Origin of the sequence: Sphingomonas sp., from assembly GCF_035490575.1 — a bacterium.
Classification (GTDB): Bacteria; Pseudomonadota; Alphaproteobacteria; order Sphingomonadales; family Sphingomonadaceae; genus Sphingomonas.
Genome location: NZ_DATJLI010000063.1, coordinates 1 through 46,518, shown reverse-complemented (window position 1 = coordinate 46,518; position 46,518 = coordinate 1). Strand labels below are relative to the sequence as shown.

At 66.9% G+C, this 46,518-nt stretch carries 48 protein-coding genes; 26 read left to right on the top strand and 22 right to left on the bottom strand.

Going from position 1 to position 46,518, the window contains the following annotated elements:
- A partial coding sequence (locus VL973_RS04870; RefSeq protein ID WP_325282906.1) for a TadE/TadG family type IV pilus assembly protein occupies nt 1-652 on the bottom strand: 652 nt, incomplete at its 3' end.
- Between the two features lie 74 nt (nt 653-726).
- Between VL973_RS04870 and VL973_RS04865 the strand changes: the two genes are divergently transcribed.
- Together VL973_RS04865 and VL973_RS04860 are read left to right on the top strand one after the other, a co-directional pair.
- Nucleotides 727-1,425: a squalene/phytoene synthase family protein gene (locus VL973_RS04865; RefSeq protein WP_325282905.1), complete on the top strand. Its 699-nt coding sequence runs from the start codon at nt 727-729 to the stop codon at nt 1,423-1,425.
- A 53-nt stretch (nt 1,426-1,478) separates the two neighbouring features.
- Nucleotides 1,479-1,955, top strand: coding sequence for an EF-hand domain-containing protein (locus VL973_RS04860; protein ID WP_325282904.1), 477 nt, complete (start codon nt 1,479-1,481; stop codon nt 1,953-1,955).
- Nucleotides 1,956-1,959: 4 nt separating this feature from the next.
- On the opposite strand, the gene trmFO is transcribed toward VL973_RS04860, so the two are convergent.
- Nucleotides 1,960-3,297, bottom strand: coding sequence for a methylenetetrahydrofolate--tRNA-(uracil(54)-C(5))-methyltransferase (FADH(2)-oxidizing) TrmFO (gene trmFO / locus VL973_RS04855; protein WP_325282903.1), 1,338 nt, complete (start codon nt 3,295-3,297; stop codon nt 1,960-1,962).
- Between the two features lie 19 nt (nt 3,298-3,316).
- The gene (locus tag VL973_RS04850) at nt 3,317-4,531 is read right to left on the bottom strand and encodes a phospholipid carrier-dependent glycosyltransferase (RefSeq protein WP_325282902.1); all 1,215 of its coding nucleotides are present in this window, start codon (nt 4,529-4,531) and stop codon (nt 3,317-3,319) included.
- 83 nt (nt 4,532-4,614) lie between these two features.
- Between VL973_RS04850 and VL973_RS04845 the strand changes: the two genes are divergently transcribed.
- The 4 genes from VL973_RS04845 to VL973_RS04830 are packed head-to-tail and all read left to right on the top strand — an operon-like array spanning nt 4,615 to nt 7,551.
- Entirely contained in the window at nt 4,615-5,823 is a 1,209-nt protein-coding gene (locus VL973_RS04845; protein ID WP_325282901.1) for a trans-sulfuration enzyme family protein, read from the top strand.
- Complete coding sequence (gene apaG, locus VL973_RS04840) at nt 5,820-6,218, top strand: Co2+/Mg2+ efflux protein ApaG (protein ID WP_325282900.1); 399 nt, start codon at nt 5,820-5,822, stop codon at nt 6,216-6,218. Before VL973_RS04845 ends, apaG begins: the two co-directional genes overlap by 4 nt.
- Nucleotides 6,215-7,006, top strand: a complete 792-nt coding sequence (locus tag VL973_RS04835; RefSeq protein WP_325282899.1) for a LysR family transcriptional regulator — start codon at nt 6,215-6,217, stop codon at nt 7,004-7,006. The genes apaG and VL973_RS04835 overlap by 4 nt, the downstream gene beginning before the upstream one ends.
- Nucleotides 6,958-7,551, top strand: coding sequence for a GNAT family N-acetyltransferase (locus tag VL973_RS04830; protein ID WP_414712193.1), 594 nt, complete (start codon nt 6,958-6,960; stop codon nt 7,549-7,551). Before VL973_RS04835 ends, VL973_RS04830 begins: the two co-directional genes overlap by 49 nt.
- Here VL973_RS04830 and VL973_RS04825 read toward each other — a convergent pair.
- The 5 genes from VL973_RS04825 to rph form a co-directional block, all read right to left on the bottom strand.
- Complete coding sequence (locus tag VL973_RS04825; protein ID WP_325282897.1) at nt 7,525-8,757, bottom strand: serine hydrolase; 1,233 nt, start codon at nt 8,755-8,757, stop codon at nt 7,525-7,527. The two genes, VL973_RS04830 and VL973_RS04825, sit on opposite strands and share 27 nt — an antisense overlap.
- 35 nt (nt 8,758-8,792) lie before the next feature.
- Entirely contained in the window at nt 8,793-9,932 is a 1,140-nt protein-coding gene (hemW, locus tag VL973_RS04820; protein ID WP_325282896.1) for a radical SAM family heme chaperone HemW, read from the bottom strand.
- 123 nt (nt 9,933-10,055) lie between these two features.
- Nucleotides 10,056-10,292 carry a hypothetical protein gene (locus VL973_RS04815; protein ID WP_325282895.1) on the bottom strand — a complete coding sequence of 79 codons (237 nt, stop codon included), beginning with the start codon at nt 10,290-10,292 and terminating at the stop codon, nt 10,056-10,058.
- 125 nt (nt 10,293-10,417) lie between these two features.
- Nucleotides 10,418-11,062 carry an RdgB/HAM1 family non-canonical purine NTP pyrophosphatase gene (gene rdgB / locus VL973_RS04810; RefSeq protein WP_325282894.1) on the bottom strand — a complete coding sequence of 215 codons (645 nt, stop codon included), beginning with the start codon at nt 11,060-11,062 and terminating at the stop codon, nt 10,418-10,420.
- Entirely contained in the window at nt 11,059-11,775 is a 717-nt protein-coding gene (rph, locus tag VL973_RS04805; RefSeq protein ID WP_325282893.1) for a ribonuclease PH, read from the bottom strand. Before rph ends, rdgB begins: the two co-directional genes overlap by 4 nt.
- 77 nt (nt 11,776-11,852) lie before the next feature.
- Between rph and VL973_RS04800 the strand changes: the two genes are divergently transcribed.
- The 6 genes from VL973_RS04800 to VL973_RS04775 all read left to right on the top strand — a co-directional run bounded on the left by VL973_RS04800 (nt 11,853) and on the right by VL973_RS04775 (nt 19,305).
- Nucleotides 11,853-12,362 carry a DUF6438 domain-containing protein gene (locus VL973_RS04800; protein ID WP_325282892.1) on the top strand — a complete coding sequence of 170 codons (510 nt, stop codon included), beginning with the start codon at nt 11,853-11,855 and terminating at the stop codon, nt 12,360-12,362.
- Nucleotides 12,363-12,393: 31 nt separating this feature from the next.
- A complete protein-coding gene (gene hrcA, locus VL973_RS04795) occupies nt 12,394-13,434 on the top strand; it encodes a heat-inducible transcriptional repressor HrcA (RefSeq protein ID WP_325282891.1) in 1,041 nt (346 codons plus the stop codon).
- Between the two features lie 17 nt (nt 13,435-13,451).
- Nucleotides 13,452-14,021, top strand: a complete 570-nt coding sequence (grpE, locus tag VL973_RS04790) for a nucleotide exchange factor GrpE (RefSeq protein ID WP_325282890.1) — start codon at nt 13,452-13,454, stop codon at nt 14,019-14,021.
- 90 nt (nt 14,022-14,111) lie between these two features.
- Nucleotides 14,112-16,856, top strand: a complete 2,745-nt coding sequence (locus tag VL973_RS04785) for a [protein-PII] uridylyltransferase (RefSeq protein ID WP_325282889.1) — start codon at nt 14,112-14,114, stop codon at nt 16,854-16,856.
- Between the two features lie 23 nt (nt 16,857-16,879).
- Complete coding sequence (locus VL973_RS04780) at nt 16,880-17,092, top strand: hypothetical protein (protein ID WP_325282888.1); 213 nt, start codon at nt 16,880-16,882, stop codon at nt 17,090-17,092.
- Nucleotides 17,093-17,202: 110 nt separating this feature from the next.
- Nucleotides 17,203-19,305 carry a TonB-dependent siderophore receptor gene (locus VL973_RS04775; protein WP_325282887.1) on the top strand — a complete coding sequence of 701 codons (2,103 nt, stop codon included), beginning with the start codon at nt 17,203-17,205 and terminating at the stop codon, nt 19,303-19,305.
- A 77-nt stretch (nt 19,306-19,382) separates the two neighbouring features.
- On the opposite strand, the gene infC is transcribed toward VL973_RS04775, so the two are convergent.
- The 3 genes from infC to VL973_RS04760 all read right to left on the bottom strand — a co-directional run bounded on the left by infC (nt 19,383) and on the right by VL973_RS04760 (nt 22,906).
- Complete coding sequence (gene infC / locus VL973_RS04770; RefSeq protein WP_325282886.1) at nt 19,383-19,913, bottom strand: translation initiation factor IF-3; 531 nt, start codon at nt 19,911-19,913, stop codon at nt 19,383-19,385.
- 117 nt (nt 19,914-20,030) lie between these two features.
- The gene (gene thrS, locus VL973_RS04765) at nt 20,031-22,019 is read right to left on the bottom strand and encodes a threonine--tRNA ligase (protein WP_325282885.1); all 1,989 of its coding nucleotides are present in this window, start codon (nt 22,017-22,019) and stop codon (nt 20,031-20,033) included.
- Between the two features lie 65 nt (nt 22,020-22,084).
- A complete protein-coding gene (locus VL973_RS04760) occupies nt 22,085-22,906 on the bottom strand; it encodes an LD-carboxypeptidase (RefSeq protein WP_325282884.1) in 822 nt (273 codons plus the stop codon).
- 82 nt (nt 22,907-22,988) lie between these two features.
- Here VL973_RS04760 and VL973_RS04755 point away from each other — a divergent pair, with 82 nt between their 5' ends.
- From VL973_RS04755 to VL973_RS04730, 6 genes are all read left to right on the top strand, one after another.
- Complete coding sequence (locus VL973_RS04755) at nt 22,989-24,389, top strand: glutamate ligase domain-containing protein (RefSeq protein WP_325282883.1); 1,401 nt, start codon at nt 22,989-22,991, stop codon at nt 24,387-24,389.
- The gene (locus VL973_RS04750; protein ID WP_325282882.1) at nt 24,386-25,108 is read left to right on the top strand and encodes an alpha/beta fold hydrolase; all 723 of its coding nucleotides are present in this window, start codon (nt 24,386-24,388) and stop codon (nt 25,106-25,108) included. Before VL973_RS04755 ends, VL973_RS04750 begins: the two co-directional genes overlap by 4 nt.
- A gap of 68 nt (nt 25,109-25,176) precedes the next feature.
- A complete protein-coding gene (locus tag VL973_RS04745; RefSeq protein ID WP_325282881.1) occupies nt 25,177-25,632 on the top strand; it encodes a VOC family protein in 456 nt (151 codons plus the stop codon).
- 1 nt (nt 25,633) lies between these two features.
- Nucleotides 25,634-26,371 (top strand): hydroxyacylglutathione hydrolase, encoded by a 738-nt coding sequence (gloB, locus tag VL973_RS04740; protein ID WP_325282880.1) that lies wholly within the window; start codon nt 25,634-25,636, stop codon nt 26,369-26,371.
- A 59-nt stretch (nt 26,372-26,430) separates the two neighbouring features.
- Nucleotides 26,431-26,847, top strand: coding sequence for a hypothetical protein (locus VL973_RS04735; RefSeq protein ID WP_325282879.1), 417 nt, complete (start codon nt 26,431-26,433; stop codon nt 26,845-26,847).
- A gap of 4 nt (nt 26,848-26,851) precedes the next feature.
- Nucleotides 26,852-27,256, top strand: coding sequence for a hypothetical protein (locus VL973_RS04730; RefSeq protein ID WP_325282878.1), 405 nt, complete (start codon nt 26,852-26,854; stop codon nt 27,254-27,256).
- A gap of 6 nt (nt 27,257-27,262) precedes the next feature.
- Here VL973_RS04730 and hslU read toward each other — a convergent pair whose 3' ends face one another.
- The 5 genes from hslU to VL973_RS04705 are packed head-to-tail and all read right to left on the bottom strand — an operon-like array spanning nt 27,263 to nt 31,330.
- Nucleotides 27,263-28,555, bottom strand: a complete 1,293-nt coding sequence (gene hslU, locus VL973_RS04725) for an ATP-dependent protease ATPase subunit HslU (protein WP_325282877.1) — start codon at nt 28,553-28,555, stop codon at nt 27,263-27,265.
- Between the two features lie 56 nt (nt 28,556-28,611).
- On the bottom strand, nt 28,612-29,712 hold the full coding sequence (locus VL973_RS04720) for an FAD-dependent oxidoreductase (protein ID WP_325282876.1): 1,101 nt from the start codon (nt 29,710-29,712) through the stop codon (nt 28,612-28,614).
- A 46-nt stretch (nt 29,713-29,758) separates the two neighbouring features.
- Nucleotides 29,759-30,310: an ATP-dependent protease subunit HslV gene (gene hslV, locus VL973_RS04715; protein WP_325282875.1), complete on the bottom strand. Its 552-nt coding sequence runs from the start codon at nt 30,308-30,310 to the stop codon at nt 29,759-29,761.
- A 52-nt stretch (nt 30,311-30,362) separates the two neighbouring features.
- Nucleotides 30,363-30,776 carry a holin family protein gene (locus VL973_RS04710; RefSeq protein WP_325282874.1) on the bottom strand — a complete coding sequence of 138 codons (414 nt, stop codon included), beginning with the start codon at nt 30,774-30,776 and terminating at the stop codon, nt 30,363-30,365.
- Nucleotides 30,773-31,330 (bottom strand): glycoside hydrolase family 108 protein, encoded by a 558-nt coding sequence (locus VL973_RS04705; protein WP_325282873.1) that lies wholly within the window; start codon nt 31,328-31,330, stop codon nt 30,773-30,775. The genes VL973_RS04710 and VL973_RS04705 overlap by 4 nt, the downstream gene beginning before the upstream one ends.
- Before the next feature lie 87 nt (nt 31,331-31,417).
- Here VL973_RS04705 and VL973_RS04700 point away from each other — a divergent pair, with 87 nt between their 5' ends.
- The gene (locus VL973_RS04700) at nt 31,418-32,020 is read left to right on the top strand and encodes an SOUL family heme-binding protein (protein WP_325282872.1); all 603 of its coding nucleotides are present in this window, start codon (nt 31,418-31,420) and stop codon (nt 32,018-32,020) included.
- 31 nt (nt 32,021-32,051) lie between these two features.
- Nucleotides 32,052-32,273: a hypothetical protein gene (locus VL973_RS04695; RefSeq protein WP_325282871.1), complete on the top strand. Its 222-nt coding sequence runs from the start codon at nt 32,052-32,054 to the stop codon at nt 32,271-32,273.
- 55 nt (nt 32,274-32,328) lie between these two features.
- On the opposite strand, the gene VL973_RS04690 is transcribed toward VL973_RS04695, so the two are convergent.
- The gene (locus VL973_RS04690) at nt 32,329-32,895 is read right to left on the bottom strand and encodes a glycine zipper 2TM domain-containing protein (RefSeq protein WP_325282870.1); all 567 of its coding nucleotides are present in this window, start codon (nt 32,893-32,895) and stop codon (nt 32,329-32,331) included.
- Between the two features lie 81 nt (nt 32,896-32,976).
- Nucleotides 32,977-33,807, bottom strand: coding sequence for a class I mannose-6-phosphate isomerase (locus tag VL973_RS04685; protein ID WP_325282869.1), 831 nt, complete (start codon nt 33,805-33,807; stop codon nt 32,977-32,979).
- Between the two features lie 134 nt (nt 33,808-33,941).
- On the opposite strand from VL973_RS04685, the gene VL973_RS04680 reads away from it, so the two are divergent.
- Both VL973_RS04680 and recN read left to right on the top strand, forming a co-directional pair.
- The gene (locus VL973_RS04680) at nt 33,942-34,772 is read left to right on the top strand and encodes an outer membrane protein assembly factor BamD (protein ID WP_325282868.1); all 831 of its coding nucleotides are present in this window, start codon (nt 33,942-33,944) and stop codon (nt 34,770-34,772) included.
- A gap of 17 nt (nt 34,773-34,789) precedes the next feature.
- Nucleotides 34,790-36,451: a DNA repair protein RecN gene (gene recN / locus VL973_RS04675; RefSeq protein ID WP_325282867.1), complete on the top strand. Its 1,662-nt coding sequence runs from the start codon at nt 34,790-34,792 to the stop codon at nt 36,449-36,451.
- Between the two features lie 7 nt (nt 36,452-36,458).
- On the opposite strand, the gene VL973_RS04670 is transcribed toward recN, so the two are convergent.
- Nucleotides 36,459-36,797, bottom strand: coding sequence for a hypothetical protein (locus VL973_RS04670; RefSeq protein WP_325282866.1), 339 nt, complete (start codon nt 36,795-36,797; stop codon nt 36,459-36,461).
- A gap of 140 nt (nt 36,798-36,937) precedes the next feature.
- Between VL973_RS04670 and VL973_RS04665 the strand changes: the two genes are divergently transcribed.
- A complete protein-coding gene (locus VL973_RS04665) occupies nt 36,938-38,188 on the top strand; it encodes a glycosyltransferase family 87 protein (protein ID WP_325282865.1) in 1,251 nt (416 codons plus the stop codon).
- On the opposite strand, the gene VL973_RS04660 is transcribed toward VL973_RS04665, so the two are convergent.
- The 3 genes from VL973_RS04660 to VL973_RS04650 are packed head-to-tail and all read right to left on the bottom strand — an operon-like array spanning nt 38,113 to nt 40,561.
- On the bottom strand, nt 38,113-38,901 hold the full coding sequence (locus tag VL973_RS04660) for an SDR family oxidoreductase (RefSeq protein ID WP_325282864.1): 789 nt from the start codon (nt 38,899-38,901) through the stop codon (nt 38,113-38,115). The two genes, VL973_RS04665 and VL973_RS04660, sit on opposite strands and share 76 nt — an antisense overlap.
- 17 nt (nt 38,902-38,918) lie before the next feature.
- On the bottom strand, nt 38,919-39,386 hold the full coding sequence (locus VL973_RS04655) for a VOC family protein (RefSeq protein WP_325282863.1): 468 nt from the start codon (nt 39,384-39,386) through the stop codon (nt 38,919-38,921).
- A gap of 29 nt (nt 39,387-39,415) precedes the next feature.
- Nucleotides 39,416-40,561, bottom strand: coding sequence for an acyl-CoA dehydrogenase family protein (locus tag VL973_RS04650; RefSeq protein WP_325282862.1), 1,146 nt, complete (start codon nt 40,559-40,561; stop codon nt 39,416-39,418).
- A gap of 162 nt (nt 40,562-40,723) precedes the next feature.
- On the opposite strand from VL973_RS04650, the gene VL973_RS04645 reads away from it, so the two are divergent.
- The 3 genes from VL973_RS04645 to VL973_RS04635 form a co-directional block, all read left to right on the top strand.
- Entirely contained in the window at nt 40,724-42,184 is a 1,461-nt protein-coding gene (locus VL973_RS04645; RefSeq protein ID WP_325282861.1) for an MFS transporter, read from the top strand.
- A 68-nt stretch (nt 42,185-42,252) separates the two neighbouring features.
- Nucleotides 42,253-44,214: an autotransporter assembly complex protein TamA gene (locus VL973_RS04640; RefSeq protein WP_325282860.1), complete on the top strand. Its 1,962-nt coding sequence runs from the start codon at nt 42,253-42,255 to the stop codon at nt 44,212-44,214.
- On the top strand, nt 44,211-46,518 hold a 2,308-nt coding region (locus VL973_RS04635), incomplete at its 3' end, for a translocation/assembly module TamB domain-containing protein (protein ID WP_475526571.1). The genes VL973_RS04640 and VL973_RS04635, both read left to right, overlap by 4 nt.

The window sequence follows — 46,518 nt, the reverse complement described above, 5'->3', positions numbered from 1 at the left end:
CCTGCTGGCCGGTGCCTCCCGACGGTGCGCCCCCGTCACACGTCGCCACGGTGTCAAGCCGGGCCACGATTTCATAGAAGCAAAGCACGGCAGTGCGAAGGCCTTGGATCTTCGTTTGAGCATCGGTTGATACTGCCCTTTCACCCATCGAACCCGTCACATCGAGCACGAACATCACATCGGTGTTGGGCAGGCGCATCTCGGATTCGCACGTCACCGACAACTCGGCCGAGGTCTTGCCGAGCACGCGCATCAGCGTCATCGGCAGGTCGGCGGACGCCGTGCCCGTCACCTTGCCAGCAGCCTCCGAAAAGCTGCGGGTAATGCTCTCGGCACCGTAAATGTCCTGGCGGATGTTGGCGTCGAAAAAGCGTTCGGCCATCTGGCGCGGCAGGTTGCCTTGCTGTGCCCAGGTGCCGCCACCCATCGACTTGCGTCCGGCCAGCGCGCCCGCGTCGCAGGCATGTTGCAGCCGGGTCTTGACGATATACATGCGCGACAGGTCCAGCCCGCCGCCGATCATCCCGCACAGCGGGATCAGCGCGGCGGCGACCATCGCCAGCACGTTGCCGCGCGTGTCACGGGCCAGCCGCGTCAGCAGGCCTGCCGGTCGCCGTCCGCTGTTGCTCGATCCGATGATACGCTTGCCCATGCCCCGCCCGTGTTTGACAATTCGGTCCAATCCGGGCCTATGCGCGACCAAGCGATAAGCCGGATTGAAGCAGCATGGTTAACGCCGCGTCCACCTTTGCGCCCGGCGCAGAAGCCCGCGCGGCGGAGCGGCGGCTGATCCTGTCCTATGCCCCCGCCGACACGCGGGCGGGGGTTGCGGCTCTGTTCGATCTGGATGCAACGCTTGCCGATGTGCTGCGCCAGGCGCGCGAGCCGATGATCGCGCAGATGCGGCTGACATGGTGGCACGATGCGCTGTCTCGGCTCGACAGCGCGCCGCCACCCGCGCAACCCGTGCTGACCGCCTTGGCAGGTGAGGTCCTGGCGCACGGCGTGGCGGGCGCGGAGCTGGCCCGGCTGGTCGAGGGGTGGGAAGCGCTGCTGGACGGCGATCCGGCCGATCCGACGGCGCGGGCGTCCTTTGCCCATTCGCACGGCGGGCGGCTGTTCCGGCTGGCCGCGCGGCGACTGGCCGTCGACAGCGCGCTGCCCGATCCGGCCGGGCAGGGTTGGGCGCTGGCCGATCTGTCGCGCTCGCTTTCCGATCCGGCAGCGGCAGCGGCGGCGGCGGATGAGGCGCGGGCGTTGCTCGACCAGGCGCTGGCGGTGCGCTGGCCGCGTCGGCTGCGTGTGCTGGGCGGTTTTGCGCGGCAGGCGGCGATGGATCTGGCCGAACCGCGCGACCGGCCATTGCCCGCTGCGACGCCGGGCCGCATCGCCCGCCTTGGCTGGCACCGGCTGACGGGGCGATAGGCGCGGACGCCATCGCGCGCTAACCTGTCCTTGGACAGTCAGGGAGCAGGGCGATGTGGCGATATTGGGTGGGTGCGCTGGCGGGCGTGCTGATGGCGGCGGCGGCATTGTTCCTGTTCCGCGCAAGCGCGACCGACGATGTCGTGGTGCCGCCCCCGCCGATGCCCGCAGTCGTCGCCGATCCTGCTGAAACGCCGCTGCCCGACCGCTTGCCCGAAGCAGCCCCGGCGACACGCGAGGAGCGGCGTTTCAACCGCTATGACAAGGATCGCGACGCCAGAATCACGCGCGACGAATATCTCGCCAGCCGCCGCAAGGCCTTTGCGAAACTCGACAAAAATGGCGACGGGCGGCTGGATTTCGAGGAATGGGCGGTTCGCACCACGACAAAGTTCGCGGGTGCCGACAAGGATCGATCGAACAGCCTGAACCGCGCCGAGTTCGCGACCACGGCGGTCAAGCGGCGTGCCCCGCGCCGCCGCGCCGACTGTCCGCCCGCGCCTTCGCCCGCCGACGCGGACGAGGGTTAAGCGATCATCCCGCCGCCGCGCGCCAGTCCGAAAAGGCGGTGCGCGCGCGGGCGGTATACATCAGCTTGCGATCAGCTTTTTTCGTGCGCCCCTCGATCGGGGGGAACAGGCCGAAATTGACGTTCATCGGCTGATAGCTGTCCGCCTCGGCCCCGCCGGTGATGTGCGCCAGCAGCGCGCCCAGCGCGGTCTCGACCGGCGGTATCGGCAATGTGCGCCCGGCCAGCTCGGCGGCAGCAAAGCGGCCCGCGATCAGGCCGATCGCCGAACTTTCGACATAGCCCTCGCACCCGGTGATCTGCCCCGCAAAGCGCAGATTGGGCCGCGCTTTCAGTCGCAATGTCGGGTCGAGCAGCACGGGGGAACGGATGAAGGTATTGCGGTGCAGCCCGCCCAGCCGCGCGAACTCGGCATTCTCCAGGCCGGGGATAGTGCGGAAAATGCGGACCTGCTCGCCATATTTCAGCTTGGTCTGAAAACCGACCATGTTCCACAGCGTCGCGGTGGCATTGTCCTGCCGCAACTGGACGCACGCATAGGGCCAGCGTCCGGTGCGCGGATCGTCCAGCCCCACGCCCTTCATCGGGCCGAAGCGCAGCGTTTCCACCCCGCGCTCGGCCATCACCTCGATCGGCATACAGCCGTCGAAATAGGGGACATTCTCCCATTCGCGGAACTCCGCCTTTTCCCCGGCCATCAATTCGGCGTGGAAGGCGTGATACTGATCGCGGTCGAGCGGGCAGTTGATGTAATCCTTGCCGTCGCCCGCCGGTCCCGCCTTGTCCCAGCGCGACTGTTTCCACGCAATGCTCATGTCGATCGATTCGGCGTGGACGATGGGCGCGATCGCGTCGAAGAACGCCAGCGCATCGGACCCCGTCGTCGCGCCGATGGCGTCGGCCAGCGACGGCGCGGTCAGCGGCCCGGTGGCGACGATGGCGGGCGTGTCGGTGGGCAGCGTGTCGACGCGTTCGCGCACGACGGTGATGTTGGGGTGATCGGCCAGCGCGCGCGTCACGCTTTGCGAAAACGCATCGCGGTCGACCGCCAGCGCCGACCCGGCTGGCAATTGATGCTTGTCGGCCATCGCCATGATGAGCGAATCCAGCGCGCGCATTTCCGAATGAAGCAGGCCGACGGCATTGCGTTCGGCATCGTCGGAGCGAAAGCTGTTGGAACAGACCAGCTCGGCCAGCCCGTCGGTCTGGTGCGCGGGCGTCATGTTGCCGCCGCCGCGCATTTCGGACAGTTTCACACGGATGCCCGCTTGCGCCAGTTGCCAGGCCGCTTCCGACCCGGCCAGCCCGCCGCCGATGATATGGATGTCGTGGGTTGTCGTCATGACGCCGCAGATAGGGATGTCAGCGCCAGCTGTCGAACCACATCCAGTGATTGAAATCCTGAGGGTCGGCCAGCGGCGCGCCGCTGATGATCGGATAGAACCACGCAAAGGCAATGACCGCCATCAGCGCGACTGCCCCGTCGACCCATCGCAGGCGCGCGGGCAGCAGCGCCAGCGCACCGGCGCCCGCCAGCGCGACGAACACGCCCGACAGGTGGTAGTAGTAATAAAAGCCCAGGCTTTTCGGGATCGCCGCCCAGATCGCGACCGAAAACAGCCACAGCAGCGCCAGCACCAAGTGCCCCGTGCGCCCGCGAATGCCCGCCCACAGGCACGCCGCGACGCCGGCAAGGCCGCCCCACATCACCACCGGATTGCCCAGCAGCAGCACGCCGCGCAGTACGCCCAGATCGGGTTCGTAATGATACCAGATCGGCCGGATCATCAGCGGCCAGCTCCACCAGTCCGACTGATAGGGGTGGTCGCGCAGAATCTGCGTCTGCGCTTCATACATGCGCTGTTGCAGCGTGATCAGGCCGCCGGGGGTATTGGGGTCGGCGGCGTAGGAAAAGGTCGGCACGAACGTCGCGAAATAGGCCGCGATGGCGATCAGGCCCATCGGGATCGCCAGACCCAGCGCCGCTACCGGCGTGCGCCGATGCGCGACCAGCACGCCGACGCAGGCCAGCGCGACATAGGGCGCGGCGGCCCATTTCACCGCGACCCCCGCGCCCAGCAGCACGCCCGCCAGCGCGATGCGCCCCGCGCGCCGTCCCGGCGGCGCCTTGACCGCCCATAATGTCGCCGCCAGTCCGCCGGTCACGAATGCACCCAGAAAGCCATCGAGCATCGCGATGCGGGCCTGGATGAACACCGTCTGGTTCACCGCGACGAACAGCGCGCCCAGCGCCGCCGTCCGCACCGATCCGAACAGCAGCATCAGCATGGCAAAGCCCGACAGCACGGTGGCCGTCCCCGCCAGCGTCGCCATCGCGCGCCAGCCGATCGCATTGTCACCGAACAGCGCGATGCCGACCGCGATCAATTCCTTGGCCAGCGGGGGGTGTTCGGTGTTCGCCGGGTGCGCCAGGTCGAGCATGGCGCGTGCGGCGGGCACATAATGCACTTCATCAAAGACCAGTCCCGACGGGCGGCCAAGGTGCACGCTGAACAGCAATTGCGCGGCAATCGCGATCAACAGGGCAACCAGTGCGGGGCGATCGGCAAGGCGCATCGGGTGCGGGCCTTAGCGCAGCGGCGCGTTGATGGGAACGCATACCCTTGCCTCGACGCCCTGCGCGCGCCAATGAAGCGGGCATGAAGCGCAACACCGGCCAGGACCGTTCGATCACCCAGCATTGGCGACCCGCAACGCAGGCGGTGCGCGGTGGCACCCGGCGTTCGGAGTTCGGGGAGACGTCCGAGGCGATCTTCCTGACGTCCGGCTATGCCTATGACTGTGCGGGCGATGCCGCCGCGCGGTTCGCGGGCGAACAATCAGGCATGACCTATTCGCGGTTGCAGAACCCGACGGTCGAGATGCTGGAACAGCGGATCGCCCTGCTTGAGGGGGCGGAGGCGTGCCGCGCGACGGCCAGCGGCATGTCGGCGATGACGGCCGCGCTTTTGTGCCAGCTGGAACAGGGCGACCATGTCGTCGCGGGCCGTGCGCTGTTCGGGTCGTGTCGCTGGCTGACCGACACGCTGCTGCCAAAGTTCGGGATCGCGACCACGATCGTGGACGCGCGCGATGCACAGGCGTTCGCCGATGCGACCAACGACCGCACGAAATTGTGGTTTTTCGAAACGCCCGCCAATCCGACGATGGATATCGTCGACCTGAAGGCAGTGTGCGCGCTGGCGAAGCAGTGCGGCGTCCGCACCGTGGTCGACAACGCGTTTGCCACGCCCGCGCTGCAACGGCCGATGGATTACGGGGCCGATATCGTCGCTTATTCCGCGACCAAGATGATGGACGGGCAGGGCCGCGTGCTGGCCGGGGCGGTTTGCGGGACCGAAAATTTCATCGTCAACGAACTGCTGCCCTTCACCCGCAACACCGGCCCGACGCTGAGCGCGTTCAACGCGTGGGTCGTACTGAAGGGGCTGGAGACGCTGGACCTTCGCATTCGCCGCCAGTCCGAAAATGCGCTGGAAGTCGGCCGTTTCCTTGAGGGGCGGGTGGCGCGCATCAATCATCCCGGCCTGCCCAGCCATCCGCAACACGCGCTGGCCGCATCGCAGATGGTAATGGCCGGCCCGATCTTTTCGCTTGAGGTCGATGGCGGGCGGGCACAGGCGCACGCGCTGCTCGACGCGCTGACCCTGATCGACATTTCGAATAACATCGGCGATTCGCGCTCGCTGATGACGCATCCGGCGTCGACCACGCATTACGGCGTGGCGGAGGAGAAGCGGATCGAGATGGGCGTGACCGAGGGGTTGTTGCGCCTGAACGTCGGTCTGGAGGACCCCGCCGACCTGATCGACGATCTGGATCAGGCGCTGCGGGCGATCGGCCTGTGAAGGCATTGTTCACCGGGGAAGCGCGGACCGAGGGCATCGTTGTGCGAACCGCGGTCAGTTACCTGTCCGAACAGTCCGAACCGGATCGGGGCCGCTGGTTCTGGTCCTATCACATCCGCATCGAAAATGACGCCGACATGGGCGTGCAACTGCTCAGCCGCCGCTGGATCATCACCGATGGTCGCGGCGCCCGCCATTCGGTCGAGGGCGAAGGGGTGGTCGGCGAACAGCCGATGATCGCGCCGGGCGACAGTTTCGATTATGTGTCGGGATGCCATCTGGCGACACCGACGGGATCGATGCAGGGCAGTTATCAGATGCTGGGTGAGGACGGATCGATGTTCGACGTGGCCATCCCCCGCTTTGGGCTGATCGCCCCGACGGTGGCGGGATGAAGCGCACGCACCTGCCGCTCAACGGGCTGCGCGTGCTGGACGCGGCCGCCCGGCACCTGTCGTTCACGCGCGCGGCTGACGAACTGGCGGTGACGCCTGCCGCCGTCGGGCAACAGGTGCGCGCGCTGGAGGACACGCTGGGCGTCGTGCTGTTCCGCCGCACCACGCGCGGGCTGGAACTGACGCCGGAGGGGGAGCGCGGGCTTGAGGCGCTGCGCGACGGCTTCCTGCAGTTCGAGGAAGCCGTGCGCGCGATGCAGGCGGGGCAGTCGTCGCGCTCGCTGACGATCGCCGCGCCGCGCGACCTGACGCACAAATGGCTGATGCCGCGCCTTTCGGAGATTTCGGCGCGCGAACCCGAACTGCGTTTCGTGCTGGTCGTGGCGGACGAGGGCGTTGATTTCGCACAGGCCAATCTCGACCTCGCCATCCGCTGGGGCGAAGGGCCGGGCGAACATGAGGGCGAGGCGATCGAATCGGACGGTATGATCGCTGTCGGGCGGCCCGGCGGCGGCGCCGATACGCGCATCTCGTGGCCGGGCTGTCTGAACGAGGAATCGGTGTCGCGCGTGATGGTCGGCGACGCGGGGCTGGCGATCGAGGCGGCGGCGGCGGGTCTGGGTCATGCGACCGTCCCCGAATTGCTGGCGCGCGCCGATATCGCGGCAGGGCGGGTCGAGGTGCTGGGCGAGCCGAAGCCTTATCCGCGCGGTTACTGGATGGTCGCGCCGCTGCCGCAATGGCGCCAGAAGAAGGTGCGGGCGCTGGTCGACGCGCTGGCGGCGTGACGGCCCGTCCCACGCCGGTGCTTCGCACCGCGCGGTTGGTGCTGCGCCCGCGCGTGGTGGAGGATGCCGACGCGCTGTTTCCCGCGTTCGCCGATGTCGATGCGATGCGTTACTGGTCCGGCCCGCCGCATATCGACCTGGCCGAAACGCGCCGCGTGCTGGCGCAGCGCGATCCGGCCTGGCGGTGCTGGGCGATCACGCGGGCGGGTGGTGACGCGGCGATCGGCTTTGTCGCGGTGGGGGAGAAGCGGCAGGGCAATGTCAGCGAACTCGCCTATCTGCTGGCCCGCGCGCATTGGGGCACCGGCATTGCAGGCGAGGCGGTAAGCGCCGTCATCGACCGGCTGTTTGAAGAAGGGCAACGGCGCGTGTTTGCCGATGTCGATCCCGACCATGTCGCGTCGCGCCGGTTGCTCGAAAAGCTGGGGTTCACGCTCGAAGGCATCCTGCGCGCCGAATGGGAAACGCATATCGGTGTGCGCGACACGGCGCTTTACGGTCTGCTCGCCAGCGACGGGTCAGCGCGCGGTGCCGAGCAGGTCTAACGCCCGCGCCACCAGGTTTTCAAGCGCTACCGGATCGACCGGGCCATCGTCGCGGTGCTGGCTGGCGACGACCGCGAACCAGCGGCCGGCACGGTCGCGAGCCAGGTGGTTGAGGCTGAGCACCCCCGGCTCCGAACCGCCCTTCGACCCTGTATAGGGCAGGCCGTGCTTGCCCTGACGCGCGGTCGACAGAATGCGGTGCACGCGTGCACCGCCGTTGCGGGACAGCCAGTCGAGCGTGCGCGCCATTGCGCGGGGGCTGGCGAACCATTCGATATCGGGGCGAACCGGCCTGTCGCCGAACAGCGCCGGGTCCAGCGGCGCACGCGCCAGTGCCGGGTGGCGCAGCCGTGCGCGCCGTGCATCGGGGGTCAGTGACGCCCAACCGTCCGACAGCGCCGCTGCGTCGGGGTGCTTCAATCGGAACGCCTCCGCCGTGGTCAGCACCGGCAGGCCGCTGGCGTCCGCACCCAGCGCGGCGGCGCGTTTGTCGACGGCCGCGCGGCCCAGCAACGCAATCAGCGTGTCGGTCGCGCTGTTGTCGCTGATCGCGATCATCAACGTCGCCAGTGACTGCACCGTCATCGGCGTGCCCGCCGGCCAGTCCTGCGTGATGCCGCTGGGCAGCGATGGCGGGCCGAGCGGCACCACCTGTTCCCAGTTCACACGACCCGCATCGACCTGTGCCGCCAGTTCGGCCAGCACCCATAATTTGAAGCCTGACCCGATCGGCGCGGCAATATCGCCGCGCTGTTCGATCAACGCACGCGGCGATGGCGGCTCCAGGGCATAGACGCCGAAGCCGACCTGCCCCGGCAGCGCGGCGGCTTCGGTCGAAATGGTTTGGAAGCTGTCGTTCAGCGGCGCGGTGCCGATGATCGCAAATCCCGCCACCTGCCGGTCGCCGCCGGGCATCAACGTCAGCCGGACGCGTGCACGACCGCGTTCGAACGTCAGGCTGGCATCGGCCTCCAGCGCGTTGTGCCGCTCGACCCGGCCGACGCCGGTCGGGTGGCCCATGCGCGCACGAAGCTGCGCGGCGATCGCGTCGAAGCGGACCTTGGGCACCTCGGCCCGGAAACGCGGACCGAAGGTCGCGTCATAGTCGCCCCGCCCGTCGAGCAGCGCGACGATCTGGGCCAGCCGCATGTTCGCATCGACCTGAACCGGCTGGATGGCGACAATCGCGGGCGGGAAGGGCAGCATGAAGCCTTCCTCGCCCAGAACGCGCGCCGGGGCAATCAGGCAGTGACGATCTCCCGCAGGATCGCTTCGAGCACGGGCATTCCGGCGGGGGTGACGGTCAGCCGTCCGGCGTCGCGAACCAACAGGCCCTGCCGCGCCAGCAACGCCACACGCGCTTCGTCCAGCGGCATGGCGCCGCCGCCGAGCGTCGCGATGCGGTGAAGGTCGACGCCTTCATCCAGCCGCAGCCCCATCAACAGCGCCTCGACCGCTTGGGTGGTAGGCGACAGCGCGTCGCTGGTTTCCATGCCATGGGCGTTGCGTCCGACGGCGCTCAACCAGTTTTCGGGCTTTTTCCGTCGAAACGTCGCTTCGCCGCCGCGTCGCCCATGCGCGCCCGGCCCGATGCCGACATAATCGCGGTAACGCCAGTAAGTCAGGTTGTGGCGGCTTTCCTGACCCGGACGCGCATGGTTGGAAATCTCGTAGGCCGGGATGCCCGCCGCGTGCGTGATGGCGCGCGTCGCCTCGAACAGGTCTGCCGCACTGTCGGCATCGGGGATGGTCAGGTCGCCCCTGGCCGCCAGCGTGGCAAATCGCGTGCCCGGTTCGATCGTCAGCTGGTAAAGCGACAAATGACCCGTGCCGAACGCCAGCGCGCGGCTCAACTCTTGCGTCCACGCGGCGAGGGACTGGCCGGGGCGGGCATAGATCAGGTCGAACGACACGCGGTCGAACGCCGATTGCGCGGTGTCCAGCGCCGCCAGCCCCTCGGCCACAGAATGCGCGCGGCCAAGGAACGACAGCGCCTGATCCTCCAGCGCCTGTAGTCCCAGCGATACCCGATTGACGCCCGCCGTCGCGAGATCGGCAAAGCGCGATGCTTCGACCGACGACGGATTGGCCTCCAGCGTGATTTCGCAATCGCTGTCCAGCCCCCAATGCCGGTCGGCGGCGGTGATGATCGCGGCGACGGTGACGGGCGGCATCAGCGACGGCGTGCCGCCCCCGAAAAAGATCGATCCCAGCCGCCGGTCCGGCGTCAGCGCCGCTTCATGCGCCAGATCGGCGAGCAGGGCGTCGCGCCACAGCCCCTGATCGACAACATCGCGAACATGGCTGTTGAAGTCGCAATAGGGGCATTTGGAAATGCAGAACGGCCAGTGGACATAGAGCGCAAGGGGATCGGTGGTCATCACCCGCCAATATGTGCCTGGCCCGCGCGGCGAAAGCATGGCGCGCAAAAGAAAAGGAGGGCCTTTCGACCCTCCCTCTCCCGATTTCGATCTGCCGCCCGGTCGGCGGGCGGCGGAGCGCGATCAGTTGCTGTCGGGCAGCTCGTCGCCGTCATTGGTCAGGCCAACGACGAGGATCGCAACGACGCCAGCACCGATCACGGCCGGGAACAACATCGAGCCGGTGGCCTTGTTGCTCTTTTCCGAAGCGGTCGAAGCGCGAACCTGCTTCGCAACCGACAGGCTGCTGGCGGGGGCGGCGACGACGGGTGCAGCGGCGATGGTGGTCGCGGCAACCGCGGTGAGGATCTTACCAAACATATTATGCATCTCCCTTAACAAACAAATGGCCGGTCGCGACCCGCTCATAAGTCGAGAAAGTCACTAAACCGTATCCACGCCCCGCTGCAACAAACGAAGTGCGTTTCGGGTCCGTGGCGATCACGTTATTCGCCCGGAACGGTCAGAACATTGTCGACCAGTTGCCGAAATGCATCAGCGCGGTGGCTCATCGCGTGCTTTTCGGCGGCATCCATCTCGCCAAATGTCTGGTTATGGCCGTGCGGTTCGAACATCGCGTCATAGCCAAAGCCGTTGGTGCCGCGGGGCGGCCACACCAATTGGCCATCGACCCGGCCCTCGAACCATTCGACATGCCCATCGGGCCAGGCGAGTGCCAGCGCGCAGACGAAATGCGCGTCGCGGGCAGGCGCAGGGTGGATCGCGGCCAGCCGATCCTCGACCAACTGCATCGCGGCCGCGAAATCCTTGCCCGGCCCGGCCCAGCGCGCCGAGAAAATGCCGGGTTCGCCGCCCAGCGCGTCGACGCACAGCCCTGAATCATCGGCCAGCGCGGGCAGGCCCGACAGGTCGGCGGCCTGCATCGCCTTCAGCTCGGCATTGGCGACAAAGGTCGTGCCGGTTTCTTCCGGCTCGGGCAGGTCCAACTCCGCCGCCGACACCGGCTCGATGCCATAGGGACCGAGCAGATCACGAATCTCACGCACCTTGCCTGCATTATGGCTGGCGATCACCAGCCGCCCCGGCGTCAGACGTCGGATCGCCTGGTGGCCCGAGCCCTCGCCGCTCACCGGCCCACCGCCTTGCGCTGCGCCGCGAATATGTCGTTGCAGCCGATCCGTGCGAGGCGGAGCAGGCGCAGCAGCGATTCCTCGTCATAGCACGCGCCCTCGGCCGTCGCCTGCGCCTCGGCAATGCGGCCATCGCCCAGCAGAACGAAATTGGCGTCGGCATCGGCGGCCGAATCCTCCGGGTAATCGAGGTCGAGGACCGCCTGGCCGTTGTGGATGCCGCAGCTGACGGCAGCGACCTGATGCAGGATCGGGTCGGTTGCGATCTTGCCCTCGGCCAGCAGCTTGTCGATTGCCAGGCGAAGCGCGACCCATGCGCCGGAGATCGACGCGGTGCGGGTGCCGCCATCGGCCTGGATCACGTCACAGTCGAGCGTGATCTGGCGCTCCCCCAGCAGCTTCAGGTCGGTGACGGCGCGCAGCGAGCGGCCGATCAGGCGCTGGATTTCCTGCGTGCGGCCCGACTGCTTACCCTTGGCCGCTTCCCGGTTGCCGCGCGTGTGCGTGGCGCGGGGCAACATGCCGTATTCGGCCGTCACCCAGCCTTCGCCCTTGCCGCGCAGGAACGGGGGCACGCGTTCCTCGACACTGGCCGTCACCAGCACGCGGGTGTCGCCAAAGCCGATCAGCACCGATCCTTCGGCATGGCGGGTGAAATTGGGTTCGATGGTGATCGCACGCATTTCGTCGGGGGCGCGGCCGGATGGGCGCATCTATTCAGCTCCTGTTTGGTTGAGCGTGGCGATAGCGGCCCCGGCCGCCCGGCGCCAGCACCCCGAAAGGAAATGCCATGATGCTCCGCCCCCTGATCCTCGCCGCGCTGCCGCTGGCGGCGGCGGGCTGTGCCACCGATATGTCCACCGCCCCCGCCGCACCGATCCCGGTCGAGCGCCAGGCGATCACTTATTCGACGCAGCCCTGTTTCGGCACCTGCCCGGTCTATCGGGTCAGCGTCACGCCGGAGGGGCAGGGGGTTTTCATCGGCGAGCGCCATACCGCCGCGACGGGGGAGCACCGGTTCCAGGTGACGTCCGAAGTCGCGCGCCGCTTTGCCGACCATCTGGCATCGGTGCGCCCGGCCAGCGGCGACCGGCGGATCGACATGCAGAGCGAGGATTGCGGGATCGCGCCCACCGACATGCCCGGCATTGCGGTCGAATGGGCGAGTAATACCGGTGCCGCGCCGCAGACGCTGAGCCTGTATCTGGGCTGTCGCAGCGTCGAGGCGCAGCGAGTGGCCGGCGTGCTGCGCGCCGCGCCCGACATGTTGCCCATCGCCGACTTCATCGGAAAGCGTTGAGCACGCGTCGCCGCGCGCCTACATCACAGGCATGACGCCCCCGATCCAGGAGATGACCGACCGCGCGCGCGACGTGTTCAGGATTGTCGTTGAAAGCTATCTCGACACCGGGCTGCCGGTGGGTTCGCGCACCCTGTCGAAGATTTCGGGACTGAACCTGTCGCCCGCCTCGATCCGCAATGTGATGCAGGATCTTGAGGAAGCGGGGCTGCTCGCCGCCCCGCATACCTCCGCCGGGCGGATGCCGACCGAAAGCGGGCTGCGCCTGTTCGTTGACGGCATGATGCAGAGCCACGAGCCGTCGGTCGAGGAACGCACCGCGATCGAGCGGGAAGCGCGCGAGAACGGCCCGGTCGAGGATGCCATCGCCAATACCACGGCCGTGCTGTCGGGCCTGTCGGCCTGTGCCGGGCTGGTGCTTGTGCCCAAACGCGAGCCGCGGTTGCGCCAGATGGGCTTCGTCCCGCTCAGCCATGACAAGGCGCTGGCGGTGCTGGTGGGGGAGGACGGATCGGTCGAGAACCGCGTCGTCGACCTGCCGCCCGGCCTGCCGCCTTATGCGCTGGAACAGGCGGCCAATTACCTGTCGGCCATGCTGGCGGGCCAGACCCTGACCGAAGCGCGCACGCGGCTGACCGGCCAGATCGCGCGCGAACGCGCGGCGCTCGACGCGGCGGCGCGCGACCTGATCGAACGCGGGCTGGCGGTGTGGAGCGAGGATGGCGACCAGCGCCCGGTGCTGATCGTGCGTGGCCAGGCGCGCCTGCTGGACAACAGCGCTGCCGACGACCTGGACCGGGTTCGGCTGTTGCTCGATGAACTTGAGGGCAAGGAGGAAATCGCCCGCCTGCTCGATTCAGCGCGGGAGGGGGATGCGGCGCGCATTTTCATCGGATCGGAGAATAAGTTATTCTCGCTGTCCGGGTCGTCGGTGATCGCCAAACCGGTGCGCTCGCTGGACGGGCGCGTGGTCGGCGTGGTCGGCGTGATCGGGCCGACGCGGTTGAACTATGCCCGCGTCGTGCCCATGGTGGATCTGACCGCCGCGACATTATCGCGGCTCTTGAGTTGACTGCGTCACAGGGGCTTATGGAACAGAATGAAACGACGGCGGCCGAACCCGCCGCTACCAATGACAGCGAAGTGCTGCGCGAAGCGACGGCGGAGGCCGCGCCCGAAGTCGCGGAGCATGACCGGGTAAGCGCGCTGGAGAGCGAGTTGGCCGATGCCAGGCGGCAGGTGCTGTATGCCCAGGCCGAGGTTCAGAATGTCCGCCGCCGGGCGGAGAAAGAAGCGGCCGATGCGCGCACCTATGCCGCGACCGCCTTTGCCCGCGACGTGCTGTCGGTCGCCGACAATCTGACGCGCGCGCTGGCTGCGATCCCCGAATCGTTGCGCGAGGACGACAAGTTCAAGGGGCTGGTCACGGGTCTCGACGCGACGGGCCGCGAACTGGACAGCATCTTCGCGCGGCACGGCATTAGCCGCATCGTGTCGGTCGGCGAATCGCTCGACCCCAACCGCCATCAGGCCATGTTCGAGGTTCCCTCCGCCGAAACCGCGCCCGGCACGATCGTGCAGGAAGTACAGGCGGGTTACATGATCCGGGAACGGTTGTTGCGCCCGGCGCTGGTCGGCGTGGCCAAGGCGGCCGAATAGGCGACCGTATCGCGGGACCGGCGGTGTCCGGTCCCGTCATCCTGACCGGGCCGCGCGACAAGCGCTTCGCTGCCGTTTAAGCAGAGGGCCATGCCGAACCGCTTTTCCAACCTGCCCAATCGTCGCGCGATCATCGACCGCCGCGCCATCGCCGATCGGCTGGCCGAATTGCCCGCCGGCAACACCAGCGATCTGCGCCAGGCATCGGCCCGGATGCTCAAGGACGCGCTGGATGCCGGACGGGCGGAAATCATGCGCCGGTTCGAGGAGCATCCGACACGCGGGCTGGAGGCAGCGGCGGGGCAGGCGTTTCTGACCGACCAGTTGCTGCGGTTGCTATGGGACTTCACCGTCCAGCGGCTCTATCCCAACAACAATCCCACCGCGGCGGAGCGTATGACGTTGATCGCGGTGGGCGGCTATGGCCGGGGCGAAATGGCGCCGCATTCGGACATCGACATCGGTTTCCTGTCGCCGTGGAAGCGCACGGGCTGGTGCGAGCAGGTCATCGAATCGATGCTCTATTCGCTGTGGGACATGGGCCTGAAGGTCGGCCATTCGTCGCGCTCACTGGACGAGATGATCCGCATGGCGAAGTCCGACGTGACCGTCCGCACCGCTTTGCTGGAGGGGCGCTATGTCTGGGGCGACACCGAACTTTACGACGAAGCGTCACGACGCTTCCGGCTTGAGGTGCAATCGGATACGCGCGGGTTCATCGCGGAAAAGCTGGCCGAGCGCGACCAGCGCCACCGCAAGATGGGCGACAGCCGATATGTCGTCGAACCCAATGTGAAGGAGGGCAAGGGCGGGCTTCGCGACCTGCACACCTTGTTCTGGATCGCCAAGGACGCTTACGGCGTCCAGCGCGCCGCCGAACTGGTGGAAAAGGGGTTGCTGACCCGTCAGGAATATCGCCGGTTCCACCGTGCGGAAAACTTCCTGTGGGCAGTGCGTTGTCACCTGCACCGGATGGCGGGGCGGGCGGAGGATCGCCTAACCTTCGACATGCAGCGGGAGATTGCCGCGCGCATGGCCTATGCCGACCGGCCGGGCAAGTTGGCGGTCGAGCGGTTCATGCAATTCTATTTTTTGCAGGCGAAGACGGTCGGCGACCTGACGGGCGTGTTCCTGGCGCATCTGGACGAAACCTTTGCCGCGCGCGGGCGGCGGTTCGGGTTGCCGTTTATCCGCCGCTCGCCGCGCAAGCTGCACGGGTTCGTCCTCGATCGCGGGCGGCTGGCGCTGCCGCGTGACGACTTCTTTCGCGAGGACCCGGTGCGGTTGATCGAGCTGTTCTCGCTCGCCGACCTGCACGGCGTCGAAGTGCACCCGCTGGCGATGCGCGCGGCGTCGCGCGATGCCAAGCTGGTCGACGATTACCGGCGCGACAAGCGGGCGAACGCGCTGTTCCTCGACCTGCTGACCAGCCCGCGCGACCCCGAAACGGTGCTGCGCTGGATGAACGAGGCGGGGGTGTTCGGCCGTTTCGTGCCCGATTTCGGCCGCGTCGTCGCGCAGATGCAGTTCGACATGTATCACCATTACACCGTCGACGAACACACCATCCGCGCCGTCGGCCTGTTGTCGCGCATTGACCGGGGGCTGTTGAAGGACGAACATCCGATTGCGACCGCACTGTTCCCGCAGATCGTGTCGCGTCGGGCGCTGTATGTCGCGGTGCTGCTGCACGACATCGCCAAGGGGCGTGGCGGCGACCATTCGATTCTGGGGGCGGAAGTGGCCGAGCGCCTGTGCCCGCGCCTGGGTCTAAGCCCCGCGGAAACCGAGACTGTCGCGTGGCTGGTGCGCTGGCACCTGCTGATGTCGGCAACGGCGTTCAAGCGCGACCTGTCGGATTTCAAGACGATCCTCGATTTCGCCGCCACCGTCGCCAGCCCGCAGCGGCTGATGATGCTGATGGTGCTGACGATCGTCGATATCCGCGCGGTCGGGCCGGGCACCTGGAACGGGTGGAAGCGCCAGTTGATCGGCGACCTTTACGAAGCGGCGGAGGAAGTGCTGCGGCGCGGCCACAAGCAGCGCGGGCGCGGCGAGCGTGTCGCGGCCAAACAGGATGCGCTGGCGCAGGCGCTGGGATGGGACGCCGCGGCGTTTCGCAAGCTGGTGAAGAACCTGCCTGAGAGCTATTGGGTCGCCGAGCCGGCCGATGTTCTGGAACGCAATGCCCGGCTGATCCAGGGTGCCGATGGCCGGAGACTGTCGGTCGATGCCCAGCCCGATGCCGAATTGGGCGCGACGCTGGTGACGATCTATGCCGCGGATCATCCCGGCATCTTCTATCGCATCGCCGGGGCGATCCATGCAGCGGGCGGCAACATCATCGACGCGCGCATCCACACCACGCGGGAAGGGATGGCGCTCGACAATTTCCTCGTCCAGGACCCGCTGGGGCGCCCGTTTGACGATCCCGGACAGCTCGACCGGCTGAAAAGCGCGATCGGCGACGCGCTGCTCAACCGCGCCAGGATCACCGAGCGACTAAAGGCAAAACCGCTGCCGCGCGCGCGGGCCGAGGCGTTTCAGATCGAGCCGGCGGTGTTGATCGACAACCACGCATCCAACCGTTTCACCGTAGTCGAGGTGAATGCGCGCGACCGCCCGGCATTGCTGTATCACCTGGCCAACGCGCTGTTCCAGTCGAAAGTCACGATCCATTCGGCCCATGTCGCGACCTATGGCGAACGCGCGGTCGATACCTTTTATGTGACCGACCTGATCGGCGACAAGATCGACGCCACGGTGCGGATGCGAACGCTGGAGCGCCGGCTGCTGGAGGCCGCGACCGAGGGGCCGTTGGCCGAAGCGGCGTGAACGGAGTGACAAGGGAAATGCTGATGCCGCCGTTCATTCTGTTGCTTGCCGCCCCGTTGCTGATCGCGGCGGCGCCGATCGAGGCGCTGGATACGCCCACCTTCCTGGCGCTGGTGACGGCGATCGTCGGCGTCGTGTTGTTGCGCGGGGTGTTGTTGCGCCGTCACCTTCGCAAGCGGCGCGGCAAGCCGCGGCCGCCCGAGTCGTCGGACGAAAGCGGCAACGATCGCCCCTGACGGCGGCAGCGGATGCGACTGATTTGCAACGCTTTGCCGCCTAGCTATTGAGAGTGACTTGCATCTTTAAGCGGTCGCGCTAAACGGCGCCGCAAAGGAGATGTCCGTCAATGTCCGCACCGCTGTTGCTCGCCGCCCTGTCACTCGTGTCGCCCGTTGATGAAGATCCGCAGGCGCAACGTGAGGAAATCGTCGTTACCGGCGTTCGTGACCTTGCCAGCGAGGAGGGCGAATATGGTGTGCGTGCCAGCCGCTCGGCAACGCGCCTGGGCCTGAGCCAGAAGGACACGCCGCAATCGATCAGCGTCGTGACGCGCGCGCAGATTGACGATTTCCAGCTTCGTGACGTCAACACGCTGCTCAGCACGACGACGGGCGTGAATGTCCAGCAGACCGAAACCGATCGCACCTATTATTCGGCTCGCGGGTTCGACATCACCAATTTCCAGCTCGACGGCGTGGGCCTGCCCTTTGCCTTCGGGCTTCAGAACGGCGCGCTCGACACCGCCGCGTTCGACCGGGTTGAAGTGCTGCGCGGCGCCAATGGCCTGCTTTCGATGACGGGCAATCCGTCGGCGACGATCAACTTCGTCCGCAAGCGGCCGGGCACCGAACTGGCGGGCAGCGTGCTGCTGACCGGCGGCACCTATGATACCAAGCGGATCGAGGGCGATGTGACCGTCCCGCTGGCTGCCGATGGCAGCGTGCGGTCGCGGATCGTCGGCGCCTATCAGGATGTCGGCAGCTATCTCGACCGTTACACCGGCAAGCGTTCGGTGCTGTATGGCATTGTCGAGGCGGACCTGACACCCACGACGACGTTGGCGGTCGGCTATCACCGGCAGGACAATCGCACCGATGGCGGCATGTGGGGTTCGCTGCCGCTGTTCACGACGGAAGGTGCGCCGACCGATTACGACCGTTCGACCAACACTTCGGCCGAATGGTCGCGCTGGAACATCCTCGAGCAGCAGATTTTCGGCGACCTGACCCAGCAGCTTGGCGGCGACTGGAGCGCCAAGATCTCGGTCCTTCGCAAGACGATCGACGAGGATGAGCGGCTGTTTTACGTCTATGGCAACCCCGGCGCTGCCGAGGGTGCCGGCCTGTTCGCCTATCCGGGCGCATTTCGTGGTCCGACCCGCGAGTTGACGCTGGACGGTTATGTGACAGGCCCGGTGAATATCGGCGGACGCGCTCATGAAGTGGTGGTCGGCGTCAATCACGGCACCGCGCATCTGATGCAATCCGCCAGCTATCCGCCGGCGGGCGCGCTGCTGCCTGGCGACAGCGCGTTCGATGGGAGTGTGGCGCTGCCCGACTTTCCGCCCTTCGTTCTGAGCGCCGACTACAATACCAGCCGCAGCTCGGTTTACGGGCTGGTGCGCCTGAACCCGTTCGACCGGCTCAAGATCATGGTCGGCGGCAACTATACCTGGATCGAGAGCGAGGGTTATTCCTACGGCGTCGACCGCGTTTATGATGAAAGCCGCGCGCTGCCGTTCGTGGGCGCGACGTTCGACGTGACGCCGAACATCAGCCTGTATTCGAGCTTTTCGGAAATCTTCAATCCGCAATTCGAGATCAGTGAGGCGTTCACCATCCTGCCGCCGGTCGAGGGCGACAATCTGGAAGCCGGGATCAAGGGAAGCTGGTTCGACAACCGCTTCTATGCCTCCGCCGCGGTTTTTCGCGCGCGCCAGAACGGTTTGGCCGAAGCGTCGATCTTTGACACGACGATCGGACAGCAACTCTATCGCACCATCGACGCGACCAGTGAGGGGATCGAGCTTGACCTGGGCGGCCAGCCGCTGGCGGGCCTGAACGTCACCGGCGGGTACACCGCGCTGCGCGTGCGTAGTCCGGAGGGTGATGCGGTGCGGACCTATGTGCCGCGCCACACCGGGCGCCTGAACGTCACCTATACGCCGCCATCGCTGCCTGCGGTGACGGTGGGCGGCGCAGTGCAATATCAGAGCGAGATCTCCCGCCAGCAACGTGCCGCCACGGATGCCATGGCGGAGATCCGCACGACGCAGGGCGATTACGCGTTGCTCGACCTGATGGCGCGCTGGACGATTACGCCTGCAATTTCGCTGACCGCCAATGTTCGCAACCTGACCAACGTCAAATACATCACCAGCCTGATGTGGGAGCAGGGCTTCTACGGCGCGCCGCGCACCGCATCGGCGACGCTGGGCTTCAAGTTCTAAAACCGCGCACGACTGGCAACAAAAAGGGGCGGCCCGCACGGGACCGCCCCTTTTTTTCCGCCGTCGGGCGTCACCGGTTATTTCGGCGACAGCACCATCAGCATCTGTCGGCCTTCCATGCGCGGATAGCTCTCGATCTTGGCATCTTCGGCGCAATCCTGCTGGACGCGCTGCAGAAGCTGCATACCGAGCTGGCCATGGCTGAGTTCACGGCCGCGAAAACGCAGTGTGACCTTCACCTTGTCACCTTCGCCGATGAACTTGTGGATCGCCTTGACCTTCACATCGTAATCGTGATCGTCGATGTTCGGACGCATCTTGATCTCCTTGATCTCCTGCGTCTTCTGGGTCTTGCGAGCCTGGTTGGCCTTTTTCTGGGCTTCGTATTTATACTTGCCCACATCCAGGAACTTGGCGACGGGCGGATCGGCATTGGGCGAAACCTCGACCAGATCGAGTCCGACTTCCTTGGCCTGATCCATCGCTTCGCGCGTGTACATCACACCCAGATTCTCACCGTCCTGGTCGATGACACGGACACGGGGGGACTGGATGAACTCGTTGAAACGAGGACCGTTCATGGGCGGGGGCGCCATGGGGCGCCGCATCGGGGGACGTATAGTGCAATCTCCTGAGGTAGTTCGACCATCGATATAATGATTCAACCCGCCCGATGAAAGGCGGTTGCATCTTTTGTTGCATCGCCTGTCACCAGTGTTGCCGATTCAGCGCAGGTCGGGCGGCGTGGCTTCGTCGCGCAGCATGGCGATTGCTTCGTCCAGCGACATCATCCGCTGCCCCTCGCGACCCAGCGTGCGGACGGCGACGGTGCCTTCCTCCGCCTCGCGCTTGCCGACCACCAGCAGGTGCGGAACCTTGGCCAGCGAGTGTTCGCGCACCTTGTAGTTGATCTTCTCGTTGCGGAGGTCGCTATCGACGCGAATACCCGCCGCTTTCATCCTGTCGGCCACGTCGCGGGCATAGGCATCGGCATCGGACACGATCGTCGCCACCACCGCCTGGGTCGGTGCCAGCCACACGGGCAGGCGGCCCGCAAAATGCTCGATCAGGATGCCGATAAAGCGCTCATAGCTGCCGAAGATCGCGCGGTGCAGCATGATCGGACGGTGGCGCTCGCCATCCTCCGCGACATAGCTGGCGTCGAGTCGTTCGGGCAGCACGCGGTCGGACTGGATCGTGCCCACCTGCCATGTCCGGCCGATCGCGTCGGTCAGGTGCCATTCCAGCTTGGGCGCATAAAACGCCCCTTCGCCCGGCAGTTCCTCCCAACCATATTCGGGCGTCGCCAGCCCGGCTTCAACCACGGCGTTGCGAAGCTCGGTTTCGGCCAGGTCCCACATCGCCTCGGTCCCGAACCGTTTTTCGGGGCGCAGCGCCAGCTTGATCGAGTAAGTGAACCCAAAGTCGCGATAGATGCGATCGGCCAGTTCGCAGAACCTGCGAACTTCATCCACGATCTGGTCCTCACGGCAGAAGATGTGCGCGTCGTCCTGCGTGAACTGGCGCACGCGCATCAGGCCGTGCAGCGCGCCGTGCGGTTCGTTGCGGTGGCAGCAGCCATTTTCATACAGGCGCAGCGGCAGGTCGCGATACGACTTGATTCCCTGACGAAAGATCAGGACGTGCGCCGGGCAGTTCATCGGCTTCAGCGCCATCCAGTCGGCGTCGTCGCTGACGATCGGGCCTTCATCCTCGGTGTTCGGGACCTCGTCGGGGATGACGAACATGTTTTCGCGATACTTGCCCCAATGGCCGGACGCCTCCCACTGGCGCGCGTCCATCACCTGCGGCGTCTTGACCTCGCGATAGCCCGCACCGTCGATCGCGCGGCGCATATAGGCTTCCAGCTCGCGCCAGATCACGAAGCCGTTGGGGTGCCAGAACACACTGCCATGCGCCTCGGCCTGCAAATGGAACAGGTCCATTTCCTGCCCCAGCTTGCGGTGGTCGCGCTTGGCCGCTTCCTCCAGCCGGTGCAGGTGCTGGTCGAGTTGCTTCTTGTTCAACCAGCCGGTGCCATAGATGCGGCTGAGCATCGCGTTCTTCTGATCGCCGCGCCAATAGGCACCCGACACGCGCGTCAGCTTGAATGCCTGTGGGTCGAGACGTCCGGTCGAGGGCATGTGCGGCCCGCGGCACATGTCCAGCCATTCGCCCTGCCGATAGACCGTCAGTTCCTCCCCTTCGGGCAGTTCGGCGGCCCATTCGGCCTTGAACGTCTCCCCCTGCTTCGTCCACAGCGCGATCAGGTCGGCGCGGCTCCACACCTCCCGCACGAAGTTTTCGTTGCGGGCGATGATGGCGCGCATCTCCGCCTCGATTGCGGGAAGGTCGTCTTCGGTAAAGGGTCGCTCTGCGGGCGCGAAATCATAATAGAAACCGTCTTCGGTCGCGGGACCGAAGGTGATCTGCGTGCCCGGAAACAGCTTTTGCACCGCTTCGGCCATGACGTGCGCGTAATCGTGGCGGGCCAGTTCCAGCGCATCGCCTTCGTCTCGCGCGGTAATCAGCGCCAGTTGCGCGTCGCCCTCGAACGGGCGGGACAGGTCGCGCACTTCGCCGTCGACGCGCGCGGCCATTGCCGCCTTGGCCAGGCCCGGCCCGATCGCGGCGGCCACATCGCCGGGCGTAGTCCCGGGCGCCACCTCACGCACGGAACCGTCGGGCAGCGTGATGCGGAACATGGCGGACATCGAAAAATCACCTATGGGCGTGGGAAGAACGGCGCATATGCCGCGTTGCACCACCCGAGCGCAAGTCAGGCGATGCCGAACGGCACCACGGTGTTGTCGCCGTCATGCCCCACCCGCGCGCGGCCCAGATAGGGCACGCCCATTTCACCGCACCACCGCGCCATGATCTGCTCCAGCGTTTCGCCGAACGCTTCCGGCCCGTCGCCTTCCGGCACGGCGGTGACGCTGCCCAGCCGGATGCCCGCAATGCCGCGCAACTGCGTCGATTGCGCGAGCTGGAACATCATCCGGTCGATCCGGTAATAGCTTTCGCCCACTTCCTCGATCAGCAGGACGTGGCCGGTCAGGTCTGGCACCCACGGCGTGCCCAGCATCGCGGTCAGGATCGCCAGATTGAATGCCGCCGCCGGCCGTCCATCGAGACCCGGCTCCAGCGCGCGTCGGTCCTTCGCGGTCAGCCACGCCAGCGCGCGCCACGCGGGGCCGCCGCGATTGCGTTCGGTCGCTTCGGTCGACATCGGGCCGTGGCACGGGTGGCCGATCCGCTTGGCATAGAGCGCACCCAACACGAACCCCATGTCCGAATAGCCCATATAGGTCTTGGCTCGCGCCGCGTCGTTCAACTGCGGCATCACGGCGCTCAGGATACGGTTCGACCCATAACCGCCGCGTGCGAACCAGATCGCGTCGATGCCGGGATCATTGGCGCGCGCGACAAAGGTTTCTGCACGCAGCGCATCCGGTCCCGCAAAATGCCCCGCATCGGCAAAGCATTGCGGGTCGAAGATCAGCTCAACCTCGGGAAAGCTGAGCGCGGCAAAGGCGGCACCGCGCGCGGCGGCCTCTGGCGTGATCGAACGGGCGGGGGCGACGACGGCGATCTTCATGCGGCCGGACCCTAAGCGCGCGGGGCGGGGCGTGTCGAGCGGGCTTGCCCTTGCCCGCGCAAGTGCCGATAGGCGGCACCCTATGCGCGAACGCTATTTCTTTGTCGGGATCGGCGGGTCCGGCATGATGCCGCTGGCCATGATCCTCGCCGGTCGCGGGGCGACCATCGCGGGGTCCGACCGCACGCTGGACCAGGGGCGGCTGGCGCCCAAGTTCGACGCGCTGCGGGCGATTGGCATCGACTTGTTTCCACAGGACGGCAGCGGGATCACGGATGGCGGCCAGACCATCGTGGCATCCGCCGCGATCGAGGACAGCGTGCCCGACATTCAGGCAGCCACGCGCGTCGCCGCCCCCCGGATGAGCCGCGCGCAGTTGCTGGCCGATCTGTTCAACGACAGCGCGCTGTCGATCGGCGTGGCGGGCACCAGCGGCAAGTCGACCGTGACGGGCATGATCGGCTGGATTCTGCACGCCTGCGGTCGCGACCCCACGGTGATGAACGGCGCGGTGATGAAGAACTTCGTCGCGCCCGACCGCCCGTTCGCCAGCGCATTGGTCGGCGGCGGCGATGCGTTCGTCAGCGAAGTGGACGAAAGCGACGGCTCGATCGCGCTCTATACGCCCGACATCGCGGTGCTGAACAATGTCAGCCTCGACCACAAGTCGCTGGACGAGTTGCGCGCGCTGTTCGGCGATTTCGCGGGCAAGGCGCGGATGTCGGTCGTGAACATCGGCGATGCGGAGGCGGCGGCGCTGGCCGCCCGTATCGGCAATGACCGCCGCATGACCTTTGCGGTTGAGGGCGATGCGGACCTGTCCGCACGCGACCTGATTCCCGAACCCTTTGCCATCGCCTTCACACTGGTGGGGGAAGGGCAATCATTGCCCGTGCGGTTGTCGGTGCCGGGTCGCCACAATGTCGCCAACGCGCTGGCCGCCATCGGCGCGGCGCGGGCGGCGGGCGTGCCGCTGGCCGACGCAGCGCGCGTGATCGAGGGCTTTGCGGGGCTGAAGCGTCGGTTCGAACTGGTGGGCATGGCGGGCGGCATCGCGGTGATCGACGATTTCGGACACAACCCCGACAAGATCGCCGCGACGCTGGACACGCTCACCGCCTTTACCGGTTCGCTGAAACTGCTGTTCCAGCCGCACGGCTATGGCCCGCTAAAGGTGATGCGCCGCGAACTGGTCGAAAGCCTGGCCGCCCGGTTGCGGCCGGGGGACGAACTGGTGCTGCCCGATCCCGTCTATCACGGCGGCACCACCAGCCGCGAAGTCACCAGCGCCGAAATCGTCGCCGATCTGACCGCGCAAGGGGCGCCCGCGCGCCACATTCCCGACCGCGCCGCCGCCGCCGCGCATCTGGTCGCGACTGCATCACCGGGCGACCGCATCGTCGTGATGGGGGCGCGCGACGATACGCTCAGCCAGCTTGCCGCCGACATGCTCACCCAGATCAGGATGAAGGAACCGTCATGAACCAGGACGCCCGCATCGCCTTTCGCGTGACCGAGGGGGCGGGACCGACCATCGTGTTCCTGCCCGGCTATGCCAGCGACATGAGCGGCACCAAGGCGCTGGCGCTGGAGGCATGGGCCAGGGAAAACGGCCGCGCCTTCGTCCGCTTCGACTATCGCGGCTGCGGCGAGAGCGAGGGCGCGTTCGAGGATTTCACGCTGGCCGACTGGCGCGACGATGCGCTGCTGGTGGTGGATCAGGTGGCGAAGGGTCCGGTGGTGCTGGTCGGGTCGTCGCTGGGCGGCTGGATCGCGCTGCTGGTCGCGCGCGAACGGCCCGACCGGATCGCCGCGCTGGTCGGGATCGCGCCCGCGCCCGATTTCACCGACTGGGGCTTTTCGCAGGCCGACAAGATGGCGCTGCTGACCGACGGGCGGCTGGAAAAGCCGTCGCCCTATTCGGATCAGCCAACCGTCACGACGCGCGCCTTCTGGTCGTCGGGAGAGGCGAACCGGCTGATGCACGGGACGATCCCGTTAAAGCTGCCCGTGCGGATCGTGCAGGGGATGCGCGACAGCGACGTGCCATGGGAACGCGCCGCGCGGCTGGCGCAACTGATCGAGGGTGCCGACGTTCAGTGCTGGCTGGTCAAGGACGGCGACCACCGCCTGTCGCGCGACGCCGACATCGCGCTCATCGTGCGCGCGGTCGAGGATGCGGCGGCGGCGATTCCAGCCTGATCCGGTTTGCGCCCGGCAAGCGCGTTCCCATATCGCGGCGAACGATCCAGAACCAAGGGAGCGCTTCGTTGAACTATCTCCACACCATGATCCGCGTCACCGACCCGGATGCCACCGTCGCTTTTTTCGAGCTGCTCGGCCTGAGCGAAGTGCGGCGTATGGAAAACGAAGCGGGCCGCTTCACCCTGATTTTCCTCGCGACGCCGGAGGACATGAATGGTCCCGGCGAACGCGCCAAGGCGGAGGTCGAACTGACCTATAACTGGCCGGCGCAAGATGGCAGCGCGCCGGAGGTTTATACCGGCGGCCGCAATTTCGGGCATCTGGCCTACCGCGTCGACAATATCTACGAGACCTGCCAGCGGCTGATGGACGGCGGCGTCACGATCAACCGCCCGCCGCGCGACGGCAACATGGCGTTCGTCAAGACACCCGACGGCATCTCGATCGAACTGCTTCAGGCGGGCGATGCGCTCGCCCCGGCCGAACCCTGGGCCTCGATGCCCAATACGGGTAGCTGGTAAGATGAGCGCGCCGCTTCAGGTCGTTTGCGTCCCCGCGCTGTCCGACAATTATGTCTGGCTGATCCATGACGTCGACACGGGCGAGACGGTGGTGGTCGACCCGGCCGAAGCGGCGCCCGTGCTGGCCGCCGCCGATGCGCGCGGCTGGCGGATCGGACAGGTGTGGAACACCCACTGGCATCCCGATCATACCGCCGGAAATCAGGGGGTGAAGGACGCGCATGGCGCGATCGTCACCGCCCCCGCCGCCGAAGCCGCGAAAATCCCCACCGCCGACCGGCTGGTGGGGGAGGGGGACGCCGTTTCCATCGGCGCCCACCGCGCGATGATATGGGAAACGCCCGCGCATACGGCGGGACATATCAGCTATCATTTCGCCGAAGATGCGATGGCGTTCGTAGGCGACACGATGTTCGCCATGGGATGCGGGCGGCTGTTCGAGGGGACGGCGGATCAGATGCACGCCGCGCTGCAACGCCTGGCCGCGCTGCCGCCGGAGACGGTCATCTACTGCGCGCACGAATATACGCTGTCCAACGCCCGCTTCGCTGCCCATGTCGAGCCGGACAATGCGGCGGTCGCCGCCCGGCTGGCCGAGGTCGAGCGGCTGCGTGCGGGTGGCGAGGCCACGGTGCCCACCACCATCGGTGCCGAGCGCGAGACCAATCCGTTTGTCCGCGTCGACAGCGCCGCCGCGCTTGCCGAGCGCCGCGCGGCCAAGGATAGTTTCATGGGGTGATGGCGCTCATTGCCGGTTCATGCGTTATTGGTTCTTCTGTGCCGAAACGGAGGACATCCATGCGACTCGCACCGCCGATGCTGATCGCCGCCGGATTGCTGGCCGGCTGCGCCGCGACACCCGAGCAACAGGCTGCTCAGGCCGAACGCGATGCCGGCCACGCCGCCGAACTCGCCCAGCAGCTCGACGGGTTCACTGCGGGGGACGCGCAGGCGTGCCTGCCCGTCAACACGACCCGGCGCACGCGCTATTATGGCGACACCATCCTGTATGAAGTCAGTGGTCGTCTGGTCTATCGCACCGATACGACCGGCGGCTGCAATCTGGAACGCGACGACATCCTCGTGACCCAAACGCCGATCGGCCGTCTGTGCCGCGGCGACATTGCCCGCACCATCGACCGCACGTCGCGGTTCCAGACGGGGTCGTGCGCGCTGGGCGCATTCGTGCCCTATCGCAAGACGACGGAGGGTTGAGCCGATGCGCCTGCTTCTGATCGCCGCAAGCGCACTGGCAATGACGGGCTGCGCCGCCGACGCGCAGCGCACCGCCGATGTGGAAGCGCGCAAGGTGCGCGAACTCGCCGCCGCCATCGAAGGGCGGATAGCGGGCGAGCCGACCGACTGCATCAGCGTGCAACGGACCGGCGGGCCACAGATTGTCGCCCCCGACACTTTGATCTTTCGCGATGGCGGCACGCTGTTTGTGACGCAGGCGGAAGGGTGCCCGTTCATCGACGCCAATGATTACGTCATTTCGCGCGTGTTCAGCGGCCGGTTGTGCCGAAACGACCTTTTCCAGCCCGCCCAACGCGGCCCTTCACCGATTGCCGGTCCCGTCTGCCGCTATGGCCAGTTCACGCCCTATCGGCGGCAGACGGACTGAGGCCGACTACAGCACGTAACGGCTGAGGTCGGTGTTGCGGGCGATATCGGCGAGTTGTGCTTCGACATAAGCCGCATCGACGGTCAGCTTTGCACCGTGGCGATCCTCGGCGTCGAAGCTGATTTCCTCCAGCAGTTTTTCCATGACCGTCTGCAAACGGCGAGCGCCGATATTCTCGATCTCGCCATTCACTTCCGCCGCGATGCGGGCAATGGCGCGGATGCCGTCGGTGGTGAAGTCGATGCTGACGCCTTCGGTGCCGATCAGCGCGCGATATTGTTCGGGCAGGCTGGCCTTGGTGTCCGACAGGATCGCGACGAAATCATCCTCGGTCAGCCCCTTCAACTCGACACGGATCGGCAGGCGACCCTGTAGTTCGGGCAGCAGGTCGCTGGGCTTGGCGACGTGGAACGCCCCCGATGCGATGAACAGCACATGGTCGGTCTTCATCGGCCCGTATTTGGTGGCGACCGTCGTGCCCTCGATCAAGGGCAGCAGGTCGCGCTGAACGCCCTCCCGGCTGACCGATCCGCCGCGCACGTCGCTGACGGCGATCTTGTCGATCTCGTCGAGGAACACGATGCCGTTGGCCTCCGCATCGGCCAGCGCAGCGCGGTGCACCTCGTCCTGATCGAGCCGTTTGTCGGCTTCCTCTTCGACCAGCTTGGCCCAGGCGGCGTGCACGTTCATCTTGCGGCGTTTCAGCTGCGGGCCGCCGAACGACTTCATCATCTCGCCCAGATTTATCATCTGCGGCCCGGCGCCGGGGATCTCGAACGGGGCGGCGGATGCGGCCTCCATCTCGATCTCGATCTCGGTATTGTCGAGATGCCCTTCGTTCAAGCGCTGGCGGAAACTCTCGCGCGTCGCCTGCGAGCTGTCCTTGCCCGTCAGCGCGTCGAGCAGGCGGGTCATGGCGGCGGCCTCCGCCTTGTCCTTGACGGCGGTGCGGCGGCGTTCCTTTTCCAGCCGGATCGCTTCCTCGACCAGATCGCGGGCGATCTGTTCGACGTCGCGGCCGACATAGCCGACTTCGGTGAACTTGGTGGCTTCGACCTTGACGAACGGCGCGTCGGCCAGCTTGGCCAGGCGGCGGCTGATCTCGGTCTTGCCGCAGCCGGTCGGGCCGATCATCAGGATGTTCTTCGGCGACACCTCGTCACGCAAGTCGGCGGACAGTTGCTGCCGCCGCCAGCGGTTGCGAAGCGCGACCGCGACCGCGCGCTTGGCGTCCCTTTGTCCGATGATGTGTGAATCGAGCGCGGCGACGATCGCCTTGGGCGTGAGTTGTTCGTTCATGATGTCCGGGAAAACGTGGGTTCGATGGACGCTAGATGGCGCGCCCGCGCCCCGCTTCAAGTCGCACAGCGCCAGGTCGATGCCAGTTGCGCGTGGTCGGCAACGATCCCGGCGATATCGCGCGGCTGCGGCATCGCATCCCACTGGCCGCGCTCGAACGTGCCGCCCAGCACCACGCCGTCGGCGCGCGGAAACATGTAACCCCACGGCCCGGCATAGGCATGCTGCAGCTCCGGCTGCGGCAACAGCACGGCCAGTTGCCCGCGCACCGGCATCAGATCGGCGTCGCCAAACAGGTGATGCGCGCCAAGCCCGGTGCAGTTGAACACCAGTCCTTCGGGCAGGGCGGCGACATCGGCTGGACTGGCGAAATCGCGAATGACGATGCGTCCGCCCGCGCGCTGGAAATCGGCGATCATCCGCGACAGATAGCGGCCGGTTTCGACATACATCGTATTGAAGCGGATCATGCCACGCGCGCCGAACGGATGCCGTCCCGCCGCCAGTTCGGTCATGCCAGGCTGATAGGCGGTCAGAAACGCTTCAGGGTCGTCACCGCCCCGCGCGCGCCGCGCGGGCTGCCATGTCGGCAGCCAGTGGATGCCGTAATCGTCGCCCACCATGATCTGGAACCGCCGCCAGCTATAATCCATCGCCGCGCGATACTGGTCGAACCATGCCGGGGTAACGCGGCCCTCGTCGAACACGCTGGTCGGCACGATCTGTCCACCCGCGATGTTCGAGGTCGTCTCTGGCGGCAACGCCTTGGCGTAAAGCGTCACGGCAAAGCCCGCCTCCTGCGCCAGCCGCGCAGTCGCCAGGCCGACCGCCCCCGCACCGATCACCGCGACGCCGCCCCGATGCCCCGGCAGCCCCAGCCCGATCGCCAGCCGGCTGGTCCCCCAACTGAGCGTGATGCCGCCGCCGCCATGTCCATAATTATGCACCAGCCGCTTGCCCGCCAGTGCATCGGCACGAACGACAAAGCCGGAGGGGCGATAGGGCCGCAGACCCGCGACGGTGCGGATGACCCGCCCCATTTCGGCGCGCACCGGCGGCAGGCAATCGCGCGCCTGCGCGACCGGAACGCGGGCGGTCGGCGCACAGGCGGGAAGCGCGAGTGCGCTGGCGATAAGGGAGCGGCGGGCGACGAGCATCGCCAAGGGGTTAGCGGCTCCCGTCGCGCCCGTCACCCCGCCATAATCAGGATGCGCTGTCCAGCGTCTCCACGGTCAGCCGGTCGTTGGTATAGACGCACAGTTCGGCGGCAATGCCCATTGCCTTGCGCGCCAGCACCTCTGGATCGGCCTCGTAATCGGCCAGCGCGCGTGCGGCGGCCAGGGCGAAATTGCCGCCCGACCCGATTGCCGCGATGCCGCCTTCCGGCTCCAGCACGTCGCCATTGCCGGTGACCACCAACGTCACGTCCTTGTCGGCCACGATCAGCATCGCTTCCAGGTTGCGAAGAAACTTGTCGGTGCGCCAGTCCTTGGCCAGTTCCACGGCGGCGCGCAGCAATTGGCCCTGATGCCGTTCCAGCTTGGCCTCCAGCCGCTCGAACAGGGTGAAGGCATCGGCGGTCGCGCCTGCGAATCCGGCGATGACCTTGCCATCACCCAGCGGGCGGACCTTGCGCGCATTGGGCTTCATCACGGTCTGTCCGGCGGAAACCTGGCCGTCGCCCGCGATCACAACCTTGCCCGATCGGCGCACGGAAAGAATGGTCGTGCCGTGCCACGCTGTCGATTTGCTCATGGCGGCGGATATGGGGGCGGGCGGGCGCCTGCCAAGGGCGCCCGCCCGCGGTTTACCGATCCCCGCCCTTCACCTTCCCCCATTGCCGCGCGGCAGTGTAGCCGAGATAGCCGGTGCCGAAGAGCGTATACAGTTCCTCCGGCAATGCCTTCAGATATCCGGTGATCCCCGCGATGATCGCCTGCGCTGCCGCCGCATCGGCTGCCGCGATCAGGCCCATGGGGATCGCCCACAGGAACAGCGCATACATGACATACAGGAATGCGGGGCGTGCGCGGCTGGTCCACGGGTCGGGCGATTGCGCCTCGGCAACGATCGCTGATAATTGCGTCCTGAGCCTGTCGAGTTCCTGCGTCCCCTCCAGCTTCAGCAATTCCAGCTTGGCCTGGTCGCGCGCCTTGGGGTCCGGGATGATCTTGTCGATCAGGCCCGCGACCGGGCCGATCACGGCGTTCAGAATGCTCATTCCAGACCCCCGCCATTGCCCAGCCGGTTGGCCAGCCAGCCATAGAGAAACGCTTCGTTGGCGGGCCGGCGCTCGGCCAGTTGCAGGTAACGCTCGCCCTGCATCGCCTCGACCGCCTTCAGCAGCACCACCTCGCCGCCGGGTTCGTGCAGCGCCAGAAACCGGTCGAGCGCCGTCAGCGTCTGTGGCCCCACCCGCCCGTCGATCGCCAGGTCCGGATAGTCGCGCGCGCCGCGATTGAGCGCCGTCAGCGCGCGTTGCAGAAAACGCGCCGCGACCGCCGGTCCCATGTTCACGCCGGTATCGAACAACTCGGCGGCAAGTGCTGGCGCGCGCGCGGCCACGGCGTCGAAACGCGGCGCCAGCCAGTAACGCGCGCGATACAGCGAAGCGGCGGCGCTGCGTGGATAATCGCGCATCGCGCCGTGATAACCCGTCTCGCGCGCCGTCGCTTCGGTCACGCCCCAGCGAGTTGCCCCGCCGCGATCGGCGGGGTGGTCGACGAAACCGCCCTCGCGTTCGATGAGTTCATCGATCAGTTCTTCGATATCCATGCTAAGTCCTCCGTGCCGACAGCGATTCGCGCATAACCCATATGGTTATGTGTAGGACAGCCTGTTTGCCGGTTTGGAGGATGGTGCATGGACGTAAAGCTCGACTCGCGCACGAAATGGATCGGCGGCGGCGTGGCCGCTGCGGCAGCGGCGGGTGTGGCGGCATGGTGGCTGACCCGCGTCGAAACGCCGCCTTATACGCTGGTGCTGAAGGACGGCGTGCTGGAGGTGCGGGCCTATGGCGCACTTACGGTCGCGACGACGCGGACGAAGGGGCAGCGGCAGGACGCCCTTTCACGCGGGTTTCGCGTGCTGGCCGATTACATCTTCGCCAAATCGCGTGACGGGGAAAAGATCGCGATGACCGCGCCCGTCCTGTCCGATGCCGATGGGGATTCCTGGCGCACGCGTTTCGTGATGCCCGCGCGCTTTGTCGACATCGCGCCCCCAGAACCGCCCGCCGGCATCGAGATCGAAACGGTCGCCGCCCGCCGGGTCGCCGCGATCCGCTTTTCGGGGCGGGCCGACGACCGGATGCTGGCCGAGCACGAAGCACGCCTGCGCGAATGGCTTGAGGAATATGGTCTGAAGGCGACGGGTCCGGCCGAACATGCGTTCTACAATGCGCCGTTCGTGCCGGGACCGATGCGCCGCAACGAGGTGATGCTGCCGGTGGCGAGCATCTATTGAACCAGGTGTCTTAGGGGGCTATATCACCGTCATGCTTAATCTACTTTCGATCCTGATCGGATTGTTCGCGCTGCCGCTTATCATTCTGGGCTGGATTCCGCTGCTTGGGTGGTCGCTCTGGTTCGTCCTGACAATTCCCGTCGTCGGCACCGCCGTCGGCGCGTTGTCGGACAGTAATGGCGGGCGCAATTTCAACCTGGTCCTGATCGTGCTCGGTGCGATCCGGCTGATGCTGGGCGGCGGTCTTATCTGAACGGACAACGGCCCGGCGGTTGCACGCCGGGCCGTTGTTTGATTGTTTCAACCGCTCACCGGCACTGGACGCCGCCACGGTCGATCTGGCGGCCCAGCAGCGCGCCCGCGCCGCCACCCAGCAGCGTGCCGATCAGGCCCGAATTGCCGGCCGTCAGCAAATTGCCCAGCACCCCGCCACCGACCGCGCCGATGATAAGGCCGGTGGTGCCGTCATTGCGGCGGCAGTAATAGCGCCCGTCATTGCCACGATACAGACGGTCGTTCCGGCTCAGGCGGCGCGGCTGGTAATAACGGCCGTCGCGATAATATTGGTCGGCGTAATAACGGCGCTGACCGCGCGGCAGGCGATTATAGTCATAGTTGCGATACTGGCGCCAGTCGCGTCGGTCGGCGCGGCGGTCCTGACGGGCGTCGCGGACCTCTTCGCGATATTCACGGCGCGCGTCCCGAACGTCGCGGCGCGAATCGGCGCGACGGACATCTCGGCGATAATCGCGTTCGGCGTCGCGCACCTCGCGGCGATATTCGCGGTTTGCCTCACGCGGCGTCTGCTGCGCGACGGCGGGCATCGCGGGGATCGCAATCGCAGCGATCAGCGCGGTCAGGATCGGGGTTCGCATCGTCGTTCCTTTTCATCCATTTCAGACAAGCAGAACGACGATGTGGTGCGGGTTGTTTCGTGAACGAGAAACTACCTGCCGTTAACCCGGCAGTCGGGTTTGGCCGGGATAGGCGAACAGCAGATCGGCATCGTCCGACGCTTCCAGCGCCTCGCCACCGGTGACGGAAACACATTCGCCCGCCTGCCATTCGACGCCGCTGACACGGCCCGATCCGCGAACCGGCACCAGCCATCCCGTCTCGCCATCGGGCAGGTTCACGTCGCGCGCGCCGCCGGTCCAGCGTTCCAGCACGAACTTTGGCCCTTCGACCAGGATCGTGCGGCCGGGCGCGACTTCGCCGGGGGAGGGATAGGGGGCATAGGGGACCGGGTCGCTGACCGTCACGCCGTCGTCCAGATGCAACTCGCGCGGGCGGCCATAATCATACAGGCGATAGGTGGTTTCGCTGTTCTGCTGCACTTCGATCAGGGTGATGCCCGCGCCGATCGCGTGAACCGTGTTCGATGCCGAATAGAGGAAATCGCCTGCCTTCACCGGCTTCCAGTACAGCAGATCCTCGATCGACCCGTCGAGCGCGGCGGCGCGCAGCTCGTCCGCCGACATCGGGCGCACCGTGCCGACCGCGATCGTCGAATCGGGTTCGGCATCCAGGATCAGCCAGCATTCGTCCTTGCCGCGCGGCAGGCCGCGGGCCTGTGCCTGTTCGTCGTTCGGATGCACCTGAACCGACAGTTTTTCGCTGGTGAACAGATATTTGATGAGCAGGTCGGGGGTCGTATCGCCGGGCTGCTGGAACCAGACCTCGCCCACCGGCTCGCCATCCGGCGCGGGGTCTGCGAAGCCGGGATACAGCCTCATCCGGCCCCAGGGCTTTTCGACGCGGTGCGTGGCAAGTTTGGTCGCGGGCAAGGCATGATCTCCGACAAGCGCGAATCGACGTTCGCTGCAACGCAACTAGCGCCGCGTTCGTTTCGTGGGGCAACCCCCACGTCGCCGCAAAAATTAATTTGTTCGCCGGAACCCCCCTCGGGTAAGGAGGCGCCATGCGTAGCTTGCCCACCCGTCCCCTCGCGCTCGGCGCGGTCGTCCTTTCCGCTTTTGGTCTCAGTGCCTGTGCCGGCTCGAACCAGGGTGCGGACATCCCCTATGTCGCGCGCGATGTCAGCACGCTCTATATGGCGGCCAAGCAGCGGCTGGACCGGCGCCAGTATAAGCAGGCTGCCGCGCTGTTCGATGAAGTGGAGCGCCAGCACCCCTATTCGGTCTGGGCGCGTCGGGCGCAGTTGATGAGCGCGTTCAGCTATTATCTGAATACTGATTACACCGAATCGATCCAGTCGGCGCAGCGTTTTCTGGCGGTGCACCCCGGCAACCGCGACGCGCCCTATGCCTATTACCTGATCGCGCTGGGTTATTACGAGCAGATCACCGACGTGACGCGCGACCAGAAGATCACGCAGCAGGCACTTGACGCACTTGGTGAACTGTCGCGCCGCTATCCGAACACGCGCTATGCCGCCGATGCGCGGCTCAAGGTCGATCTGGTGCGCGACCATCTGGCCGGCAAGGAAATGGAGGTCGGCCGTTTCTATGGCCGTCGTGGCCAGTGGCTGGCGGCAACGATGCGTTATCGCGCCGTCGTCGATCAGTTCCAGACCACCAGCCATGCACCCGAAGCGCTGATGCGGCTGGTCGAGGCGTATCTGAACCTTGGCCTGCGCGAAGAAGCGCGCAAATCGGCGGCGGTGCTGGGCGCCAATTATCCGGGCACCGACTGGTATCAGCGCGCCTACAAGCTGATGGGCGACAACCCGGTCCTGCCGCCCCAGGCGCCGCAGGACCTTGCGACCGAAATCGACCCGGTCGGCACCTGACCAGCGCCGACGCCGCCATGCTGACCGCGCTGTCGATCCGCGATGTGGTGCTGATCGAGGCGCTCGACCTCGACTTTCGGGCCGGGCTGGGCGTGCTGACCGGCGAAACCGGGGCGGGCAAGTCGATCCTGCTCGATGCGCTGGGGCTGGCCCTGGGCGCGCGCGGCGACAGCGGACTGGTGCGCCACGGCGCGGCACAGGCAGTCGTCACCGCCAGCTTCGATGTGTTCGTGACCGATGGGCCGATCGCGGCGCTGCTTGCCGACAATGGACTGACGATCGAACCGGGCGAGCCGCTGATGATCCGCCGCCTGGTCAAGGCCGATGGCGGCAGCCGCGCCTTCGTCAACGACCAGCCCGCGTCCGCCGGGCTGCTGCGCGAGCTGGGCGCGATGCTGGTGGAGATTCACGGACAGCATGATGATCGTGGGCTGCTCAACCCGCGCGGGCACCGGGCTTTGCTCGACGCCTTTGCGCGGGCCGATACCGGCGCGGTTGCCGCGGCATGGCGCGAATGGCGCGATGCCGGCGCCCGGCTGGAGGATGCGCGCGCCGCACAGGAAGTGGCCGAACGGGATCGCGAATGGCTGGCCCATGCTGTCGCCGAACTGACGGCGCTGGCCCCTGAGGCGGGTGAGGAGGAACGGCTGGCCGCTCGCCGCGCGACGATGCAGCGCGGCGAGCGGGTGGCCAGCGATCTGACGGCGGTGGCGGACCTGCTCGACGGCTCGGACGGCGCATTGTCGCGGCTGCGCCAGGCGGCGCGCATCCTTGAACGCGCTGGTGAGGCGCATCCCGCGCTGGTCGAGGCGCTGGCGGCCATCGACCGCGCGATTGTCGAGGGGGCGAGCGCGCAGGATCAGGTCGATTCCGCCGCCGATGCGCTGGCATTCGACCCCGCCGTGCTGGAAGCCGATGAGGCGCGGCTGTTTGAACTGCGCGGGCTGGCGCGCAAGCACCGGGTGCAGCCGGACGACCTGACGACACTCGCCGAAGAACTGGCGCGGCGGCTCGCGCTGGTCGAGGGTGGAGAGGCCGGGCTGGCCGACCTGATGCGCGCCGCCGATGCGGCAGAGGCGCGCTATGTCGCCGCCGCACAGGCTTTGAGCGCCACGCGTTCCGACGCGGCCGGACGGCTTGATGCCGGGGTCGCCGGTGAACTTGCACCGCTCAAGCTCGACGCTGCCCGCTTTCGCACCACGGTCGCTCCATTGCCGCGCGAACAATGGGGCGCTGATGGTAGCGACCGGGTGGAGTTCGAGGTTTCGACCAACCCCGGCGCGCCCTTTGCTCCGCTGATGAAGATCGCCAGCGGCGGCGAATTGTCGCGCTTCATCCTGGCGATGAAAGTGGCGCTGGCCGAAGAGGGTGGCGCGCGGACACTGGTGTTTGACGAAATCGACCGGGGTGTCGGCGGCGCGGTGGCCAGTGCGATCGGCGAACGACTGGCGCGACTCGCGACGCGAAACCAGGTGCTGGTGGTGACGCACAGCCCACAGGTCGCCGCACGCGGCGCCCGCCACTACCGCATCGCGAAATCGAGCGACGGGACGGTGACGCGCACCGGCGTAACGCCGCTGGATGCCGATCAGCGCCGCGAGGAAATCGCGCGGATGCTGTCGGGCGCCGAAGTCACGCCCGAGGCGCGCGCGCAGGCCGAACGGCTGTTGGCGGCCTGAACCGCGATCAGCCGCGCCGGTCGACCGTCCGCCGCATCAGCCACAGGTGAAGGGCGTGGATCGCGATCAGCGTCGCGGCCATCAGCACGAAGGCGGGGATCGCTAATTCTTCCTGACCGGGACGCGGCGCGGTGGTGGCGCTGATGATCGTCAGCGGCACCAGCGTCACGGTCGCCAGTATCGGCATGAACGCCAGCGCCCATCGGCGCGGGGCGGTCCAGGTCACTGAACTGTCGAGCCACCATTGCATCGGCAATCGCCGCTCGTCGCGGAACCAGCGATTGGCGCGCATCGACATGCCGGTGAGCACGGCGATTGCAAGCGCGGCGATCAGAAACGGGGCCATGACCTACCTCCGCCTCGAAGGTAGCCAGATTGTGGATCGTTGCAACGCATTGATGGAGGCACATGGCGTGATGGTCGGTGGCGATGCTTCAGCCGATTAGCGAAAGCATTTCTATACCAGCGGCGTTTAAACGCCGGCGAATGTCGCGATCCGCCGCCCCCCGCCTTGACCAGTGGTTCGACATTCCACGCATCCGGCGTATCGCGGTGATGTGGATCGCGATCGCGGCGATCCTGCTGCTGATGCATCTAACGATGCAAAGGCAGGTCGGACTGACCGACGGAAACGACCGCCCCTTTGGTGAGGACTTCCTCAACTTCTGGTCGGCCGCCCGGCTTGCCATCTCCGGCGACGCGCGGCTGATCTACGACCTCGTGCGATTTCACGAATTTCAGCAAGGGGTCGTTGGTGCGCCTATCGACTTGTATCATTACAGCTACCCTCCGGTCATGTTGCTGTTGACCGCTCCGATCGGCCTTTTGCCTTATGAGGCCAGCTGGCTTTTCTGGCAGGTGGGCGGGTGGCTGGCCTTTGCGTCGGCGATGCGCCGGATCGTGCCGTCGGGCTGGCTGCTGCTGTCGCTCAGCCTGCCAGCGCTGTTCATCAACGCGATTGGTGGCCAGAACGGATGCTGGATTGCCGCCACTCTGGGCTGGGGCCTGATCCTGCTTCAGCGCCGCCCGTTGATCGCGGGGGCGATCCTCGCATTGCTGGTGGTCAAGCCGCAACTGGCGTGGCTGGTCCCGCTCGCGCTACTGGCGGGGCGGCAATATCGCGCGCTGGCTGCACTGTGCCTGACCGCGATGGCGCTGATTGCCGTCTCCATGCTGATTTTCGGGTTGGACCTCTGGCTATCCTATGCCGTGCAGGGCACCCTGTTGAAGCAGGTCATTCTGGAGCATGGGTCGGGCACCTGGCATCGAATGATCTCGGCGTTCGTGCTGGTCCGCCATCTGGGTCTGCCGGTGTCGATCGCCTATGCCGCGCAGGCGGTGGTCAGCATGATCGTCGCCTGGCTCGTGCTGGTGCCGTGGCGTGCCGAAGGAGCGTCGCCCAATTCGTTCGCGATGCTGTTGCTGGGCGTGCTGCTCGGGTCGGTTTATGTCAGCGATTATGACTGCGTATTGCTTGGGCTGGTTGTGGCCTGGTCCTGGCCGACGCTTCGGACGCAAGGCCTGTGGCGGGCGGCGCTGGCGGTGCTGACGCCGCTTTTCGCCGCGCCGCTGGCGGTTGCCAGTGGCATTGCGGCGGGCGCGTTCATGCTTTGGCCGATTTTCCTGCTGCTGAGCAGAAAGGCCGCGAAGCGCGCCCCATCTCAAGCATCAATGCTGCGCCCCACTGACGCGTTCACCAGCCCGCCATCGACGGTGATCGTGTCGCCGACCACATAATCGCCGCCGCGTGAGGCAAGGTAGATGGCGGCGGCGGCCATGTCTTCATCCACGCCGATGCGGCCCGCCGGAATCGCCCTGGCCACATCGTCGCCGTGATCGCGCGCGGCCTTGTTCATGTCGCTGGCAAAGGCCCCGGGGGCGATCGAGGTGACATTGATGTTGTCCCGGATCAGCCGCGCCGCCATGCGCTTGGTCAGATAGATCAGCGCCGATTTCGACGCATGATAGCTATAGGTTTCCCAAGCGTTCAGCCGCTGGCCGTCGATCGAGGTGATGTTGATGACCTTGGCCGGGCGGTCGGCGCGGCCGCTGGCCTTGAGGAGCGGGTGCAGCGACTGGGTGAGGAAGAAGGGGGATTTGACGTTCAGGTCCATCACCTTGTCCCAGCCCGCTTCGGGAAAAGTGTCGAACGGCTCGCCCCATGCGGCGCCCGCATTGTTGACCAGAATGTCCAGCGCCCCCTCGCGCTCGCCGATCGCCGCCGCCAGCGCGCGGCACCCCTCGACGGTCGACACATCGGCGGGCAGTGGGATGGCGTTTTCGCCGATCGCCGCTGCCGTCGCCTCGCACGCATCGGCCTTGCGCGAGCTGACATAGACGCGCGCGCCCATGCCGGCAAAGCCCCTGGCGATCATGCGCCCGATGCCGCGCGACCCGCCAGTGACAAGCGCAACGCGACCGTCGAGGCGGAACAGGCTGTTGGTATCCATGCGATGCTCCTTGGGCTTCAGCGCCGTGGCGGCGCGGCGTCGTTGACCTCGATCCGGTGGCCGTCGGGATCGCGGATATAGACCTGTCGCACCCCATCGGTGCGGAGGCGCTGCACCGTCGAGGGGCGGTCCTCGAAATCGGTGAACGCAATGCCCATCGCCACCAGATCGGCGACAAAGGCATCGAAATCGCCGACCGTGATCGCCAGGTGGTTGCCACGGTCGACACCGACTGGCGCTGTCCGGTCGGGAATGAGGTGCAGCGCAAATCCGCCGCCCAGATCGAGCCAGCGGCGATTGACCACGGGGGCCTTCAGCTCGGCGAACCCGAACACGCGCTTGTAGAACCGGGCGCTGGCGTCGAGGTCGGCGACCGCCAGCGCGACATGATCGCCGCGCGCGGCGCGCGGCGAGGGGGATTGCGCGTGACCGGCCGTAGGCGGCAGCAGGAAGAGCAGCGCGGCGGCGCGGAGAACGGATCGCATCGGCAAGTTCCTTTCGCGGTTCGTGGGCCTTACCCGCCGCGTTTCATCGTCTCACGCGCGATGATGAGCTGCTGGATCTGGCTGGTGCCTTCATAGATGCGAAACAGCCGCACGTCGCGATACAGGCGCTCGATGCCGTAATCGGCGATATAGCCCGCGCCGCCATGCACCTGCACCGCGCGGTCGGCGACGCGGCCGACCATTTCGCTGGCGAACAGCTTGGCCGCCGCGCTTTCCAGCACCACGTCGCTGCCCGCATCCTTGGTGGCAGCGGTTTCAAGGACCAGCGCGCGCGCGGCCAGCGCCTCCGTCTTGGAATCGGCGATCATCGCCTGGACCAGCTGATGCTCCGCGATCGGCTTGCCGAACTGGCGGCGTTCGGCGGCATAGGCGACGGTGTCGGCGATCAGCCGCTCCGCCACGCCTACGCACACGGCGGCGATGTGCAGCCGCCCGCGGTCGAGCACGCGCATGGCGATGCGAAATCCCTCGCCCTCGGCACCCAGCCGATTGGTGGCGGGAACGGACACGTCGTCGAAATGCACGTCGCATACGCGGGCACCCCGCTGGCCCATCTTCTTCTCCGGCTCACCCACCGATATGCCGGGCAGATCGCGCGGGACAAGGAACGCGCTGACACCGCGCCCGCCGGGTTCGTCGCCGGTGCGTGCCATGACGGTGAACAGGTCGGCCTTGTCCGCATTGGTGATGTAACGCTTGGTCCCCGTCAGGCGATAGGTGTCGCCGTCGCGCACCGCGCGCGTCTTTACGCTGCCCGAATCGGAACCGACATCGGGTTCGGTCAGGGCAAAGCTGGTGATGATTTCTCCGCTGGCGATGCGGGGCAGCCATTCGGCCTTTTGTTCGGGTGTGCCGGCCATGACCAGGCCCTGGCTGCCGATCCCGACATTGGTGCCGAAGGCCGAGCGGAAGGCGGGGGTCGTGTGCCCGGTCTCCATCGCGACGCGGCATTCCTCGACCATATTGAGGCCCAGGCCGCCATATTCGGGTGCGATCGACAGGCCGAACAGGCCCATCTCACGCATCTCGGCAACGATGGGGGCGGGAACGGCGTCGTCGGCCTCGACCTGAGCCTCCAGCGGGCGCAACCGGTCCGTGACGAACCGGCGCACGCCATCGATCAGCGCGTCGAAGGTGTCGGCGTCGAGCGCCATGCTGGATCCTCTCGTCTCGCGGCTTGCGATGCGGTGAAACCACGCGCATCTGCCGGTGTTGTATGTGTTGGCTAGGCGAAACGGGGACTGCATGGCAAGCCGAAATCCATACCCGATATTCCAAAGCGGGTATTCCACACGCCCCGAAGTGAAGGGTTTCGCATGAGTTCGTCGATACCGGAGCCGCGAAGCGCCGATAAGCCGGCGCTGCCACCCGTCCGCCGAGTCGCGGCCGGCACGACGCTCGCTTATGGCTTTGGCGCGGTCGCTTACGGCGTGAAGGACAACGGCTTCGGCACCTTCCTGCTATTGTTCTACAATCAGGTGGTCGGTCTGCCATCGGCGCAGGTTGGTTTCATCGTGATGTGCGCGTTGCTGGTCGATGCGGTCATCGACCCCGTGATCGGCGTGGCGTCCGACCGCACGCGCGGGCGCTGGGGGCGTCGCCATCCGTGGATGTATGCCGCCGCGCTGCCGATCGCGATCGGATGGATCGCGCTGTGGAACCCGCCCGCTTTGTCGTCGGGCTGGACGCTGGCCTGGCTGTTCGGCGCGGCGGTCGTCGTTCGCACCGCCGTTTCGGCCTATGAGGTGCCGAGCCAGGCGCTGACCCCCGAACTGACCGCCGATTATGACGAGCGCACGCGGATCACCGCCTATCGTTACCTGTTCGGGTGGACCGGCGGGTTGCTGATGCTGCTGGCGGCGTATCAGCTGTTTCTGGTGCCCGAGGCGGGGCAGACCAACGGCCTGCTCAACCGCAGCGGTTATCAGGGCTATGCGCTGGCGGGCGCGGCGGTGATGGTCGTCGCCATCCTGGTGTCGGCACTCGGCACGCACCGGGAGATCGCGCGGCTGCCGCAGCCGCAGATCGCACCCGGTGGGCTGGGCACGGCGTTTCGCGAACTGGTCGGCGCGCTGCGGAACCGCCCGTTCCTGATCCTGATGTCGGCGGCGCTGTTCGCATTCGCCAATCAGGGCATCAGCTTTGCCCTGTCCAATTATCTCTACAGCTTTGTGTGGCGGTTCGAGACGGCGACCTTTGCCTGGTTGGCGGCGGTGCTGTTCGCGGGCGTGGTGCTCGCCTTTGTCGGGGCGCCCGCGCTGGCGCGCCGCATCGGCAAGCCGCGCGCGGCGGCGTCGATGATCGCGCTGGCAGGGGTGTTGCAGGCAACGCCCTTTGCGCTGCGGCTGGCGGACCTGTTTCCGACGCCCGACGACCCGGCGATGATCCCGATCCTGTTCGCCATTTATACGCTGAACAGTGCGGTCAGCGTCGGCACCGCCATCCTGGGTGCCTCGATGATGGCGGATGTGGTCGAACATAGCGAGGTGCGAACCGGCCGCCGCAGCGAGGGGGTGTTCTTCGCCGGGGCCTTCTTCGTGCAGAAATGCACCAGTGGGATCGGTATTTTCGTCTCCGGTCTGATCCTTGCGGCGGCTGGTTTCCCCGAGGGCGCCAAGCCCGGTGAGGTCGATGCCGCGACGATCGACTGGCTGACAATCCTGTTCGGGGGCACTTACCTCATCCTCTCGCTTGCAGCCGCCTGGCTGTTCCTGCGCTTTCCGTTCGGCGCCGACGAACATCGCGAGCGCGTGGCGCGGCTGGCCGCGACGGGCTGAGCGCCGGGGCGGGCGGCGCGCTGCTCGCCCCATTGCCGCAAGCGCGGCGAGGCAATAGGGCTGGCGACATGTGGTCGTCCTTCCGCCGGGGTCGCTGGTCCGTCGCCGCCGCCGGCCTGTTCGCGTTTGCGCCAGCGCCCGTGTGGGGACAGGTCGCGCCTTCGGCTCCGCCGTCTGCCGACGATGTGCCGCTCGATCCCGCAGCGCCGCTTGCGCCGATGCCCGAACTGGGGATCGAATGGCCGAATTTGTCGGCGGCGCCTGCCGACCCGGCCGCGGCCGCCGATGCGGCGCAGCAGGTCGCGGCCGAAACCCGCTATGCCTTCCGGGTGGAGGGGATGGACGATATCTGGACCGACCTGATGCGACAGCGGTTCAACGAGGCATCGACGCTGCGCCTGCATAAGGACGAGGTGTCGAACGCCGCGCAACTCGACCGGCGCGCGCAGGAGGATGCGCGGCTGCTGGACGAATTGCTGCGCGCCGAAGGCTATTATGATGCGGAAGTGCTGACTCGTGTCGACGCCAATGCGGGCGAGGTCGTCGTCGTGCTTACCGCACAGCCGGGTGAGGTCTATCGCTTCGCCGGCGTCACGCTGGAGGGGGTCGAGGGCGCGGGCGACCGGGCCGACGAACTGCGCCGGGCCTTTGCCGTCGAGCCGAAAGACCCGGTCAATGCCGATACGATCGCGGCGGCAGAGGCAAATCTTCGCGAACGGATCGGGCGGGAGGGCTTTCCCTTTGCCAAGGTCGGTGAATCGCGCATTGTCGTCGACCATGCGACCCGCACCGCGACGCTGGCGGTCGCGGTGACGCCGGGCGAGGCGCTGCGATTCGGGCGGATCACGACCCGCGACAACCGCGTGTTCGATGGCGAGCATGTGCAGGACATTGCCCGCTTCGAGCCCGGCGAGCGTTTCGACCAGGGGTCGGTCGACGACCTGCGCCGCGCGATCGTGCAGACCGGTCTGGTCTCCGCCGTGCGGATCGAGCCGGTCGAAGGGCAGGCGCCGGGGACCGTCGATCTCGACGTGCGGATGTTCCCCGCGCCGCCGCGCACCATTGCCGGCGAAATCGGTTATGGCACTGGCGAAGGCGCACGGGTCGAGGCGAACTGGACGCACCGCAACCTGTTCCCGCCCGAAGGCGCGGTGACGCTGCGCGGCGTTGCGGGCACGCGTGAACAGCTTGCGGGGGTGACGTTTCGCCGCAACAATTTCCATCAGCGCGACCGCGTGCTGACATTGCAGGCGACCGCCGCGCATCTGGAACGCGATGCGTATCAGGCGGATACCTTTCTGTTGTCCGGCACGCTGGAGCGGCAGACCAATATCTTCTTCCAGAAATCATGGGTCTGGTCGGTCGGGGCCGAACTGGCGGCGTCGCGCGAAGAGGATGTGATCCTGTCCACCGGGGCGCCGCGCGAACGGACCTATTTCATCGGCGCGCTGCCCACCAGCCTGATCTATGACGGGACCGACGACCTGCTCAACCCGACGACCGGCTTTCGTCTGGGCGGGCGGTTGTCGCCGGAAGTTTCGCTGTCGGGCGCGGCGTTCGGCTATGCCCGGACGCAGATCGACGCCAGTATCTATCGCCCGGTTGGTGAGCGGGTGGTGCTGGCGGCGCGGACGCGGCTTGGCACGATCGTGGGTGCGCCACGTGATGCGATCGCCCCGTCGCGGCGTTTTTATGCCGGCGGGGGCGCATCGGTGCGCGGCTACGGCTTTCAGTCGATCGGCCCACGCGACCTGAACAACGATCCGATCGGGGGGCGCAGCCTGACCGAGTTTTCGCTGGAAGCACGGGTCAAGGCGTTCGGCAATTTCGGTGTCGTGCCGTTCATCGACGCAGGCAACATCTATACCTCGCCACTGCCCCGATTTTCCGGCTTCCGTTACGGCGCAGGGGTGGGCGTGCGCTATTATTCTAATTTCGGGCCGATCCGCATCGATGTCGGCACGCCGCTCAACCCCCAGCCGGGGGATTCGCGCATCGCGGTCTATGTCAGCCTGGGGCAGGCGTTTTGAGCGAAACCGAAGGTCCGGTCGCCGCGCGGCGCGCACGCTGGCCGCGTGTGATCGCGATCATCGCCGTGGCGCTGGCGGCGATGGTTGCGGCGCTGTTGTTCGTTGCCGATACGCAGCCGGGACACCGCTTCATCGCCGACCGTATCGCCGCTTTGGCGCCGAGCAATGGGATGCGATACCGGATCGGCCGGATCGAGGGGTCGATCTATGGGCGGGCGACGCTGATCGACATTCGCATCAGCGACCCGCGCGGGCCGGTGTTCGTTGCGCCGCGCGCCGAACTGGACTGGCGCCCGCTTGAATGGGCGCGCAACCGGCTCGACATTCGCAGTCTTGTGGTGACCCGCGCACGGCTGTTCAAACTGCCGCAGCCGGCGCCGACCGGACGTACCGGCCCGATCCTGCCGGGGTTTGACATTCAGGTCGGGCGACTGGCGGTCGATCGTCTCGAACTCGCACCCGCCATCGCTGGGCAGGAACGCACCGCGCGGCTGATCGCATCGGGCGATGTGCATGACCGGCGTGCGATGGTCCGCGCGGCGGCGTTGGTCGAAGGAAGCGATTTCGTCCGGCTGACGCTGGACGCGGCGCCCGATCGCGACCGTTTCGATCTTGCGGCGCGGGGGCGCGGGCGGGCCGGAGGGTTGCTGGCGCGCGCGATCGGCGCGCAGGCCCCGGTGCGCTTCGATGTTGCGGGTGACGGGCGCTGGTCGCGGTGGCGCGGGCGCGCGGCGGCGACGGCGGGTGCTGCGGAACTGGTCGCGCTGCGGTTGGGCGTCGATGCGGGCCGCTATCGGCTTGAAGGGCGGCTGACCCCAGCGCAATTGTTGCGCGGGCGGCTTCAGCGGCTGTCGCTGCCGACCATCCGTCTGAGCGCCGATGCGACGTTGGCCAACCGGCGGTTGTCGGGGCGGGTGAGCGCGCGCACCGCGGCACTGGCCATAGACAGCGAGGGCGGCATCGATCTCGCCACCAGCGCCTGGCGCAATTTCGTGACCGATATCCGACTGCTGCGTCCGGCGGCATTGGTCCCGAATATGAGCGGCCGCAACATCACCGCGCGCGTGACGCTGGACGGAGCATTTGACCGCGCGAGCTTCGACTATCGGCTCAGCGCCGACCGGGTGGCGTTCGACCAGACCGGGTTCGAGCGGGTGCGGGCGATGGGGCGTGGTCGCCTGTCCGCTGCGCCCGTTACCGTGCCGCTGTCGCTGACCGCTGCGCGCGTGACCGGGGTGGGCGACGTCGCGGGCGGTATCCTTCGCAACCTGTCGGTGTCCGGTCCGCTCAAGGTGACGAGCGCCAACATCACCGCCGACGCGCTGCAGGTGCGATCCGATCAACTGAATGGCCGCGTCATGCTGTTGGTCGACCTCAGAACCGGGCGGTATGAGGTCGGGCTGGCGGGCGGGCTTCGCCGTTACCGGATTCCGGGGCTGGGCCTGGTCGAGGTCGATACCCGGCTGTCGGTGGTGCCCGGCCCGACCGGGCGTGGCACCCGGATCGTCGGCAATGGCAGCGCGCGGATGCTGACGCTGGAGAATGCGTTCTTCCGCTCGCTGACCCAGGGCCTTCCGCGCATCGTCACCCGGCTTGAGCGTGGCCCCGACCGCATCCTGCATTTCCGTGGCCTGCGGCTGGTCTCGCCGGGGCTGACCCTGACGGGCAACGGCTATCGCCGGGTCGACGGCACCTTCGTATTCGCCGGACAGGGCGTGTCCCGGCAATACGGGCCGGTCGTCCTGAACCTCGACGGGCGGATCGACCGACCGGCGCTGCGCCTGCGGCTGGCGGGCCCCAATGATACGCTGGGCCTGTCCGACGTGCAGGCAGCACTCGATCCGGTGGCCGAGGGGTATCGCTATACAGCGGCGGGGGTGTCGCGGATCGGGCCGTTCACGGGCGCGGGCATCATCCTGTTGCCGCGCGGCGGCACTGCCCGGATCGTGGTCGACCGGCTCGACGTGGCGGGCACGCGCGGGCAGGGCGCGCTGGATATCGTGACCGGCGGCTTTGCCGGGCAAATCGACGTGGCGGGCGGGGGCTTGAGCGGCGCGATCCGTTTTGCGCCGGTGGAACAGGTTCAGCGGATCGAGGGCGATTTGACCGCACGCGCCGCCCTGGTCGCGGGCACGCGTATTCGCCGTGGGCGGCTGCAATTCTCGACGCTGCTTGACCCCGATGGCACCACCTCGTCGGTGAAGGCACAGGCCCGCGGCCTGTCGCGCGGTGCGCTGAGCCTTGCACGGCTCGACGGTTCGGCATCGCTGACGGGCGGGACCGGCACGGCCCGCGTGTCAGTAG

What these genes read in the sequence shown, in the direction of transcription:
- VL973_RS04835 (WP_325282899.1), top strand. Translation starts at nt 6,215, where the DNA reads ATGAAGCGCACGCACCTGCCGCTCAACGGGCTGCGCGTGCTGGACGCG.
- VL973_RS04650 (WP_325282862.1), bottom strand. Translation starts at nt 40,561, where the DNA reads ATGGCGCTCGACGCCGACACCTTCGACGCGCTGATCGATGGCGTGCGC.
- VL973_RS04655 (WP_325282863.1), bottom strand. Translation starts at nt 39,386, where the DNA reads ATGCGATCCGTTCTCCGCGCCGCCGCGCTGCTCTTCCTGCTGCCGCCT.
- VL973_RS04860 (WP_325282904.1), top strand. Translation starts at nt 1,479, where the DNA reads ATGTGGCGATATTGGGTGGGTGCGCTGGCGGGCGTGCTGATGGCGGCG.
- hrcA (WP_325282891.1), top strand. Translation starts at nt 12,394, where the DNA reads ATGACGCCCCCGATCCAGGAGATGACCGACCGCGCGCGCGACGTGTTC.
- VL973_RS04705 (WP_325282873.1), bottom strand. Translation starts at nt 31,330, where the DNA reads ATGGATATCGAAGAACTGATCGATGAACTCATCGAACGCGAGGGCGGT.
- VL973_RS04695 (WP_325282871.1), top strand. Translation starts at nt 32,052, where the DNA reads ATGCTTAATCTACTTTCGATCCTGATCGGATTGTTCGCGCTGCCGCTT.
- VL973_RS04690 (WP_325282870.1), bottom strand. Translation starts at nt 32,895, where the DNA reads ATGCGAACCCCGATCCTGACCGCGCTGATCGCTGCGATTGCGATCCCC.
- VL973_RS04775 (WP_325282887.1), top strand. Translation starts at nt 17,203, where the DNA reads ATGTCCGCACCGCTGTTGCTCGCCGCCCTGTCACTCGTGTCGCCCGTT.
- recN (WP_325282867.1), top strand. Translation starts at nt 34,790, where the DNA reads ATGCTGACCGCGCTGTCGATCCGCGATGTGGTGCTGATCGAGGCGCTC.
- VL973_RS04730 (WP_325282878.1), top strand. Translation starts at nt 26,852, where the DNA reads ATGCGCCTGCTTCTGATCGCCGCAAGCGCACTGGCAATGACGGGCTGC.
- gloB (WP_325282880.1), top strand. Translation starts at nt 25,634, where the DNA reads ATGAGCGCGCCGCTTCAGGTCGTTTGCGTCCCCGCGCTGTCCGACAAT.
- VL973_RS04815 (WP_325282895.1), bottom strand. Translation starts at nt 10,292, where the DNA reads ATGTTTGGTAAGATCCTCACCGCGGTTGCCGCGACCACCATCGCCGCT.
- VL973_RS04680 (WP_325282868.1), top strand. Translation starts at nt 33,942, where the DNA reads ATGCGTAGCTTGCCCACCCGTCCCCTCGCGCTCGGCGCGGTCGTCCTT.
- hemW (WP_325282896.1), bottom strand. Translation starts at nt 9,932, where the DNA reads ATGACCACCGATCCCCTTGCGCTCTATGTCCACTGGCCGTTCTGCATT.
- VL973_RS04865 (WP_325282905.1), top strand. Translation starts at nt 727, where the DNA reads ATGGTTAACGCCGCGTCCACCTTTGCGCCCGGCGCAGAAGCCCGCGCG.
- VL973_RS04780 (WP_325282888.1), top strand. Translation starts at nt 16,880, where the DNA reads ATGCCGCCGTTCATTCTGTTGCTTGCCGCCCCGTTGCTGATCGCGGCG.
- VL973_RS04845 (WP_325282901.1), top strand. Translation starts at nt 4,615, where the DNA reads ATGAAGCGCAACACCGGCCAGGACCGTTCGATCACCCAGCATTGGCGA.
- VL973_RS04735 (WP_325282879.1), top strand. Translation starts at nt 26,431, where the DNA reads ATGCGACTCGCACCGCCGATGCTGATCGCCGCCGGATTGCTGGCCGGC.
- VL973_RS04720 (WP_325282876.1), bottom strand. Translation starts at nt 29,712, where the DNA reads ATGCTCGTCGCCCGCCGCTCCCTTATCGCCAGCGCACTCGCGCTTCCC.
- VL973_RS04760 (WP_325282884.1), bottom strand. Translation starts at nt 22,906, where the DNA reads ATGAAGATCGCCGTCGTCGCCCCCGCCCGTTCGATCACGCCAGAGGCC.
- VL973_RS04670 (WP_325282866.1), bottom strand. Translation starts at nt 36,797, where the DNA reads ATGGCCCCGTTTCTGATCGCCGCGCTTGCAATCGCCGTGCTCACCGGC.
- VL973_RS04830 (WP_414712193.1), top strand. Translation starts at nt 6,958, where the DNA reads ATGGCGCCAGAAGAAGGTGCGGGCGCTGGTCGACGCGCTGGCGGCGTG.
- VL973_RS04660 (WP_325282864.1), bottom strand. Translation starts at nt 38,901, where the DNA reads ATGGATACCAACAGCCTGTTCCGCCTCGACGGTCGCGTTGCGCTTGTC.
- VL973_RS04825 (WP_325282897.1), bottom strand. Translation starts at nt 8,757, where the DNA reads ATGCTGCCCTTCCCGCCCGCGATTGTCGCCATCCAGCCGGTTCAGGTC.
- VL973_RS04665 (WP_325282865.1), top strand. Translation starts at nt 36,938, where the DNA reads ATGTCGCGATCCGCCGCCCCCCGCCTTGACCAGTGGTTCGACATTCCA.
- VL973_RS04800 (WP_325282892.1), top strand. Translation starts at nt 11,853, where the DNA reads ATGATGCTCCGCCCCCTGATCCTCGCCGCGCTGCCGCTGGCGGCGGCG.
- thrS (WP_325282885.1), bottom strand. Translation starts at nt 22,019, where the DNA reads ATGTCCGCCATGTTCCGCATCACGCTGCCCGACGGTTCCGTGCGTGAG.
- VL973_RS04785 (WP_325282889.1), top strand. Translation starts at nt 14,112, where the DNA reads ATGCCGAACCGCTTTTCCAACCTGCCCAATCGTCGCGCGATCATCGAC.
- grpE (WP_325282890.1), top strand. Translation starts at nt 13,452, where the DNA reads ATGGAACAGAATGAAACGACGGCGGCCGAACCCGCCGCTACCAATGAC.
- VL973_RS04645 (WP_325282861.1), top strand. Translation starts at nt 40,724, where the DNA reads ATGAGTTCGTCGATACCGGAGCCGCGAAGCGCCGATAAGCCGGCGCTG.
- VL973_RS04750 (WP_325282882.1), top strand. Translation starts at nt 24,386, where the DNA reads ATGAACCAGGACGCCCGCATCGCCTTTCGCGTGACCGAGGGGGCGGGA.
- VL973_RS04850 (WP_325282902.1), bottom strand. Translation starts at nt 4,531, where the DNA reads ATGCGCCTTGCCGATCGCCCCGCACTGGTTGCCCTGTTGATCGCGATT.
- hslV (WP_325282875.1), bottom strand. Translation starts at nt 30,310, where the DNA reads ATGAGCAAATCGACAGCGTGGCACGGCACGACCATTCTTTCCGTGCGC.
- VL973_RS04640 (WP_325282860.1), top strand. Translation starts at nt 42,253, where the DNA reads ATGTGGTCGTCCTTCCGCCGGGGTCGCTGGTCCGTCGCCGCCGCCGGC.
- VL973_RS04700 (WP_325282872.1), top strand. Translation starts at nt 31,418, where the DNA reads ATGGACGTAAAGCTCGACTCGCGCACGAAATGGATCGGCGGCGGCGTG.
- rph (WP_325282893.1), bottom strand. Translation starts at nt 11,775, where the DNA reads ATGCGCCCATCCGGCCGCGCCCCCGACGAAATGCGTGCGATCACCATC.
- infC (WP_325282886.1), bottom strand. Translation starts at nt 19,913, where the DNA reads ATGCGGCGCCCCATGGCGCCCCCGCCCATGAACGGTCCTCGTTTCAAC.
- VL973_RS04710 (WP_325282874.1), bottom strand. Translation starts at nt 30,776, where the DNA reads ATGAGCATTCTGAACGCCGTGATCGGCCCGGTCGCGGGCCTGATCGAC.
- hslU (WP_325282877.1), bottom strand. Translation starts at nt 28,555, where the DNA reads ATGAACGAACAACTCACGCCCAAGGCGATCGTCGCCGCGCTCGATTCA.
- VL973_RS04755 (WP_325282883.1), top strand. Translation starts at nt 22,989, where the DNA reads ATGCGCGAACGCTATTTCTTTGTCGGGATCGGCGGGTCCGGCATGATG.
- trmFO (WP_325282903.1), bottom strand. Translation starts at nt 3,297, where the DNA reads ATGACGACAACCCACGACATCCATATCATCGGCGGCGGGCTGGCCGGG.